Source organism: Providencia sp. AGC89, from assembly GCF_053543535.1.
The window spans coordinates 1-57,671 of record NZ_JBIXLP010000066.1 but is presented as its reverse complement, the minus strand read 5'-3'; the positions used below and the strand labels follow the sequence as shown (position 1 = coordinate 57,671).

The following is a 57,671-nucleotide window of genomic DNA, read 5'->3' as shown; positions in this document are numbered from 1 at the left end:
TCGCTAAACCCCCATTTGGTAATAAAGCGAAGTGATGTTATCTGGTTTTGGCCCAAAAGAGGGAGCAAATAGGTTTGCTCCTTTTTCATTCTATAGCTGAGATTTGGGAATGATGTTCTCAAAGCTAAGTTTAGGACGGTTGGTTTCAACTTCCTGTAAAGGGGCAACTTCTTTAAAGGTACTTAGGCAGCGGATCACTAAATTTTGGTAATCTTTTGTCCCACTGCTTTTCCAAGCAATTTCTTTGTCTGATAACGCACGTAACACTTTGGCAGGCGTTCCAACAATCAAGCTATTTTCTGGAAATATGGCCTCAGCTTTTACAAAGGCACAGGCGCCCACAATTGAGTTTTCACCAATTACTGCTCCATCCATAATCACGCTATTCATACCGATTAAAGCGTTACGTTTGATATGGCAACCATGCAAAACCGCACCATGACCGATGTGCCCTTCTTCTTCGACGATGGTTTCGTACTGTGGAAACCCATGCATGATGCAATTATCTTGAATATTGGCACCATCTTTAATGATCAAGCGGCCAAAATCACCTCGTAAGCTGGCATTGGGGCCGATATAGACATTTTTGCCAATGATTACGTCACCAATGACAACCGCGGTAGGGTGAACAAAGCTTTCAGTGCTGACAACAGGTGTAATACCATCAATTTGATAAAAAGGCATATAGGCTCCTTTAATATAAGTTTAGGCGGCGATATCTCTTAAAACTCCGCCAAAACGCCGATAGTAGGCGCTCGAAGGTTGAGGAAGTTCCCCTACCGTGGTTTCACATCGTTCTGAAACATATTGTGTTGCGGCTTGGTCAATTCGTTGGTAAATATTGGTACAAAGGTGGCGAGCAATATGGCCCTCCCATTGTGCTGGAAGCAGTTCATCAGGCAACAAAGGGTCTTTTAGTGTGACTCGGCGATAGAAGTGAATTAACAACAAACGTAATTGGAAGCAATGTTCTGGGGATATTTGTGGCTCAGTATTCTCTTTAAGGAGTAGTGCCAAGGGCCTAAATAATGAAATAAATTGGTGGTAATGCTCTGATATTTCTTGCAAAGACCAAGCTTGTGATACTAACTCTTTCAAGTTTTTTTCTGAACGGCTATAAGGGTAATCTGCATGAAAATAGATGGCGTGCTCAGTGGCATTGAGCTCATTTAATAGAGAAGGAACATCAGCTTGTGCGCAGCTAGGTGCTGCCATGAGAGAGGTATTAAATTGGCCAAACCCTAGCCAGCTAAGTTCTTTTTTTAGCCTGGTTTTTTCATCTTTATCAGCCGCTTCCAATAATAGTAGTTCCCATTTCCCATCCCAATCAGGTTGTTCAGCAAGGTAGATTTTACTTTCTGCTCGGCGGAATCGGCTTTGCCCGCGTTCAGAAATGCGGTAGTAGCTACGGCGACCAATTTTCTCAACATCTAGCCAGCCTTCTTTTTGTAAACGAAACACAGAAGTGCGAACAAAGCGATCGCTAAACCCCATCGGCTCTAATAGTTTGGTTAAACTGCCTAACCACACCTCGCCTCCGCGGTGATGTAAAGCATCACCGTAGAGTGAGCTAATCAGAGAGGTCCCGCTAATGGGCTGGCTTTCTATGGCATGTTGTATAAATTGGCTGAGTTTATTATCCATTTATATTTCATCTATAAAATTTATGTATCAGAAGGCTTACTGAATAGTAGACATAAATTTAAAAGTTGTCTTCCATTACCTTTAATTAGTGCTATTTTTTTGGCATTAAGGCATACCAAATAAGCTAACTTCAATATGCCTTAATGAGTTGAATTAAATCGCAATTCGAGTATCAATAACACGCTCCGCTTTACCTTGGGAGCGGGGGATATCACCGCAATTGACAATACTGATCCGGGTGCTAATCCCTACCATCGATTTGATACGATGTTTTAAATGATGGCAAATATTGCAGCGCTCATCATAGGTAAGTTGCTCAGGGTGCTTGAGCTCCACGCGGACTGACAAATTATCCATATTACCTTGGCGACCAATTTCTAATTGGTAATGTGGAGATAGCTCTTTGAATTGCATAATTTGTTCTTCAATTTGGGAAGGGAAGACATTTACGCCACGTATAATCATCATATCGTCAGAGCGACCAGTAATTTTACCAATACGGCGCATATTACGATTTACCCCGCTCATTAAGTGAGTCAGGTCACGAGTCCTATAGCGAATAACAGGCATAGCCTCTTTTGTCAGGGTAGTAAACACTAACTCACCATGTTCACCATCCCCCAGTGTTTTAAGTGTATCAGGGGAAATGATTTCTGGGTAAAAATGGTCTTCCCAGATGGTTGGGCCGCTAGCGCCTGCGTCAGCACACTCCATAGCTACGCCTGGCCCCATGACCTCTGATAAACCATAAATATCTAATGCTTTGATCCCAAGGCGAGTTTCAATTTCTGAGCGTAGTGATTCAGTCCAAGGTTCCGCACCAAATACACCTAATCTAAGTGAGCACTTACTAGCATCTCCACCCATGATTTTTTCAAGCTCATCGATGATACTTAAGCAATACGATGGGGTTACCATAATGACATCAGGCTTAAAATCGGCGATTAGTTGCGCTTGCTTTTCTGTTTGGCCACCAGACATTGGGATCACCGCAGCACCAAGGCGCTCTGCACCATAGTGAGCACCTAGACCACCGGTAAATAAACCATAACCATAGGCGACATGAACTTTATCACCGCGAACAGTCCCCGCTGAGCGTAGGCTACGGGCAATTAAATCAGCCCAATTATCGATATCCCGTTGGGTATAGCCAACAACTGTCGGGCGGCCTGTCGTGCCAGAGGATGCATGAATACGAATAATTTGGTCCATTGGCACTGCGAAAGTACTAAATGGGTAGTTTTCACGTAAATCTTGCTTTGTTGTATAAGGGAATTTTTCGATATCACTAAGTTGTTTAAAGTCGTCAGGATGTACCCCTGCATCGTCGAATTTCTTACGGTACATAGGCACATTTTCATATGCGTGAGTGAGTGTCCACTTCATCCGAGAATACTGTAATGACTCGATTTCATCGCGTGAGGCAAATTCGATTGGGTCGATGTTGTCTTGTATCATGCTCATAATTGCCAGTCCTCATAATTATTATATTTACCAGTTCACATTGATGTTGTTTCTGGTTTTAGCCTGAGCAGGTGTAGGGTTCAGGCTGTTTTTATTGGTATTAAGACGTTGTTTAGACTCGTTCAATAACCATAGCTATCCCTTGACCAACACCAATGCACATGGTGCACAACCCGTAGCGACCTTGTTTGCGATGGAGTTCGTTGACAGCGGCAATGGCCAGCCTTGCACCACTCATACCTAATGGGTGACCCAAGGATATCGCCCCACCGTTGGGGTTAACATGTGGGGCATCGTCAGGTAAACCTAACCCCCTTAAGACAGCCAGTGCTTGTGCTGCAAAGGCTTCGTTTAATTCAATAACATCCATTTGCTCTATACTTAGACCGGCAACCTCTAGGGCTTTTAATGCAGCAGGAAGTGGGCCAATTCCCATCAACCTTGGTTCAACACCACAAGTCGCCGTCGCGATAACGCGTGCTCGTGGGGTAAGCCCTTGCTGCTTAGCAATGCTTTCGGATGCAATGATTAATGCAGCAGCACCATCATTGACCCCTGAAGCATTACCCGCGGTGACCGTTCCGTTTTCACGAAAAGGGGTTTTTAGTTTTTGTAGTTGTTCAAAAGTTGTTTCCGCACGAGGGTGCTCGTCTTCAGTGACAAGTAACTCATTTTTGCGTTGTTTAACGGTGACAGGGGTTATTTCTTGCGCAAAAAAACCTTTGATTCTTGCGGCTTCAGTACGTTGTTGGCTGCGCAGGGCGAAAGCATCTTGGTCCTCACGGCTGATCTGATATGTTTCAGCAACGTTTTCAGCTGTTTCTGGCATAGAGTCAGTTGAAAACTGTTGTTCCATTAACGGGTTAATAAACCGCCAGCCAATTGTCGTATCAAAGACTTGAGCTTGTCGTGAGAAAGCCGATTCGTGTTTTCCCATTACGAAAGGGGCGCGGCTCATTGACTCTACGCCACCTGCAATCATCAAACCAGACTCTCCCGCTTTGATACTTCTTGCCGCAAACGCAATAGCATCAAGGCCTGAACCACATAATCGGTTAATGGTGGTACCGGAAACAGAAACTGGTAAGCCCGACAGTAAACTGGCCATACGCGCGACATTGCGGTTATCTTCCCCTGCTTGGTTTGCGCAACCTAAAATAATGTCATCGACTAGTGACCAATCTAGCTGTGGGTGCCGCGCCATTAATGCTTTGAGAGGCACAGTGGCGAGGTCATCGGGGCGTAATGATGCAAGCGCACCACCATAGCGGCCAATAGGTGTGCGAACACCGTCGCAAATATAGGCGTCAATCATGATGGTTCTCCTACTAGACGGTGCCCCAGCCGATGTGAACGACCATGAAATAAGGCTAATGTTTTGCCGTCTTGGTTGACTATTTCAACTTCATATAGGCCATTTTGTTTACCTTGATGTTTCATTTGCGCTATTGCAGTGAGTAAATCACCTTCAAAACCGGGGCGAATGAAATCGATAGAGCACATAGAGGCAACAGCAGCGTGCCCTTGGCTGTTGCAGGCATAGGCGAAGGCGGTATCTGCAAGGCTAAAGAGTTGCCCCCCGTGACAGGTTTTATGGCCATTTAGCATTTGTGCTGTAATCGGCATTTTTAGTTGCGCAAAACCTTCCTCTACTTTTTCAATAGACATGCCCATAGCTTTTGCGCATGCATCATCTTTGTACATCATGTGGGCTGATTGTTGAGCAAGGGTAACATTTGGTACGGAAATCATAGCAACTCCTTGAAAGATAAAGATTGATGGCCTACAGCTAACTGCCTTAATAATGGGTTGGGCCGATAGCGGCTATCCCCATAAAACTGTGTTAAGTGCTCAAGTACTGTTAATACTCGTTGCCAGCCAAGTTGCGCTCCCCAAGCTAAAGGGCCTTTGGGGTAATTCACACCAAAACGCATGGCGTTATCTGTATCCAGTGTGGTTGCTATCCCTTTATTGACGACATCCAGCGCTTCATTACATAACATCGCAACAGTTCTCATTGCTAAGAGTGCAGGGTAGTCAGGTAGTACAATCACGTTTTTCCCAAGCGATTGAAAAAATGCAATTGCTTGCTGGTTTTGTTGCACGTTATTTTGTGCAGCACAGCTGAGAGTGACTGCCGTTGCGGCAAGGTAATTAGCAGATAAATCAAATTGCACGACAGCTTGCCCCAACTTTTGCGCATGAGATGATGTTGATTCACCATTTGTTAACATAATAATAACGTCATTAACAATGAGTGTTGGGGATTGTTCTTGCTGTTGTGTTGATCCTTCGAGTGAGATCCCACTTTCAGATAAAAGCTGCACAAATTCAGGAAATATTTGCCAATTCCCACATACTTTGACCTGTTGTGGTTGGTCAAGAAGGGCTTTTGCTGCAAATAATGGCTTAGGTTGCGGTTTGTTATCATCGTAATGATAGAAACCTTGTTTTGATTTACGACCGAAATGCCCTGCCTGAACTAATTCTAACTGCATTAATGAGGTTTGAAATCGTGGGTCATAGCCGAAGGCTTTAAACACCGATTCAGTCACCGCATAGTTGATGTCATGGCCGATTAAGTCAGTAAGTTGTAATGGCCCCATGGCAAATCCACCTGCATCGCGTATTGCGCAATCTAACGTTGCGGGGCTGCCAATTTGCTCTTCAAGGGCTCGTAATGTTTCTGCGTAAAATGGTCTTGCCACTCGGTTAACAATAAAACCAGGGGTAGAACGGCAAATAACAGGGACTTTACCGAATGACTGGGTCAATATTTTTAATTGTGAAATAACGTGGTCTGATGTTTCTAACCCACGAACTACTTCGACTAACTTCATCACGGGGGCGGGGTTAAAAAAATGCAGCCCAGCAAGGCGTTCAGGGTGCTTTAATTGACTGGCAATGGCAGTAATTGAGAGCGATGAGGTATTACTTGCAAATATAGTTTTTTCGCTACAAATAGCTTCTAAATCGTTAAAAATAGCTTGTTTTATCTCTAATTTTTCTGCGATAGCTTCAATGACCAGTTGCGCATTCGCTAATTGAGATAAATTTTGCACCACAGTAATGTTTTCGATGATGCTTTCTGTCGCTTTGGCTTCAGCTTTCCCTTGGGTAACCCGTTTGCGTAAACGTTGGGTCATTGCTGATATTGATTGGGTTAATACCTGTTGATTAACATCAAACAGTAAAACAGTTAAGCCTGCTGTAGCTGCCACTTGCGCAATACCAATGCCCATGGTGCCTGCGCCAATTACGGCTACAGTCTGGATGCGAGTATTCAAAGGTAAAGTCATGGTTATCTCCCTTTGAATTGCGGTTCGCGTTTATTTAAAAAGGCACTAACCCCTTCGCGGTAGTCTTCACTACGCCCCCCTAAGCGTTGTAAATCACGCTCAAGGTCAAGTTGTTCATCAAGGGTATTGGTTGCCGCGGCGTAAATCGCTTTTTTGATTAACCCTAAACCGTAAGTCGGTTGAGTAGCTAAATGCATAGCCAACTGGTTTACGGTATCGGATAGCTCTTCGTTTTCCGTGACTTGCCAAATCATTCCCCACTGCAAGGCTTGCTCTGCACTAATTTTATCGCCTAATAATGCCATTCCCATGGCTCTTGCATGGCCTGCAAGTTGGGGCAAAAACCAGCTTCCACCAGAATCGGGAACTAGCCCCAAGCGGCAGAATGATTGAATAAAACTCGCACTTTTTGCTGCAATTACGATATCCCCTGCAAGGGCAATGGCAGCGCCTGCACCCGCAGCAACACCGTTAACGGCGCAGATGATTGGTTTTGGCAAAGAGGTTAAACGGCGGATTAACGGGTTATAGTAGGTTTCAACGGAGAAACCAAGGTCAGGCGTTTCGTTACCTACGCTGACGTTCCGGTCGTTAAGGTCTTGACCAGCACAAAACCCTCTACCAGCTCCGGTGATCACTAAACAGCGTATCGTTTCATCTCGTTCCGCAAGCTTGATAGCATCACTAAGCTGACGATGCATTTCATCGTTAAAGCTATTAAGTCGATCGGGGCGGTTTAATGTAATAGTGAGGACCCCATTCTCTTGCGTTGCGAGGATCATCGCTTGGTTTGTCATAATTATTTCCCTGTAAACTGAGGTTTTCGTTTTTCAAAGAATGCATCGATCCCTTCGCGTCGATCTTCGGTGCCGGCTAAGGCGACAAAGTACTGACGCTCAAGTTGTAAACCTTCAGCCAAATGATTTTCTTGGGAATGAATTAGCGAAGCTTTTGCCGCCCGAACCGCTAAAGGTGCATGTATTGCAATGCGTTGCGCAATTTTCTGAGCTCGTTCAACAACTAATTCATCCACACAAATTTCGCTAATTAGCCCTGCCTGAAGAGCGTGTTTTGCATTGATAGGCTCCCCTGTGAGTACCATTTGCATGGCAAGAGACTTACCAACGGAGCGGATCAGCCGTTGTGTCCCTCCCGCACCGGGTATTAGACCGAGTGTTATTTCAGGCAAGCCGAAACGTGCGGACTCCCCCGCAATAATGATGTCGCTAGCAAGCAGTAGTTCAAACCCAGCGCCTAAGGCGTAACCATTAGCAGCGGTAATGATAGGTTTTGATATCATTGAGAGCCGCTGCCATACTTGGGGTCGTCTATCAGTGATAGCGTTAGCAACGGTTTGTTGCTGTAATTCTTTAAGATCAGCGCCAGCAGCAAAAAAACGTGAATTCCCAGTGATAACGATCGCGCCAATCTCATCATTGGCTGCTGCTTGCTCTAAGTTTTGCACTAAGAGTTCTAAACAATCGGTACTTAATGCATTGCGTACTTCTGGCCGATTGAGTGTCAGTGTCAGTACCCGGTTGTTTTGGTGAGATAAAATCCAAGGGTTTTCCATTGTGGCTCCTACACATCAAAATCCAGAACGACGCCATCTCCTTTAGGCCAAGACTGGCAGCTAAGAATATAACCATCAGAAATTTGGTCGGGCTCTAAGCTATAATTGACGCCCATTTCGACTTCTCCTGCACGCAATTTACATTTACAAGTTGCGCAAACCCCACCTTTACAGGCATAGGGCAAGTCGGCTCCTTGGCGTAAAGCGGCATCAAGAATGCTGTCATCTTGGCTATCCATACTGATGTTCATTGTGCGACCATCAAGGTGGATACTGACTTGACGAGTTTCGGTGGCGAGGGCGGAGGTCGGCTTGAATTTGATACCGGATGTATTAAAGCGCTCGGTATGAACAAACTCTTTTGGCATACCATAATTGATTAATGTGTCGTGTACTTCATCCATCATACTTTCTGGACCACAAATAAAAGCGCGGTCAAATTGTTGAAAATTCAATAACGTTTTACCTAATGCATTGAGCTGCTGTTGGCTGATGCGTCCACTTAATAACTCGCTATCTTGTTGCTCTTGGCTAAATAGGTAAAGCACTTGAAAACGCTGTGCAAACCGGTTTTTGAGGTCTGCAATGCTTTCTTTAAACATCACCGAACGGCTATTGCGGTTACCATAAATCAACACAAAGTGACTTTTGGTTTCCGTCTGTAATGTGGCTTTAATAATCGAAAGTAGGGGGGTGATCCCTGAACCGGCAGCGATAGCAAGATAGTGCGCCTGAGTATTCGGCTCAGGTTGATAGCCAAATTGCCCTTGAGGGATCATCACCTCAAGGCTATCACCGACAGTTAGATGTTGGTTGATAAAATTGGAAAACCGACCTTCGTAGATCGCTTTAACGCCAATTTTCAGTGTGTTTTCATCGGGTGAGCTACAAATAGAATAACAACGGCGTAAATTTTCCCCCTGAATGGAGGCTTTTAAAGTCAGGTGTTGCCCTGGTCGATAATGATATTGCTCGCGTAACGCATCAGGAACACTGAATGTCACTGCGACAGCATCAGGGGTGTCACGTTCAATAGCGGCAATATTTAAACGATGGAATACAGTCATGAGGGTGCCCCTAAATACATTTAAAGTAATCAAACGGTTCTAAACATTCAGTGCAGCGATACAATGCTTTGCAGGCTGTTGAACCAAACTCACTAATTTTTTCTGTTTGTTGGCTATCACAGCGTGGACAACAGACAGCACCTTTGTGTTCAGGGTGTTCACAGGATGTTCCTTGCGGGGGTGCGATACCGAATTCCCGTAAGCGCCTTTTGGCGTCTTGGTTCATCCAGTCAGTTGTCCAAGCTGGGGTCAGCATCACTTCAATATCGATATTTTGGAACCCTGCTTTACCAAGAACCGTTTTGATTTCATTGATTAAAAATTCAGTTGCTGGGCAACCAGAATAGGTAGGTGTAAAAATAACTTTCCACCCTTGTTTGTTAGGTACCACATTGCGGATCATGCCAAGATCAGTAATAGAGAGTGCTGGCAGCTCAGGATCAGGAATTTGCTGAAGCTGTTGCCAGATCACATGAACTTGGGGGGATTGAAGCTGGTTAGGTTGCAGTCTCTGTTCCATCACGTCACCACTGGCTATTTGGGTAAGCACATTGCATAAATTGCAGCTGTGTTAATAACAGGCCTAAGTGTTCAGTGTGGCTACCTTGCTTACCACCGATGCGATAGGCCTCTTTTTCAGGTATGTTGAGTGTCGCCTCGGCAAATGTTTCATTGACCGTATTTAGCCAAGTTTCTTTTAGGCTGCGTGGGTCAACGGCTATGCCCACCTCGCTGAGTGCAACTTCAATAGCGTCTGCATGGAAGAGTTCACCGGTAAAGCGCCATAATTCATCAACGGAGCGCTGAATTCTCCTGTGACTCTCTTCGCTACCATCCCCTAAGCGGATCATCCAATTACGGCTAAAACGTAAATGATAAAGGGCTTCTTTTAAGGATTTTTCAGCTATCGCTGAGAGTTGTTTATCGTGGCTATGAATCAGTGATTCATATAATGGAACGTGATAAGCATCTATAAAGAATTGGCGCACTAGGGTATCGGCAAAGTCATTATTCGGTTGTTCGACGAGTAATAGGTTGCTAAATTCCCTTTCATCACGCAAAAAAGCGAGGGTGTCCTCATCATATCCGGCCCCTTTTAATTGCGCTGCATAACTTAAAAAATGACGAGCTTGCCCCAATAAGTCTAAGCCGATATTAGACAGTGCAAGGTCAATTTCAATTTCAGGGGCATGGCCACACCATTCGCATAGGCGCTGTGCAAGAATTAATGGGGTATCACCGAGCCTTAATGTGTAGTGGTGGAGCTGTTGTTGTTGATCCATCGTAAGCTCCTTACATGTTTTTGATACCATCAGGGATGGTATAGAAAGTTGGGTGGCGATAGACTTTGGTATCTGCAGGGTCAAAAAATGTGCTCTTGTCTTCGGGCTGTGAGGCGATTAAATGTGCAGCTTTTACCACCCAAATCGAACAGCCCTCGCTGCGCCTTGTGTAGGCGTCGCGGGCATTTTCCAGCGCCATTTGGTCATCGGCCGCGTGTAAGCTACCAACGTGGCGATGAGCAAGCCCTTGTTTGCTACGGACAAAAACTTCATACAGTGGCCAATCTTGATTGCTCATGGGGTTTTCCTTTTCAGTAAGTGGTTAAATGAGTTAAGCGGCAGATTTAACGGCTTTTTGTTTGCGACTATGTGCCATTGCGCCTTCACGTACCCAAGCACCGTCTTCCCATCCTTTGCGTTTCGCACCAACACGTTCGTGATTACAAATGCCATTACCTTTAATGACTTGATAAAATTCTTCCCAGTCAATTTCGCCAAATCGGTAGTGACCAAGTTCTTCATCCCAAACCAAATCAGGGTCAGGAATAGTCATGCCGAGTGCTTCAACCTGCGGAACTGTGTTATCCACAAATTTTTGGCGTAATTCATCATTACTGAAGCGCTTGATTTTCCAAGCCATACTTTGTGCGCTATGCGGTGAGTCTGAATCATTTGGGCCAAACATGGTCAGTACAGGCCACCAAAAGCGGTTTATTGCATCTTGCAGCATTGCTTTTTGTTCTTCACTTCCTTGTGCAAGCGCCATAACTGCTTCATAACCTTGACGTTGATGGAAACTTTCTTCTTTACAGATTTTCACCATGGCGCGTGCATATGGCCCATATGATGCGCGGCACAGAGCCACTTGGTTCACAATGGCTGCCCCATCGACTAACCAACCAATTACACCAATGTCAGCCCAGCTTAATGTGGGGTAATTGAAAATGGAGGAATACTTCATTTTTTCATCAAGTAGTTTTTGGTAAATGTCTTGGCGAGAGCAACCGAGGGTTTCTGCTGCGCTATACAGATATAGACCATGCCCTGCTTCATCTTGAATTTTGGCCAGTAAGATAGCTTTGCGGCGCAGTGTTGGTGCGCGTGTTAACCAATTTGCTTCCGGTAACATGCCAATCACTTCCGAATGGGCATGTTGGCCTATTTGGCGGATAAGGTTCTGCCGATAAGCATCGGGCATCCAGTCCTTGGGCTCGATGGAAATATCGGCTTCGATTTTGGCTTCGAAGTTAGCCTGATTTTGCTCGCTCATTGATTTTTCCATTAAGTGATTCGAAAATTAAATGTAATTTTTGAATGGTGAATCATATTTATTTAACATTAATGCTAGAAATGGTTAACAAAAAGGTCAATGTTTATTAACCTGCTTTTGCGATGTGCTTCACAATTAATAATAATTAAATCAATATAAACAGCTGGTTACATTCGATATGTTTTATGTGGTTTTAATATGAAAGATGGTTTTTATACGGAAATGTTTTTAATTTGTTAAATTTAAATTGGCATCTATGCTTATATTTATGATACATATTTGCAATCAAATATTATTTAGTGTTTTTATTTCTGGAGAGGAATATGTCACATTTAACAAGTTATATTATGGGGAAGTGGGTACAAGGTGAGGGGGAAGGGCGGAAAATTTACCATGCTCTGACGAATGAAACCTTATATACGGTAACGACCGAGGGGCTGCCATTAGCGGATAGCTTAGAATATGGTCGAAAAGTGGGTGGTGAAACCTTGTCTGCACTCACATTTCAGCAACGTGGTCAAATGCTCAAATCATTGGCGAAGTACCTGCTAGAACATAAAGCACACCTCTATGCTATTTCAGCACAAACCGGGGCGACGAAAGCGGATAGTTGGGTTGATATTGAAGGGGGGATTGCCACTTTATTCTCCTATTCAGGGTTAGCAAACCGTGAATTACCAGATGATACTATTTGGCCAGAAGATGAAATGATCCCGCTATCGAAACAAGGGCAATTTATTGGTCGTCATATTTTGACATCTCGTCGTGGGGTTGCTTTGCATATCAATGCGTTTAATTTCCCTTGCTGGGGGATGCTGGAAAAGCTGGCTCCAACGTGGTTGGCTGGTATGCCTGCGATTATCAAGCCTGCAACAGCATCCGCGCAGGTGACTCAAGCGATGGTGAAGCTAATGGTTGAGAGTGGTCTGGTTCCCGAAGGGGCGATCCAGTTGGTTTGTGGTGGTGTGGGTAATATGTTTGACTACCTTGATTTTGAAGATGTCGTGACATTTACCGGTTCTGCGGCGACAGGGCAGAAGCTAAAATCACATCCCACAATTATTGCGAAATCGGTTCCATTCACCATGGAGGCAGACTCACTAAACTGCGCGGTATTAGGGAATGACGTACATCCGGAACAACCTGAATTTGCTTTATTTATTAAGGAAGTAGTTCGTGAAATGACGGCAAAAGCAGGGCAGAAATGCACCGCTATTCGTCGGGTTATTGTGCCCAAAAATCAGCTTGAAAATGTCAAGCAAGCGCTACTTAAGCGTTTATCGAGCACGACGATGGGTGACCCTGCGGTTGAAGGGGTTCGTATGGGGGCATTGATTAACTTAGAACAGCGCCAAGATGTGCAAGACAAAGTCGACTATTTGCGTCAAAACGGCTGTGAAGTTTTGTGTGGTGGGCAGTTTAATCAACTGGATATTATGGGGGGAGACCCCAAGAATGGGGCATTTTATCCACCAACTTTACTCTATTGTGCGGAACCTTTTAAACACCATGCGGTACATGAAACCGAGGCTTTTGGGCCAGTCGCAACCTTAATGTGCTATGACAATGATGATATTCAGCAGGCTGTACAATTAGCCATTTTAGGGGGAGGAAGCTTAGCGGGGACATTAGTGACCGCAGACCCGCAAGTAGCTCAATCGGTAATCCGTATGAGCGCAAGGGCTCACGGGCGGATGCTGATTTTAAATGAAGCTTCAGCGTTGGAGTCAACAGGGCATGGTTCTCCACTCCCCTTATTGGTACATGGTGGGCCTGGGCGTGCGGGTGGTGGTGAGGAGCTTGGCGGGCTTCGGGCAGTGAAACACTATATGCAGCGTACAGCCATTCAGGGCAGCCCATCGATGTTAACTTCTATTACAAAACAATGGGTTAGGGGCGCAGATACCGTTACTGACGTAGTGCATCCATTCCGCAAACACTTTGAGGACCTCGTGATTGGCGATACGCTGCTAACAGCAAGACGCACAGTGACAGAAGCGGATATTACTCATTTTGCTTGCCTGAGTGGTGACCATTTCTATGTACACGTCGACAAAATTGGTGCGGCACAATCCTTATTTGGTGAACGCATCGCTCATGGGTATTTTGTTGTTTCGGCTGCGGCAGGGTTATTTGTAGATGCGGGTGTTGGGCCTGTCATCGCTAATTATGGAATGGAAAACCTACGTTTTATTGAACCTGTTAAAATTGGTGATACGATCCAAGTTCGCCTAACATGCAAGAAAAAGATTAAAAAAGCGCAAAAACTTGCTGAAGATACACCAAATGGCGTGGTTGAATGGGATGTGCAAGTCTTTAATCAGGACAACACAGTGGTGGCGTTATACAGTATTTTAACCTTAGTGGAACGACGGGAAGGGGATTTTTAGTCATTACTTGTTGCCAAACTATTGGTTGAATAAATAGGTGCTTTTTCAATCATTTTCTGCTTTTATTGAGTTATTGTTAATTTGACCTAGGGAAAGTGAAATGAAAACGCACCACCAAGCGGTTTACCAACAATTTGACGAGCAGGCTAATTCGTATTTAACCAGCCAAGTTCATGCGCAGGGTGAAGACTTACAGATTTTACAGCAATTGCTGCAAGCGAGTCAGCAGGCACATGTGCTTGACCTAGGTTGTGGTGCGGGTCATGCCAGCTTTCATGCGGCTCAGTTAGTAAAGTCAGTGGTTGCCTATGACTTATCGGATTCGATGCTCAATGTGGTCGCTAAAAATGCACAGGAACGCGGGCTCAACAATATTACGACATGCAAAGGGACTGCGGAGTCATTACCATTTGAAGATAATTCGTTTGATATGGTGATTAGCCGTTATTCAGCGCACCATTGGCATGACGTAGAAAAAGCGCTGCGTGAGGTGCATCGTGTTTTACAGCCTGCAGGAAAAGGCATTTTTATTGATGTTGTTTCTCCGGGGCACCCGTTGTTAGACATTTATCTGCAAACGGTTGAAGTTCTCCGTGATACTTCACATATTCGAGATTATTCGGCGGGTGAATGGTCTGGTATGCTAAATAACGCAGGGTTGTTCGTCAGTGGGGTCAAAAGTTTTCGTTTGCCGCTGGAGTTTACCAGTTGGGTTGAGCGGATGCGAACTCCAGAGCTTTTGGTTAATGCGATCCGTCAATATCAAAAAACATTAAGTCATGAGGTAAAAAGCCATTTTGCGGTTCAGGAAGATGGCTCATTTACCTCAGATGTGATGCTATTCGAATTTCAGCGCCAGTAAATAATTACTCGCTTATAAACTGTGCTTGGTTCAATTGGCTAAGCGCAGTATTTACTGCAAAAATTTCACCACGAACTTCAGGAATACCAAATGATTTCAAGCGTGCGCTGTGTTTTTGTAGGTAAGCTTTGGCATCAGCCTCAGAAGTAAACAGATAAACCCCACCGGCTTGTTGGGTTTGCTGGTTTTCTGTCCAAATTTTCCATACAAAGCCAGGTTCTTGGTTAATCGAATTGGCTAATTCATCCATTGCTATGGTCATTTCTGCGCCCCAAGGCCCTTGGTAGGGGAAATCAACTTGTAAGATAACGTTCATATATACTCCTTATTGTTAGCGCCGTATGATATCCCCTAACGCAAATAATAACTTTGCGATTTATCGTATTTTAAACAGCCTACTGTTTTAGACTATTACGTTTCCCTGCTTCAAAAGCTTCTAAAGTGGCTAAACGGGCTTGCTTATGGTCAACAATCGGTTCTGGGTAATCGAGTGGTGTATTGTTAATTAGAGACCATTCATGGGGGGTATGAATATATTTATCGGGTATGTTATTTAGCTCTGGTAGCCAGTAGCGTATAAATTTCCCTTGGGCATCGAACTTTTTCCCTTGGGTTGTTGGGTTGAAAATACGAAACCACGGGCAAGCGTCGACCCCCGTTGATGCAGACCACTGCCAACCACCATTATTTGCGGCTAGGCTGCCATCAATCAGTTGGCTGATGAAATATTTTTCACCTTTGCGCCAGTCGATAAGCAAATCCTTTACTAAGAAGCTTGCGACAATCATACGCAAGCGATTATGCATCCAACCAGTTTCATTAAGTTGTCGCATGGCGGCGTCAACAATAGGATAACCTGTTTTTCCGGTTTTCCATGCGTCGAAATCAGTTGATGAATTATTCCAATGAATATGTTGAGTCCATTGAATAAATGGCTGATAGCGACAAAGATGTGGAAATGCGACGAGTAAATGGCTATAAAATTCACGCCAGAACAATTCATTTAACCAAGTGAATGCACCGCTATCAGGGTAATCTAAAACATCTGGGTTTTCTGCTTGTAACCGGTTAAAACACTGCCGAGGTGACAGTACACCAATGGCAAGATATGGCGATAATTGGCTGGTCCCGTGAATAGAAGGGATATCTCTATCTTGCTGGTAGCGTGTGACGTGTTGAGTACAGAACTGCCTTAGCTGTTTTAAGGCGGCTTGTTCACCAATAGGGAATTGCTGGGAAACCGCTATGTGCTCATGTGGGAATAAAGGGGCGGTTTCTTTGATATTTAAAGAGTCGGCTCTTTTGTTTGGTACACGCAATGAACGGCAGTCTGTGGCGGTTAATTGGGTGAGAAAGGCACGACGAAAAGGGGTATACACTTGGTACATTTCCCCCTTTTGGTTGGTCACAGAACCCGGCGGCAATAACAAAAAATCATCAAAAGCATGAATATGCATTCCATGAGCATTTTTTACCAGCCAGTCATCCCTTTGTTTTTCATTCCATTCATATTGGCGATTAAAGAACAAGGCATCAGCTTGCTGAGTTTTAGCATAGTTTAATACCCACTCGGCCGCATCCATAAAATTCGTCACCGTTTGGCAAACTAATGGGATACCTAATTTGGCAAGAGAACGTTGTAATTCAATGAGATGCTGGTGGATAAACGAAATTTGCCTTGGCGATACATCGTGTTGTTGCCATTGTTCCGGCGTGGCGGTGAAAAGGGCGATAACATTGGCTTGGGGGTCCGCACAAGCAGAGGATAGTGCTTTGTTATCAGTGACCCGTAAATCATTGCGGAACCAGATAAGATGACAAACTTGTTTGGCTGCCATCGCCTCCCTCCTTGGGATATTCAGTTTTATTCGTTGTGTTTAAAAAGCAGAAGGGCCATATTTCAGGCCCTACAGTGTTTAATCTAATTTAGGGTGCTGGTTGATTAAAGATTGGCGTTTTTTCTCAAGCTCAGCAATTTCTTGATCAATATCTTCAACTCTTTGCTCAATATTGTCAAAGTGCTCACTTAAAATTTCTTTTGCTTCTGCTTTATCTGATGCCGCAGGTGTTGCCCCTCGCAATGGTTTATTGGCTGTTTCTGGCATTCTAATACCGGTGTATAAGCCAATTAGTGCGATTACAATCAGGTAATAAGCAGGCATATACAAGTCGGTAGTTGATTCAACTAACCAAGCCGCAACGGTTGGAGTGGCACCCGCAATTAACACGGAAATATTAAATGCGATGGCAAGGGCACTGTAACGAATATGCGTTGGGAAAATCGCCGGTAAAATTGATGCCATAACCCCAGTAAAACAGTTCAGTAAAACAGCTAGAATTAATAAGCCAAGGAAAATTAAGCCAACTGAACCGCTATTTATTAACATAAACGCTGGATAGGCTAAAAGAATTAACCCTACGCTACCAGTGATAACAAATGGGCGGCGGCCAATTTTATCACTGGTTAAACCGATAATCGGTTGAACAAATAGCATACCAATCATAATTGCAATGATGATGAGTACACCATGGTCAGTCGAGTAATTTAAGTTATGTGATAAATAACTTGGCATGTAGGTAAGCAACATATAATAAGTTACATTAGTTGCTATCACTAATCCAACACAAATAAGTAAGCTTTTCCAATACTTAGATGCAACTTCACGCACGGAGACTTTTGGTGGATCTTGAATATTAGCTTTATCTTGTTGCTCTAATGATTCGATATGTTGTTGGAATGCAGGCGTTTCCTCAAGGGAATGGCGCAGATAAAGGCCGATGATCCCTAATGGTAATGCTAAGAAGAATGGAATTCTCCACCCCCAATCATGGAAGTTAGCCTCACCAACGATACTGGAAATAAGCACCACAACACCGGCACCCAATACGAAACCAGCAATAGAACCGAAATCTAACCAGCTTCCCATAAACCCACGTTTACGGTCGGGTGAATATTCAGCAACAAATATAGCGGCCCCGGAGTATTCGCCACCCACAGAGAAACCTTGAGCTAATTTAGCAATTAATAGCAGTATGGGTGCCCAGATACCAATCGTTTCATAAGCGGGAATTAAACCAATACAGAAGGTACTTACAGCCATAATAATAATGGTCATTGAAAGCACTTTCTGACGACCGTATTTGTCGCCAAGTATCCCGAATACGACCCCACCTAAAGGCCTAACTAAGAAAGGTACTGAGAAAGTCGCTAATGCTGCAATCATCTGAACGCTCGGTGATGCGTCCGGAAAGAAAACCTGACCTAAGACATAGGCTAAGAAGCCGTAAACACCAAAGTCAAACCATTCCATCGCATTACCCAGCGAAGCGGCGGTAATTGCTTTTTTAAGTTTCCCGTCATCAATTATTGTAATATCACTAATATTTAACGGTTTTTCTTTTTTCTTCTTGAATTTCATGAAACCATCCTCTTATTTGAATGTGAACAACCAAAACAACTGCATTTAAGATGTGGGTTTTCATATCTGAATAAAATGCAAAACCTTATTATTTAGAATAGTCGTTGTTTAAGTAATAGATAAGTTTTTAATATTTTAATGTAGCGCTGAATAACAGGCCTAAAGCAGGGAATTTGTGGGTAGAGTAATGAGAGAGTTTGTTCTGTAAATACAGCAAGAAGATCACCTTAAGTTATAAAATCCGAGGGTAATATTACATTAATATCGCTTAAATGTAAAATATAGGTATTTTATGCTAGTTACTAAGGGGAAGCTAAGCGCTAATTTCATAAAGTGTATTTTATGATTGTTACTGTTGTATTGTCATAGTTTACTGGCTAAATAGCCTCTTGGTGATACTATTAAAACCATATTAATCAATGTGTTGTATTTTAAAATAAGAAAAGCCGTCTATGATAAATATTAGTGCATCATAGGAGGGCATCATGAATTGTACAATAAGAATTTCAGCAATTAATATCTATCGACCATTCTTGATAAGTAAAAATAATTGCACTGTAGAGGAATGCCTGAGTGCAAGAAGAGACAATCAGAGACGGATAAATCTTCATTCAAAGAAATCTCACATTATGTTTTCATCAAATAAAAACGCGTTAACGATGTTAATTAATGCGGCAAAACCAATTATCAAGGATGATGATATTGATGTTCTTATCCTTGCCTCTACAATGATTAAGCCTTTTTCATCGACTCAAGCAACTGTCATTCATAATAAATTGAATATTAAAAATAATTGTTTATGTATTGATGTGAATACATATCGCTTAGAAATACAAGGAGTTATTGAGCAAGCGATAATGCTAATTAAGTCAAAATCCGCTTATCGTAAAGCGCTTGTTGTTTTTTCTGACCACCTTTCATCACCTGTAAACTCCAATAAATTATTAGGTTCAAAATTATTCAGAAATACAGCTATAGCTACAGCTATTATTTTAGAAAAAATAGAGGGTCGTTTAAGCGTAAGCCTAGCGGATAAATGGCACTATTTTGATCAGAATCATTATTTTCACGGGTAAGTTTCGGTGGCTAATATTAAATAATTGAATCATTATTTTATTGTTGATAGTCATATATAGATGGGTAGCAAAAAAGCAAATAAGACTCTCTAAGAATTATTTATTTGAAAGTGTATTGTAACCCTTCGCTAATTAATTTGTGCTGTCAGTACCTTCTTCTTTTGATAATAACGGTGGATTATGTTGTTCTTTTTTATAATCAGCTAGACAAGTAGGAATGCAGAATTGACTTAGTTACAATCAATTAAATAGTCAGTCATTTGTATGCTTAGTTATAAACGAGAGTGGCAGAATATAAAGAAGGATTTTGTTGCTTACCTCAATAATATGCAGTTTATTTTAGGAAAAAATATGCTGTGTATAACATGCGATTTAAAAGAGTGCCAATATGAAAAAACAGAGTGTTGCATCCTATATTGCAAAAGTACTTGATAATGCAGGTGTTAAACGTATTTGGGGCGTTACTGGAGACTCATTGAATGGCTTAACCGATAGCTTACGCCGTCAAGGTGCTATCGAATGGTTAGGAACCCGCCATGAAGAGGTTGCTGCTTTTGCCGCTGGGGCAGAGGCCCAGTTGACAGGAAACTTGGCAGTGTGTGCAGGTTCCTGTGGACCAGGTAACATGCACCTTATCAATGGGTTGTATGACTGTCATCGTAATCGAGTGCCAGTATTGGCGATTGCAGCGCATATTCCATCAAGTGAAATCGGCAGTAATTATTTCCAAGAAACGCATCCTACAGAACTGTTCCGCGAATGTAGCCACTACTGTGAAATGGTGTCTAATCCAGAACAAATTCCACAGGTTTTAGGGATTGCCCTGCGTAAAGCGATTTTGAATAAAGGGGTGTCTGTTGTTGTGATACCCGGTGATGTAGCATTAAAAGATGCACCTGAAACCGCAAAAGAAACATGGTATCAGCCTCAAGCTCCGTTAATCATGCCTCAGCGTAGTGAAATTGAAAAATTAGCTCAGGTACTTAATCAATCTAAGAATGTGACCCTGTTTTGTGGGAATGGTTGCGCGGGTGCTCATGATGAAGTGGTTAAGTTAGCTGAAACACTGAAAGCTCCTGTTGTACATGCTTTACGAGGTAAAGAACATATTGAATGGAATAACCCGTATAGCGTTGGTATGACTGGGTTAATTGGCTTTTCATCAGGTTACCACGCCATGATGAATGCGGATACTGTTGTATTATTAGGAACTCAATTCCCTTACCGTCCTTTCTACCCCAATGAAGCAAAAATCATTCAAATTGATATTAATGCAGGTAGCTTAGGGTCACACTGCCATATTGATATGGGGTTAATTGGTGATATTAAAGCGACACTTGATGCGTTACAGCCTCATTTACAGACCAAGCAGGAAACAAAACACCTCGACGGTGCTTTAAAACATTATGCAGAGGCACGTAAAGGGTTGGATGACCTTGCTAAACCGGGGCATGAGGGGTTGATCCACCCACAATATTTGGCAACAAAAATCAGTGAGCTTGCTGCGGAAGATGCTATTTTCACTTGTGATGTTGGCACTCCAACCGTTTGGGCTGCGCGTTATTTGAAAATGAATGGCAAGCGTCGTCTTATCGGCTCATTTAACCATGGTTCAATGGCGAATGCGATGCCACAGGCTATTGGTGCACAGGCGGTTGATAAGAAACGCCAAGTCGTTGCGATGTGTGGCGATGGTGGTTTTAGTATGTTAATGGGGGACTTTATTTCCCTTTCACAAATGCAACTGCCAGTGAAGATTATTATCCATAATAATGGGGTGCTTGGGTTTGTCGCGATGGAGATGAAGGTTGCAGGTTTCTTAACCGCAGGGACTGATCTACATAACCCTAATTTTGCCGCTATTGCCAATGCTGCCGGTATCAAAGGGATCCGTGTTGAAAAAAGCGAAGACCTAGAGGGAGCCTTGAAAGACGCATTTGCTCATGATGGTCCGGTGGTAGTTGATGTACTGACTGCTAAGCAGGAACTGTCAATGCCGCCAGAAATTGAAGCTCAAGAAGCAAAAGGTTTTAGTTTGTATATGTTAAAAGCGATTATGACTGGTCGTGGTGACGAAGTTGTACAATTAGTGAAAACTAACTGGTTACGTTAAAACGTTATTGTTAGTCATCAGAAGCCCAATTCGCCTGAGTTGGGCTTCTGTGTTTGTGGCACCGTGACTGTTTACGAGTCAGTCAGAGTAACGTGGCTTTAGGATTAAATTTCCCCTTCAGATATCGACTTTATGGCTCAGCAAATCTGTTGTTTCTGGTACTGCGTTATAAATCAGAATCTAAACCAGCAGGAATGATAGGGCTGTTAACTAATGGGTTATGGGATGCATACAGTTCCCTTAGGGTAGGGGGTAGATAGGGAAGCTGAGTAAACTGGTTATGAGAAATATCTAAGGTTATTAGCGGTGTTTGGCTTGTTTGTAGGTAAGTCAGCTGATTATTCGATACGTTTAAATCAGATAAAGCGTATGGCAGCATTGGCATGTTGGTTAATTGATTATTATTGGCCTGTAAGCTAACCATATAAAGTGGAAGTCTTGGTAAGTTGGTTAGCTGGTTATTAGCGATATTTAATCGTTCTAAATCTTCAGGAAGACTCGACAAACTCGTTAGCTGGTTATGAGAAAGATTTAATGTTATTAGTGAGTCTGAAAATATGGGCAGGGAGGTTAACTGATTATTAGCCACATTAAGCGAACGCAAATTAGGTGGTAGAAAAGTGGGTAAACTACTAATATTCTGGTTTGATAAATCAATATTATCGCTATTTTGCGCAAAACATCGTTGTATTATATCGGCAGCCTCATTTCGGTTCTCTCCTATCGGCGCGTTATTTACCCAGTTATTTAAAGCAAAATTAAGATGTTCAGCATGATAATCGCGTTCAATTAATGGTATATCCATGCACATGGAACCATTTTGACGAAAAGTATCTATGGTGCAGGTAACGGTATTTGTTCCTGAATAATAGCCAGTTCTAAAATTACTTTGGGTACTGGGTGAAGCTAATGATTGTAATGTCAAAAAAATTGCTAGTTGCTCATTCGGTTGTAACCTAGCATTCGAAAAAAGATTATTAAAGTGTTCATTTGCTCGTTCATGAGTTTCTGGTGGAAAACATTCTTCTATCGCTTGCCATAGAGTATTTAATTGGAATGTACCTATATGATTGTTAATACTATTAATTTGGTTGTTATTATGACCAATGCTAAAATTATTCAATGTTACCCCCTTATAAATACTGGTTATTTCTGGGCGATATAAATATAAAGTTATAAGAAATCAAATCAGGGGATGCCCTTAAATTTAAAGCGGTATGGCCTTCCAAGAAAAATATTTAATAAGTGAAAAGGAATTACCTTCTTGCTGTAAAGTCTGCCAAACTCCCCAAATATTCAGGTTCACTTAATGGTATGAGGACAGACTCAGCTAGACCATGAGTGGCGTTTATTATAGTGCACTCAGCGGCCTCCATTCCCCTTACATATTCTGTCGTAAAATTGTTTTGATGCCCTTGTGAAGCTAATGATTTTAATGTCAAAAAGCTTTCAAGTTGCTCAGGCGGTGTGACTAATAGATCACCATGATAAAAATCATTAAGGCATTCATATGCAAGGGGTTCTAATTTGGGAGAGAACCATTCTCTTATATGGCCCCATATTTCGTCGGCTTCGTTAGGTAGTTCATCGTCAAAAAGCCTGTCACCTTGAACATGATGTAAATGGTTTACACCCATATTGAAATTATCCATAATTATTACCTGATAAAATTTAAGCGATTCAGATAATAAAACATAAGGCCAAAATGAATTAAATCAGGTCATTACCTTAACTTTTAGCTGAGGGTTAATAACCCGCAGCAGATTGACTACGCCACAAATGGGCGGCAACAAGGGCTCGCCAAGGAGAAAACTGTGTTAGCCATTTTTCTGTTTCCTTAGCCGTTGGTGGCTCTTGTTTAGTCAGCAACGTTTGCAAATTACGCCTGACCGCAACATCGCCATGTAAAGAGCCATTTAAGTAATTAAATCCACGAAGGAGTGCATAGCTAACCGTCCAAGGACCAATACCTTTAATTTGTAATAGTTGTTCAGTGATGAAATTTACGTTCTCATGGTTTATTTGCTGTGATAAGTCAATTTGTTGGTTCTCTATTGCGTCACAAAGCGCTCTCAGAGCAACGACTTTACCAATTGAAAACCCTGCTTGGCGAAGGGTATCGTCACTAACTCGAGAAACTTGCAGTACATCCGGAAAACACCAAATTCCTGAGGTATGTTGAAGCCCAACTGCTTGGATAAATCTTCGGCGAATTGCAATTGCGGCATGAACACTGATTTGTTGACCAATAATAGCCCAAACTAAGGCTTCAAAGGCATTAGCTGATTGATAAATTCTTAATCCCTGTTGTTTTTTAATCAGTTTCCCAATTATTGGGTCTGTCATGTATTGCGCTTCAAACTGTTCAACTGGTTGGTTTAATCCTAATAAATGTTTTGCGAGAGAATGAAGCTCAGACTCTTGAGGTATAACGGTTGGCGAGTCAATTTCCAGTGATAGCGTTGCTTGCTGATTTTTAATCATTAAATTTAATTTTGCAGCTTGTTGTTGCCAGATTAATCCTTTGTGCAAGGTATTTCCTTCAACAATTTCTGCGACATTTTGTTGGTCTCTAAGATGAAAGGCGAAGAAATCACTAGAAAGATAATGTGAGGGTAGGGGGAGTTTAACTAAAAATGTTTTCATTATTAAGACCTTATAGGATTTTTCTTTATTCACTATATATTGTGATTAAGCGCATTTAGTTACTCATTTTTTATTAATTAAATATGCTATCTTACTTAAGTCTATTATTTTTGTAATGACATGATGGTTATCTCTAATAAGGACGTGTAGATGAAAATTGAAAATGGGAGTTTACCAGATAGTACTTCGACACCACCGCCAAAACCTACCCCTGAACTAAAAGGGATTGGTGGGTGGCTAATTTTGCCTATGTTAGGGATCGTGCTGTCTCTTATTGTGCTCCCTTTTGTAATTTATAGCCAAAATGCCCAAGTGATCGAATATTGGCATGAACTAACTAACCCACAATCCGATTCATTTATTCCGTTATTTAAAGAGCTGATTTACTTCGAAGTGCTAGGTAACGTTATTTTATATGCTGTCTTACTTTTTCTTTGCTATGTCTTTTTTACTAAGAAAATGTTGACGATTAAAGTGTATATTTTTTTCCAGCTTTTTTCCTTAGCTTTGACCATCACAGATATTCTATTAGCGAGTAGTTTGTTAGGTATAGCGGTGGATGCCTCAGATATTAAGGATATATTCAGAGGTTTAATTGGTTGCGCTATTTGGATACCCTATTTCTTAGTATCAAGACGCGTTAAAAATACGTTTGTGAACTAGTTTGTGTTGTTTCAACGATAATTTATTAAGCAGGAGGCATGATGATTAAGTGTAAAAGAGTCTATGACCCTGTTGCAGATGACGATGGTTACCGGGTACTCGTTGACCGGCTATGGCCAAGGGGGATCAAAAAAACCGACTTACAGCATGATGAATGGAATAAAGATGTCGCACCAACAAATGAATTGCGAAAATGGTTTCATCAACACACTGATCAATTTGTACAATTTACCGAGCACTACCTGCAAGAATTAAACCATACAACGGCATGGCAGCCGTTAGTTTCACAAGCAAAGCAGGGGAGTTTAACGTTATTATACAGTGCAAAAGACACGCAACATAATCAGGCTATTATACTCAAAGCATTTATTGAACAAAAAATGCAAAACTCATAAAGGTTATCGGAATGGATACGCACCAATCAACCACTCAAATAGGGCAGCCAATAGTACAAGGTGTTTCTCAGACGGTTGCGAAAAAACCACTACAAGGGGTCAGTGGATGGTTGATTTTACCCGTTATAGGGTTATTTTACATGTTATACAAAACGGTCATGATGTTATTGTTAGATATTGCACAAGTAAAAACCGTTTGGCCATTAGCGACACAAGCTGATTCTGACTTTTACGTTGCTGGTTTTTCGACAGGGTTTTACCTGTTACAAACAGGCTATGGGGTTTTGATAGCCTTATTTCTGTGGACATTTATTGCTGCAGCAAAATGGAAAAAAAGCGCGAAATGGTTATTTATCATTACTATGCTACTGTATACCGTGATGATTATTGTGGCTCGCTTTGTTTTCCCCTATACATTCGGTATTGAAGTTAATTATTCGAATGTGATTACAGCGATTAATGGGAGTTTCTACTGCGCCTTATGGGTCCCCTATTTTTTGGTGTCTAGCCGAGTAAAAAACACCTTTATTCGTTAAAAATTGGCCACCGTGGGTTATGGTGGCCAATAGTGTTAATCATCAGAGAGATTTAACGTGTTGGTGATATTGCACCGTTCAATGAATGCTTCATCATGAGAAACCAGTAATAAACTACCTTGATAATCGTTGAGTAAGTCCTCAAGTAACTGTTTTGAGTCCAAGTCCAGATGGTTATCGGGTTCATCAAGTAACAAAATAGCTGGCGGGTTAGGGCTATGAGTGAGCGCTAACAAGGTGGCTTTCAATTGTTCACCGCCACTAAGTTGTGTTAGTGGCTGTAATGATTTCTCCCCTCGAATGCGTAGCATACCAAGCTGTGTGCGCCATTGTTCAACGGAGAATAATGGTTGGTATTGATGAAGTGCTTCCCCAACCGGCAAGGATTTATCCAGTAAACTCAAATGCTGATCTAAATAACACACTGTGCCACTTAAACGATATTCTCCTGAGACCGCCGGAAGATACCCCATTAATACCTTGAGTAAAGTGGATTTCCCGCAACCATTGTTGCCCTGAATATGCCAGTGTTCTCCACTGTATATAGTGAATGAAAGTAGTGATGAATGGCCATAAGGTAACATTAATTCAGAAGCGAAAACGGTTACTTTTCTTCCCTCACTTTGGTAGTTAATCGCCATTTTTTGCGGTTTGATATGGCGAATTTTTTCATGGTTTTCTTGTTGCTGATTTTGTAAGTTATCCATGACGCGCTGATGGCGGTCGGCAACTTTTGACTGTCTTTTTTCGGCACGATTTTTCTGCATATCAAGTAGTAACAAGGATTGAGAACCACCATAACGAATCTTCTCTCCTTGTTTTTTACGTTGAGCCGCTTTTTTCAATGTGATCTGTTGTTGTTTTTTCTCTTGATTAATTTGTTTTTCTAAACGTTCGGCTTGTGCATCAATTGCCGCTATTTCGAAGTTTTTCTGAGTGTCGTATAAGTCATAATTCCCTCCATATTCATACAACCCTTTAGCGGTTAGCTCAAAGGTGGCGTCCATCTCCCCGAGCAATGCCCGATTATGCGATATAACTAAGCACCCAGCGGTATGTTCAGATAACTTTTCACTTAGCCATTGTCGACTCTGCGCATCTAAGTGATTATCGGGTTCATCAAGTAATAGAAAACTATTTTTCTGCAAAAAAGCACGGCAAAGGGCGAGACGTGTGCGTTCGCCACCACTTAAAGATGCAATAGGGGTTTCAATGGAAACGGGTAGTCTGGCTGAGTCCAATAGATTTTCCCATTGAGATGGCAAATGCCATTTATCTTCAACCTGTTCGAAATCATCAAAGGTGCCATTTCCTGATTCAATGCGGGCAAATGCATAATAAATCTCAGAGATGCCTAAAGCATCAACCAATGTATCACCCGCTAATCGAGTTAACTGATCGACGTGGAGAAAGGGAATATTCCAGTGCACGTTACCTTGTGTAGGGGGGAGAGTTTGTGCAAGAAGTCGCATTAAAACCGACTTACCAGTGCCATTATTCCCGATTAAGGCGTTTTTTTGACAAGATAAAGTCCCGCTCAGTGGGGGAAATAGGGCGGTTTGGTTAAATTCAATATTAAGTTGTGAAAAGTGACAAGCAACAGTCATATGCACCTCCAAAATTGCGAGGACAGACAACGTTGTTGACTTATCAATAAGCGTCGATGAAAGTGGTTGCCTGCCAGGAACAGAAAAATGAATACCAAATTGGTATTGGAAAATATTTTCTGGCAGTGCTTAATTCATCGTGGGGCGTACCTACTAAGTTGAGTAATTTGGTAAGGTGAATGGGTATTATAAGCTGTTTAGCGATAAAGTGTCCAATTTTGTTGGCGACTTTAGGCGCGTTGATTTCTCACCACTCCCTCTTTCTAGGGGCTAAGATAGAGCCGCAGCGCCTTTACAGAAACCTCATACTACGACCAGTCATTTGAATGCTCTTTTGATAAATGGGGTAAGAGCGATAAGAAAACCTCTATTTTTCTTTCGTTGGTCATATCGACAAAATCATCCATCGCAATTTCCACACTATTGATAACATTATTGCGGATGGCAAACTTATACATCAAATGCCCAGTCCAGCTTCGATGAACATAAACATAACCCTCTTCACTATAAGAGAGCCATTTATCTTCCATACATAAGGGTAGCCAACCATTCAGTATGTTCTTCACCTCGGTTTCTGTCAGTGTGTAGTTTAAATGATGAACTAGTGGTTCGTTTTCAAAGAACTTTAGGTTTTTAAACTTACTTATCATTATATTTAACTATCAATAGATATTTATAAGCACAGATTATCAGATATGGGGTTGAGGTCAAAGTGAACTCACGGTTGCTTACGCACTAAACTAACAGCATGCGTGCGCGTCCCGTAAGATGACGTTAGGCCTAGATGTGACGAGTAAAATTTAAGGGGTATTTTGATTCAATAGGGATATGTACTTTATTAGGATTAGGTTTCAAAAAGCGGATGACATGGCATAAATGAGAGGGAACTAAGGTAGTAAGGTATCATCAAAGTTACCTTGTCAGTGATATAGCGCCAAATTAAAAGGCCTGACCCCTGTTGAACAGTAAAATCAGGCCTTACAAGTCACTTAACTAAAAGCCCCTAATCTAGGGAAACATTGTTTAGCGAGTCATGATATTTTGCCGTTATACAGAAGCATGCTCAGATAGCGAATGCTCTGATAACCACTGTGCAATACGTTGTTTTTCTTCATCATTTAGCCACATACCGAGCTTAGTACGGCGCCAGATAGCATCATCTAATTCAGTTACCCATTCATGTTTAACTAAATAACGTAATTCAGCCTCGTAAACATTGGCACCAAAGGCTTCACCGAGATCACTGAGTGAATTCGCACCTTCAAGGATTAATTTACTGTTGCTACCGTAAGTTCTGGCAAAACGCAGGGCTAAGCCTTCAGGTAGCCATTGATAATGTTGGCGCAGTACACGTGCATAGCCGTCACGGTCGCAACCTTCAATATCCCCGCCAGGTAATTGACCATTTTTAGTCCAAGGGCTACCTGCATTCGGGTAGTAGGTGGCGAGCTTATTGACAGCGGCTTCGGCTAATTTTCGATAAGTCGTTAATTTACCACCAAATACAGACAGTAATGGGGCTTTGCCTTGTTCATCGTGAATATCTAATGTGTAGTCACGAGTGATGGCTTGTGGTGAATCAGATTCGTCATCACATAGTGGACGAACACCTGAGTAATCCCAAACGATATCGCTAACCGTTAGCTGTTTTTTGAAGTGGTCATTATATACTTTCAGTAAATAGTTAACTTCGTTTTCATCGATTTTGACATCTTTCGGATCACCTTTGTATTCCACATCAGTGGTACCAATGATTGAGAATTCATCCATCCAAGGGATCACAAATACAATACGGTTATCTTCGTTTTGTAAAATATATGCCTGTGGTTCGTCGTGTGCACGAGGAACCACAATGTGGCTACCCTTGATTAAACGAATACCGTAGGGTGATTTCAGTTTCAAGCCATCATCGAAGAACTCTTTTACCCAAGGTCCTGTCGCGTTTACTAACCCTTTAGCTTTCCATGTGTGGGTCTCACCAGTACGTAAGTCTTGAGCTTCAACCACCCATAGGCCATTTTCGCGATAAGCACGAGTTACTTTTGTGCGAGTACGAACTTCACCATTCTTACGTACTACTTCTTGAGCGTTTAATACAACTAAACGCGCATCATCAACCCAACAGTCCGAATATTCAAAACCTTTGGTTAATTCAGATTTTAATACGGAGTTTTGGTTGAATTTTAAACTTTTACTGCTTGGTAAACTGACGCGTTTTCCCAAATGGTCATATAGAAATAAACCAATACGGATCATCCAAGCTGGGCGTAAATGGGGTTGGTGAGGTAAACGGAAACGCATTGGAAAAGCAATATGCGGAGCCAAGCGTAGCAGCACTTCACGCTCTGCTAATGCTTCACTTACCAACCTAAATTCGTAATGTTCAAGGTAGCGTAAGCCACCGTGGATCAGTTTTGAACTCGCAGATGAAGTTGCACTCGCTAAGTCTTGAGCTTCGAGCAGTAATACCGATAATCCACGACCCGCAGCGTCTGCTGCAATACCAGCGCCGTTGATCCCGCCGCCGATGACAATCAAGTCTTTAGTTTCCATGCATCCCCCTGAGATGTTCGAAACACTTTCAATAATGTTCGTTTTCGCTCATTTGATTGTAATCAAATTCCATTAGTATGCCAACTAATAATGAAGAAAAAATAACAAGTGCGTGATATTGGTAACAAACTTTTTTCAATACCCACATTTAAAATAATGTTATTTACAAAGGGAAATTTGAGTTTCGAGCGAAAAAGAACAAGGAACGGAGGATATAAAAAATTAAAGCGAGGGGCAGATATTCAGAAGCATGATGGCAGGCTGGTGCGCTGCCATCATGAACATAATGATTTGATTAGCAAAGTTCGAGCTGGACGTTATGTTGCTCAATCACTTTGAGGATGCTATCAGGTGGTTGTTTGTCGGTGAATAGGTAATCGATTAAGTTCATGTTACCGAGATTAACCATCGCATTACGGCCAAACTTAGAGTGGTCGGTGACTAACATGACACAGCGTGAATTCTCAATAATTGCGCGTTTGGTACGAACTTCGTGGTAGTCAAACTCAAGCAAGGAGCCGTCCATATCAATACCACTAATACCAAGAATGCCATAGTCCAACCTAAATTGAGAGATAAAATCCAACGTGGCTTCACCAACAATTCCGCCATCACGGGAACGGACTTCACCTCCCGCTAAAATTAAGCGAAAGTCTTCTTTTGGCATCAATAGAGTAGCAACGTTCAAGTTATTGGTTACTACTCGCAAATTTTTATGATTCACTAACGCATGGGCGACCGCTTCAGGCGTCGTACCAATATCAATAAATAATGTGGCGCCATCAGGGATTTGACTAGCGACATGTTGTGCAATACGCGCTTTTTCATCTGACCACATAATTTTACGGTCGTTATAAGCGGCATTTACGGAACTTGAAGGTAGTGCCGCGCCGCCATGGTGCCGCTGAATTTTATTTTGTTCAGCGAGGTCATTGAGGTCTCGTCGGATGGTTTGAGGGCTAACCTCAAAATGTTCGACAAGTTCTTCAGTACTGACATATCCCTGAAGACGCACAAGTTCAACGATTGCATCATGTCTCTGGGTTTGTTTCACAGCGTTGGCCTCTAATTATTAAAATGTTTTATCTGGAGCTCTGGTGTTTGAAACTTTGCCTATTATCCCATACTCCCATCAATAAGCCGATAATTAACCCTGAAGTATGTGCGGCATTGGCAATATGCATCCCTAAAATATCGAAGTAACCGAAAAAGAGCCAGATAATTGAAAATATCATTAGCCCCCGTGGGATGCTGATACCACTTTCTGGCCGGCGTTCGCCGGTTAACCAAACGTAGCTAACCAAGGCATATACCACACCAGATAAGCCGCCAAAATTATTTTCACTAAATAGTGATTGACCCCAATTACTGAATAAGGCTGAGACCAATAGAATGGTGAAGAGTTTCCCTGTTCCCAGTTTTCGTTCAACTTGCCCAGCAAGGAACCACCATAATGCAAGGTTGAAGCCAATGTGCGATAACGAAAAATGCACCAATGCAGGGCTAAACCAGCGCCAAAGTTCAGATTGTTGGTCGCCAATTGGCCAAGCTAGGTAACGTAAAACTTCACGCGCATCTGTTATTTCTACCCAAAGATATACAATAATCGACAACACAATAACAGCGATAGTTAAAGGGCCTGATTGCTCTTTTAGGTAATTCCATGTGAGGTAATTTCGGTACTGAAATTGGGTATCTGCACTACCGGTATGCCAACTAGCTTCTAGATAGCGGGGGTGGTTAGGGTCTTGTAAAAAGATATCGAGTTCTTTGCGTACTTGAGAAAGATGTTGGTCATCTTCTAACCAAAGTTCAAATAGCGGTTGCTCCTGCGATGGCTGCATTTTTAAATGAATATTTTGGCTTGCCATGTAATCAACAAATGCTTGCGCCATTCTCGGGTTAGCAAAAGAAGTGATGTGGATCATGAATACGTTTTCTCATCTAGAGCGCCGTGACGGCTTGTGGATATTCCCTTAACCAAGCTTCAAACCCGCCATTAATGCTGTAAACAGATTCATAGCCGATGTTGATCAGATATTGTGCAGCACCTTGACTGCTATGCCCGTGGTAACACATGACCATGACGGGTTGTTCATAATCCGTTTGTTCCAAAAACTGACTGAGTGACTCGTTGGTAAGGTGATAAGCCCCACTTGCATGGCCTGCACGGAAGCTTTGTGGATCACGTACATCAACAAGTATAGCAGTGCCTTCTAACCAATGTTGATAGGCTTGCTCGGGTGTTAGTGTCTCGAAATGGTCCATAAAATACCGAATATAGTGGGGAAACCCCCATAAAAGATAAAATTAGGCACCTGTAAGCAGAAAAACAGGTGCCAGACATCAATGGCAATTAGTAGAAAGAGTGCTCGCCACGTTGGTGCTCAGTTAGGTCTTTAACGCCTTTTAACTCACCATCAAACATTTTCAGTAATTCTTTTTCGATACCCTCTTTGAGGGTGACATCGACCATAGAACAACCATTACAACCACCACCAAATTGTAGGATAGCAAAACCATCATCGGTGATTTCCATCAGAGAAACACGGCCGCCATGGCTGGCTAATTGAGGGTTTATTTGTGATTGTAAAACATACTCAACACGCTCAATTAATGGCGCATCATCAGAGACTTTACGCATTTTTGCGTTTGGTGCTTTTAACGTTAGTTGTGAACCCAGTTGGTCAGTGACGAAATCAATTTCAGCATCGTCCAAGAATGGGGCACTAATTTCATCAACATAAGCAGATAATTTTTCGAACTTCAGTTCTTTATCTGTTGCTTCAACGGCACCCGGTGGGCAGTAAGACACACCGCATTCTGCTGTTGGTGTACCTGGGTTGATGACAAATACACGGATTTGGGTTCCTGGCTCTTGATTTTCCAACAACTTGGCAAAATGAGCCTGTGCTGCTTCAGTAATATTAATCATAATCATTTGCTCAATAATAGTTGACTGCTTTAGTTGGTTATAATACGCCCATTTACCCCTTTCCTACAAGGTGCGACAGAGTGACCACGCATCAACAGTATGCGCACCCGCACAAATCAACAATTTTGCTGCGGAGTTCATTGTAGAACCTGTGGTAATAACATCATCAATAATAGCGACATGTAGGCCTGAAACTGACGTTTCTAAGGTAAATGCACCTTTAAGGTTAGCTCGGCGATGCTCTCTTTTTAGTGTAATCTGTGCCAGTGTATCATGACTGCGTAATAATGAATTTTGTGAATAGGGAATATTTAACCATCTGGACAATATTTCACCAATTAAGGCCATGTGATCAAAGCCGCGAAACCATAACCGACGGCGATGTAAGGGAATAGTCATGATTAAATCAGGTTTTTGCCATTGATGATGGCGGTAACCAGTGAGCCAAAATAAAACAAAAATTCGGGCTAAGGAAAAGGCAAGTTGTGGCTGTTTATTAAATTTAAAATAATGAATGAGTTTACGTAATGGGGCTTGATACGGTGTTACAGTGACCAACTGGTGCCAAGCTGGGGGGCTCTTTAGGCAACGACCGCATTCATTAATAGGCAGCTCACAGGGCAAAGCACAACGAGAGCAACTCACCGGCATTTTCGGTAACCCTTTGAGGCAAAATGAACAAATGCCCTGATGAATTAATTTTAGTGATTGGTGGCATAGCCAACAGACCCCTTCCATTGTTAGCATGGTAATGTCCTGTTAAAAATATACGACTAAGAAATGAACGAAGAGAGTGTAACCATGACAAAGTTATATTGGCAGACCGTTGGCGATGGAAAGCAAGATATTGTGTTACTACACGGATGGGGGCTGAATGCGCAAGTTTGGCAAACCATTATTCCGCGGGTCGCTTCGCATTTTCGTATTCACTTGGTTGATTTACCTGGTTACGGTCGTAGCCAAGGCTTTCCGCCAATGAGTATTCAATCTATGGCGGATATTTTATGGGCACAGGCTCCGAAAAATGCCATTTGGTTAGGGTGGTCATTGGGGGGGCTGGTGGCAAGTCGTATCGCTCTTGACCATCCCTATGAAGTGACAGGGCTAATAACAGTAGCATCATCCCCTTGTTTTAAAGCCGATGGCAGTAACTGGGCGGGGATCAGACCTGAGGTTTTATTAGGTTTTGAGCATCAGCTCGCCGCTGATTTCCACCGCACCGTTGAACGTTTTCTAGCACTGCAAACGCTTGGGACAGAAAGCGCAAGAAATGATGCAAAGTTGCTAAAATCAGTTGTTCTCGAGCAGCCTATTCCGACGGTAGAAACGCTAAATGCGGGGCTTGAGTCATTACGTACCGAAGATTTGCGTGAGGAATTGAAAAAACTGCCAGTGCCATTCTTACGCATTTATGGTTATCTTGACGGGCTTGTCCCACGTAAAGTGGTGCCCGTATTGGACGAGCTTTATCCACACTCTCCGTCTGTGATTATGCGCAATAGCGCTCATGCCCCGTTTATTTCACATCCTGATGAGTTTTGTGAGTATTTATGTGACTTTCAAAGCCGATTGGAAGAGTAAATAGAACCATCAGTCATTAAGGGGGGTTTTTAAAGCGTATATTCTGCTAACTATAGTTCCATAGCAGGCTTTTTATTACAGCACTTTATGTTATCCCCTTACTTCAAAAGGAATCGATGATGGTTAATGATTTATTGACACAAACTAAACCCCAATATTCCGGCAGAGGTCTGGTTTTTTAAGAATTCAACTATGCGATAAAAAGAATTGCAGGTTTATGACATTCCTTCAAGGTGCCTCACTTTATCTTATACACAAAGTGCGCACAGTCGGTGCTTTCGGGGCAACCCTTGCAACTGCTACCTGTCAAACAAGCACTCACATCGACTTTTTCAATTTTGCCTAGACTCACTAGCTTTTCAGCCATGGCTTGGACCAACGGAATTGGGGTATTGAGGCGCTCACTCAGTAAAGTGATGTCAGCTTGCCCATATAAGGCGATTAAATCTCGAACTTGTAACAAGCTGACCATCACGTTATTCCTTAGTGGCAGGCATTGCCTGAACATCCAGAGCATTGCGCCGCAGTTTTACTTTTTATATTCAATGTGACCCGACTACGGACACGGCGTAAGAACATAAATAAAATAAGATTGAAAGCAACTACCGCAATGATAGTTATTAAGCTACTTTGTGGGTGCTCACTAAATGTCGCTATTTGGTAAAACAGCGCAGAAAGGCTATAGGCCACATTGAGCCCCCAAAGAATGGAAAAACTCATCCAGCTTTTATTGGTTTCGCGAGCGATAGCTCCCATCACAGATACGCAAGGCACATATAGCAAGACAAAAATTAGATAACTATAAGCCGCGATGCCAGAACCAAATTTCGCTGCCATGGTACCCATAGAGCCTGACTCCATCTCACCGTCCCCTTTACTGGCTTCGATAGGGTTCGATAGCGCACTTAATGTAAAGGTTTCTTTTAAGCTATCCCAAGTATCGGATACCGCATCCTCTAACTCTTCCCACAAATTGAAAGATTCAGCATCAAATGGTTCGGCGGTGATCGCTTCGGCGGTATACAGGGTATTTAATGTACCCACGACCACTTCTTTGGCCATTGCTCCCGTGATTAATCCGACGGTGGCTTGCCAGTTGTCCGCGTGAACGCCGATTGGCTGTAATGCAGGCGTGATAACTTTACTGACCGAAGCCAGTGCCGAATCATTAATATTATCAACGGGTTTACCTGAGAAAGAGAAGCTGTTTAATGCGCCGATAAAGATACTGGCAACGACGATAACCTTACCAGCACGTACCACAAAGCCTTTCAAGCGTTGCCAAGTTTGGATCAGTAACGTTTTGACGTGAGGAACGTGGTAAACCGGTAATTCCATAACGAAAGGGGAGGCTTCACCGCGCATTAAAGTGTGTTTGAGTAGCAATCCTGTCAGGATAGCGACCACAATCCCTAAAATATACAGGGAAAAGACAACACTAGCGCCGTTTTTACCGAAAAAGGCCGCGGCAAATACTGCAAAAATTGCCAGCCTTGCGCCGCAAGACATAAATGGTGCCATTAGAACAGTAATCAGCCTTTCACGCGGTGCATCAAGAGTACGTGCGCCCATAATGGAAGGAACGTTACAGCCAAAGCCAACAATTAAGGGCACAAATGATTTGCCGGGTAAGCCCAGTGCTTGCATGAGCCTGTCCATTACAAATGCCGCACGAGCCATATAGCCGGAGTCTTCGAGTATTGAAAGAAATAGGTACATCATCCCGATTTGTGGTACGAGTGGTAAAACGGTATTAATACCACCACCAACACCTTGGGCAAGGAAGATGGTTAGCCAATCAGGGAAACTCAAATAATCTCCCAGCCACTGGAGACCATGAATAAATATGGCTTCTGATGCCCCCTCGAAGAAAGGTTGTAGTGCTCCTCCGATATTAATTGCTAATACAAACATCAGGTACATGACAAATAAGAAAATCGGGACACCAAGCCAGCGACTGAGAATAAATCTATCCAGTGATTGCGTTAATTTGTTGGGTTCAGCAGCACTATTATTAATAGCGGCATGGCAAATAGTCGCAATAGACTGATAGCGAGAGTCTGCAATGAGTAACTCGGGTTCTTCATTCAAACTCTCTTTAAGTTGTTGGCGTGTCGAAAGTAATTGCTCTTCTGTTATTTCTGCACGTTGGCGGCTGTAAATATCCCCTTCGAGGATTTGTAATGCTAACCAGCGGCGTTGTTGGTGGCTAAATTGCTGTGATGATATTTGATCTGACAGTGAGTCTACCGCTTGTAATAATTGAGGTGGATATTCGACAAGGGCTTTTTGGCTATTTTGTGGATGAGTATCAATGGTTTTCTTTAATTCATTAATACCAGTCGCACGTGTTGAAACCATTGGAATGACAGGGCAACCCAGTTGTTTCTCCAATTGAGCAATATCAATATCAATATGTTGGCTTTGTGCGATATCCAACATATTAAGAGCAACAATACAAGGAACACCGAGTTCAACTAACTGTAATGTAAGATAAAGGTTGCGCTCTAGGTTTGATGCATCCACCACATTGATTAGCATGTCAGCTTCGCCACTTAGGATAAAGTAACAGGCAATTTGTTCATCTAGTGAGGTTTGCTCGGAAATTGTGGTGAGGGAATAAGTCCCTGGAAGGTCAACAAGCTCAATCTTATGGTCGTCTGTGTGGAAGCGACCAACTTTGCGTTCAACCGTGACACCTGCCCAGTTACCGACGCGTTGTCTCGAGCCTGTTAGCTGGTTAAATAGGGTCGTTTTGCCTGCATTGGGGTTGCCAATTAAGCCGATAGTCAATCGTTTCATAGTGTTTGCCAATAATATAAAAAGAATACTTAAGCGGTAGGCGCTTCATCAAGGTTAAGCAGGGCGAGATCCTTTTTACGTAATACTAAGCTCACGCGATGCGTTTCTATCTGCACAGGGTCACCAAATGGCGCTAAGCGCACGACTTTAAATACAGAACCCGGTAGCAAACCAAGGGAAAGAAGTTTTTGTCGGTAAGCGGGGCTTATCTCTGGTGAAAAACCAATTATTTTATAGCTGCATTGAGGAAGTAGAGCCATAGTGTCTTCCTATTAATTCAATTTATAATGATATCAATACTTATTGCTAGAAATATGGGTATCAATAACTTGATAGCGTAACCCAACAAAAATTAATCTAATTAACAATGAGAATTATAATCATCTACTTTTGTTCTATTTAGCCTCTTTTTTCGTCAATTTGACTTGATGTGGATCAACGAAGCATTGAGTTAGCCCTGTTTTCTTAATCGGTGGGGCTGTTGAAACGCTGGGGTATAAGAGTATTTTGAAGTGTATTAACGAGTGTGAAGTGAATTAATTAAAAATAATAGGCATCGCAATTATTTTATAGCGATGCCTATTTAACGTAATTAACGTTTTTTGCCAAATGCGGCAGCCAGTGCATCGCTCATCGCACTGTTACCAGAAGATGATGAGTTTTGGCGTGCATTACCCCTTGGTTGTGCTGCTTTGCGTGGGTTTTTGTCTTGCGTTGGAGCTGCTCGACGAGGTGCGCTATTCGTATCACCAGCTTGCTCATCCAGACGCATCGTTAGCGCAATACGTTTACGCGCGATATCGACATCTAGCACTTTGACTTTTACGATATCACCCGCTTTTACCACTTTGTGAGGGTCTTCAACGTAACTATTTGATAGAGAAGAAATATGAACGAGCCCATCTTGGTGAACACCAATATCTACAAACGCGCCAAAGTTGGTTACATTGGTAACTGCGCCCTCTAAGACCATCCCAGAGACAAGGTCATTCATGGTCTCAACCCCTTCGGCAAAGGTGGCCGTTTTAAACTCAGGGCGAGGGTCACGACCCGGTTTTTCTAATTCTTTAATGATATCCGTGACGGTTGGGACACCAAATTGTTCTGTGGTGAAATCACGTGGGCTTAAGGCATTAAGCACTTGTGAGTTACCCATAATTTCTTTTAGTGGTTGACGGACAGACTCAAGAATTTTTTCAACAATTGGGTAAGACTCAGGGTGAACGGTCGAAGCATCCAATGGGTTCTTACCATTAGTGATACGTAGGAAACCTGCACATTGTTCAAATGCTTTTGGCCCAAGGCGCGTGACTTTCAGTAACTGCTTTCTATCATTAAATTGGCCATTTTCATCACGCCAATCCACCACATTTTGGGCGATCATCTTGCTTAAACCGGCAACGCGAGTCAGTAAGGCAACTGAAGCTGTGTTTAGGTCGACACCAACGGAGTTTACGCAATCTTCAACCACAGCATCGAGTTTACGTGCCAACTGAGTTTGGCTAACATCGTGTTGATATTGACCAACTCCGATAGATTTAGGGTCAATTTTTACCAGTTCAGCGAGAGGATCTTGTAGACGGCGTGCAATAGATACGGCACCACGCAAAGATACATCCAATGTTGGGAATTCAAGCGCAGCAAGCTCAGAGGCGGAATAGACCGAAGCCCCCGCTTCACTGACGATGACTTTTTGGGCTGTTACTTCAGGGTATTGTTTTTGGACTTCTGCAAAGAAGCGTTCAGTTTCTCGCGATGCAGTCCCATTACCGATTGCCACGAGTTCCACATGATGTTTTTGACACAGCGCGGCAACAATCGTTGCTGCTTTAGCCGCTTGGCCAGTGTGTGGATAAATAGTATCGGTTGCAATCAGTTTACCTGTTGCATCAACTACTGCGACTTTTACCCCTGTACGCAGGCCAGGATCGAGCCCCATAGTTGCACGCATGCCTGCGGGGGCGGCCATCAGCAAATCACTGAGATTACGGGCGAAAACGTTAATAGCCTCTTCTTCTGCTTTTTCGCGCAGAGAACTCATTACTTCCGTTTCCAAGTGCAGAAGCACTTTGACTCGCCATGTCCAGCTGATCACCGCTTTACGCCATTGGTCAGCTGGGGCGTTATTCAAATGTACATCTAAGTGGCGAGTGATGATCTCTTCACAGTAACTTTCTTTTGGTGGCTCATCAAATTGTGGGTCACAATTTAATGACAGCTGTAAAATACCTTCATTACGACCACGGAACATAGCAAGTGCACGGTGCGAGGGGACTTGAGCTACAGGCTCTTGGTGCTCAAAGTAGTCACTAAATTTAACGCCTTCTTCTTGCTTACCTTCTGCAACAACAGAAACAAGGTGGGCATTCTTCCAAATATAGTCACGAACTTTGGCCAATAAGGCGGCATCTTCGGCAAAACGCTCCATAAGAATATAACGTGCGCCATCTAAGGCTGCTTTTATATCCGCTACGCCTTTATCTGCATCGATGTAAGCTTGGGCTAGTTCTTCAGGAGACTGGCTTGGGTCTGTCCACAAGGTATCCGCTAATGGCTCAAGCCCTGCCTCAATGGCGATTTGCCCACGGGTACGACGTTTCGGTTTATACGGTAAATACAGGTCTTCAAGTTCAGTTTTATTGAGGGTAGTATCAATCGCAGAGGCAAGCTCTGGGGTTAATTTCCCTTGCTCTTCAATCGATTTCAGAATGGTTTGCTTACGGTCATTCAGTTCGCGTAAGTACCCTAAGCGGCTTTCTAGCTGGCGAAGCTGAGTATCGTCCAACCCTCCGGTAACCTCTTTACGGTAACGAGCGATAAACGGGACAGTATTACCTTCATCTAATAAGGTGATGGCAGAAAAAACCTGTTTCGGTTGGGCATGCAGTTCTGCTGCGATGATTTGGCTTAGAGTTTCATTCATGTCGTGTTTAAATACCTACTGAAAGAACAATTAAAAAAATTTACTGCACTGTTATACTTGGTGATAGCCATAATTTCCAGACTGAATTTAAGCCTATTGGTAGGAAAGTCTCAGATTATGTTCTATAAATTATTATAATCACTGTCTCTATTGACGAATATTTTAAGGTTATGACAAAAAGTCTTTTAATTACGCGCGAAGGTTGGGATGCGTTAGACAAAGAGCTAAAGTATCTGTGGAAAGAAGAACGGCCTAGAGTAACCCAATCTGTTTCTGAAGCAGCAGCCCAAGGGGATCGTTCAGAAAACGCAGAGTACATATACGGTAAAAAAAGGTTACGTGAAATTGATCGGCGTATCCGGTTTTTATCTAAAAGATTGGATCAACTAAGGATAATCGAACCTGACCCTCGGCAAGAAGGCCGTGTCTTTTTTGGTGCTTGGGTTAAACTTGAAGATGAAAATGAAAATATCAGAATATTCCGGATAGTCGGGGCTGATGAGTTTAACCCTACAAAACAATGGATTTCAATCGACTCTCCCGTGGCGCGAGCCCTGATTGGTAAACGAGTTGATGATGAGATAATAGTAAATACTCCAGGAGGGCAAGTAACCTATTTCATATTAGAAATAAGTTATCGTCCACTAAGCATCTGAAGTGTAAAATGATTCATTAAATCCTATGTTAGTGGTAAATTAGTAGGCATTAATATTTTTTTGCTTACTTTGATTAAAAAAATAATTTGAAAGATGCACATCTTGAGGGCTACAAAATGCAGGAAAGTTATAAGGTTCTTGTCGTCGATGATGATATGCGTTTACGTGCACTGCTAGAGCGTTACCTCACAGAGCAAGGCTTTCAGGTAAGAAGTGCCGCAAACGCTGAACAAATGGACAGAATCCTGACGAGGGAATCAATTCATCTGATAGTATTAGATTTAATGCTACCGGGTGAAGATGGGTTATCAATTTGTCGTCGTTTACGCAGTCAAAATAACCCAATCCCTATTATTATGGTTACCGCGAAAGGTGAAGAGGTTGACCGCATTGTTGGTTTAGAAATTGGTGCTGATGACTATATTCCAAAACCTTTCAATCCACGCGAATTACTGGCTCGTATCCGTGCGGTACTTCGTCGCCAAGCAAATGAACTACCGGGAGCGCCATCTCAAGATGATGCTGTCATTACATTTGGTAAATTTAAGTTAAATCTTGGAACTCGTGAAATGTTCCAAGGTGATGAAAATATGCCATTAACTAGTGGTGAATTTGCGGTATTAAAAGTGTTGGTTTCTTATCCAAGGGAACCATTATCTCGTGACAAGTTAATGAGCTTAGCGCGAGGCCGTGAATACAGTGCGATGGAACGTTCTATCGATGTTCAAATTTCACGTTTACGCCGTATGGTTGAAGAAGACCCTGCCCATCCACGCTATATTCAAACAGTTTGGGGCTTGGGTTATGTGTTTGTTCCAGATGGAAGTAAAGCATGAAGCGACTGAGGTTCTCACGACGTAGTACATTTTCTCGCTCGTTATTTTTGTTCGTTGCGTTGTTATTCGCAAGCCTAGTGACCAGCTATATGGTCGTGTTGAATTTTGTTGTGATGCCTAGCTTACAACAGTTTAACAAAGTACTGGCTTATGAAGTTAGGACGTTGATGACAGAGAAAATGGTTCTACAGGATGGGACCTCGGTGCGGGTATCCCCCGCGTTACGTAAAAAAATCTATAATGAATTAGGTATTACCTTTTACGCTCATTCAGCTGCAATGGAAGAAGGGTTGAATTGGGCGAAAGAGTATGATTTTTTAAGCGAACACATGTCGGATTATTTAGGTGGTAAGGCAAATGTTCACCTCGAATTAGGCCGTGAATATCCGATTTTGTGGCTGACATCTTACCTCGCACCTGATATCTGGGTGCGAGTCCCCTTGACTGAGATAGGTCAAAATCAATTTTCCCTCGTTTTCCGTTATACACTGACTATTTTCCTGACAATTTTTGCCGGAGTGTGGCTGTATATTCGTTATCAGAACAAGCCGTTGCTTGAGTTGGAATACCATGCTGGTGAGGTTGGAAAAGGGGTTATTTTACCGCCCATGCAAGAAAAAGGCGCGACTGAGGTAAGGGCGGCAATTCGTTCCTTTAACCATATGGCCGCTGGAATCAAAACGCTAGAAAACGACCGAACTGTTTTAATGGCAGGGGTTAGCCACGATTTAAGAACGCCATTAACTCGTATTCGTTTAGCAACAGAAATGATGAGCCCAGAAGATAGCTACCTTGCGGAGTCTATCAATAAAGATATTGAAGAGTGTGATGCGATCATCGGTCAATTTATGTCCTACCTGAAAACAGGGCAAGAAATGGATATGGAATTCTGCGACCTTAATTCAATCCTTATGGAAGCGGTCAATTCAGAAAGCAATGTGATCGGTGAAATCGAAACAGCGCTGGAGCCGGGCTCAATGATAGTAAATGGTAACCCGTTAGCTATCAAACGCGCTATCACGAATATGATTGTCAACGCATATCGTTATGGTAATGGCTGGATTAAAGTAAGTAGTGGTAAAACGGAAGATTCTGTTTGGTTCCAAGTGGAAGATGATGGTGTAGGTATCAAAGAAGAAGATATTCACCGGTTATTCCAACCCTTTGTACAAGGCGAAAAAGCACGTAGTAATAAAGGGACTGGTTTAGGCTTGGCGATTATTCGCCGGATTGTCGATGCCCATGAAGGGAGCATTGAAATCCATAAGAGTGAGCGCGGTGGGTTTGCGATTAGGGCTTTGCTTCCCCTTAAAGAGAAAGAAGACTAAATACTCTTCACACTTTGCGCCGCAGCGTTGTTGGCTGCGTTCGGCTACTCGGGTCACATACTTATGTATGCTCCCCGAGATATCCTCTCTGGCCGCCTAGCTGCAACACAAATTATTTTGAGTATTATTTTATAGTTGCAGGATAAAAATATTTTTCGCTTTTATGACAGTCTGTCATTTTTCTTTTTGATATTAGTTTTGAAGTTTTGTTTTTATAACTAATTGAATCTTAAGTTGTAAAATTGTATTTTTCTTCGATTTTGTTTTCTCGCCAGCGAAAAAATCAGCAATTGTCATAAAACTGTCATAAAAACGACATGTTGTCGTAACTAAATTGTCCTATTTTTCCTACCGTGACATACACCCAACAATTTTATACTTGATTGTTTCTATACATCCCCGGAGGGATTATGAAAATGACGCGTACCACCTTAGCAAGCGTAATGGCAGCAACTTTATCTTTGACCGCAATGTCTTCTTTTGCTGCTACCAGCCTGACCGGAGCTGGCGCGACTTTCCCCGCTCCTGTTTATGCAAAGTGGGCAGACTCTTATCAGAAAGAAACAGGTAATAAAGTAAACTATCAGGGGATTGGCTCTTCTGGTGGTGTCAAACAAATTAATGCAAAAACCGTTGATTTCGGTGCCTCTGATGCGCCATTAACTGACGAAAAACTGAAAAAAGATGGTTTATTCCAGTTCCCAACAGTCATTGGCGGTGTTGTCCTGGCTGTCAACGTAAAAGGCATTGAGTCAGGGCAACTGACTTTAGATGGCAACACTTTAGGGGATATCTATTTAGGTAAAATTACTAAGTGGAATGACCCTGCTATTGCTAAGTTAAACCCAAATGTTAGCCTACCAGACCAAACTATCGCAGTCGTCAGACGTTCTGATGGCTCAGGTACCACTTTCGTATTCACTAGCTACTTAGCGAAAGTTAGTGCAAGCTGGAAATCAGACATTGGTGCGGGCTCAACAGTTAACTGGCCAAAAAATAGCGTAGGTGGTAAAGGTAACGATGGCGTTGCAGCATTTGTTCAGCGTCTGCCAGGTTCTATTGGTTATGTGGAATATGCTTACGCAAAACAGAATAATCTTGCTTATACTAAACTGATATCTGCGGATGGCGAAGCAGTCTCGCCAACAGGTGAAAGTTTCAGCGCAGCAGCGAAAAAAGTTGATTGGTCTAAATCTTTTGCTCAAGACCTCACGAACCGTGATGGTGCCAATGCATGGCCAATCACATCGACAACTTTTATTTTAGTACACAAAGAGCAAGCTAATGCTGAAAAGGGCAAAGCAACGCTCGACTTCTTTAACTGGGCCTATGAGAAAGGTGGTAAGCAAGCGGAAGCATTAGACTACGCAATTTTACCTGAAGAAGTGGTGACAGCTGTTCGCGCAGCATGGAAAACAGAAGTAAAAGATAGCCAAGGTAAAGCACTTTTCTAAGTGAACCTCGGGTTGGCAGTGGCAGGCGGATGTTAGAGGATCTAACATCCGCTTTCTAAATGAAGTAAATTAAATCCTACGTAAGCAAGTAGGTGTGGAATGAGAACAAAGCGCATGGCCGAAAAAACAACGGCATTTAAAGCTCCTAGCAAATCAGGTGATGTGATTTTTGGTGCATTGGTAAAGATTGCCGCGCTAATCACTTTATTAATGCTTGGGGGTATTATTATCTCCCTTATTTTTGCATCTTGGCCAAGTATGCAAAAATTTGGTTTTTCGTTTTTATGGACCAAAGAGTGGGATGCTCCAGCGGAAGAGTTCGGTGCGCTTGTGCCTATTTATGGCACGATTGTGACATCGTTAATTGCTCTGATCATTGCGGTACCCGTGAGTTTTGGTATCGCCTTATTTTTAACTGAGCTTGCACCTAACTGGTTAAAACGGCCTCTAGGTATTGCAATTGAACTCCTTGCTGCTATCCCAAGTATTGTTTATGGGATGTGGGGGTTATTCGTCTTTGCGCCGTTGTTTGCGGAATATTTCCAAGAACCAGTGGGGAATGTGATGTCGAGTATTCCGATTGTTGGTGAGTTATTCTCAGGCCCAGCATTCGGTATCGGTATTTTAGCTGCGGGGATCATCCTCGCGATTATGATTATTCCTTACATTGCGTCTGTTATGCGCGATGTATTTGAACAAACTCCTGTGATGATGAAAGAGTCAGCTTATGGTATTGGCTGTACTACATGGGAAGTGATCTGGAACATCGTTCTGCCTTATACCCGTAATGGGGTAATTGGGGGGGTGATGTTAGGTCTAGGCCGCGCATTGGGTGAAACCATGGCGGTGACATTCGTGATTGGTAATACTTATCAACTAGATAGCGTGTCATTATTTATGCCAGGTAATAGTATCACCTCTGCATTGGCGAATGAGTTTGCAGAAGCAGAAAGCGGCTTGCATACCTCTGCCTTGATGGAGCTTGGGCTGATTCTATTTGTTATCACATTCATTGTGCTAGCAATCTCCAAGCTGATGGTTATGCGCCTTGCGAAGAATGAGGGCCGTTAATATGTCGTTATCTCAACCTATTGCCGTCAATCAAAAAGAACGCGCTCGCCGTCAAGCATGGCGCCGTCAAATCAATAGAATGGCTCTATTGGTTTCGATGTTAACCATGGCTTTTGGCTTGTTCTGGTTAGTTTGGATTTTATTTTCTACAGTGACGAAAGGGATTGATGGGATGTCCCTCAATCTGTTTACTGAAATGACCCCACCACCTAATACAGAAGGTGGCGGCTTAGCAAATGCCATTGTTGGTAGTGGTTTACTGATCCTCTGGGCTACGGTTATCGGGACTCCTTTAGGGATCTTAGCGGGGATTTATTTAGCAGAGTATGGCCGTAAGTCATGGTTAGCTTCGGTAACTCGTTTTATTAATGACATCTTATTATCAGCGCCATCTATCGTTGTAGGTCTGTTTGTGTACACCATCGTGGTTGCACAGATGCAGCATTTTTCCGGTTGGGCTGGGGTTGTCGCACTTGCATTGTTGCAAATTCCAATTGTTATCCGGACAACTGAAAATATGTTGAAGTTAGTGCCTGATAGCTTGCGTGAAGCCGCTTATGCACTCGGCACACCAAAATGGAAAATGATTTTATCTATTACGCTAAAAGCATCTGTATCCGGGATTATCACGGGGATTTTGCTGGCTATTGCACGTATTGCGGGGGAAACCGCACCGTTACTGTTTACTTCACTGTCGAATCAGTTCTGGAGTACAGATATGAGCGAGCCAATTGCCAACTTACCAGTGACTATCTTCAAATTTGCAATGAGCCCATTCTCTGAATGGCAAGAGCTTGCATGGGCTGGGGTGTTATTAATTACCCTATGTGTCCTACTGATTAATATCATTGCGCGTGTTGTGTTTGCACAGAAAAAACACTAAGCCCGGATAACTAAAGATTTAGAGAGAAAAGTAAACCATGATTAATGCAAACGAAATTGCAAACAGTAAAATTAAAGTTCGTGACCTCAACTTCTACTATGGCAAGTTTCACGCGCTGAAAAATATCTCTTTAGACATTGAAAAGAATAAAGTGACGGCATTTATCGGCCCATCAGGCTGCGGTAAATCCACATTGTTACGTACCTTTAATAAAATGTATGAGCTGTATGGCGAACAACGTGCAGAAGGTGAAATTTTATTAGATGGTCAGAATATCCTGACGGACAAACAAGATATCGCGTTATTACGAGCAAAAGTAGGAATGGTCTTTCAAAAACCCACTCCATTCCCAATGTCTATCTACGATAATATTGCATTTGGAGTCCGTTTATTTGAAAAATTATCGCGTGTAGAAATGGATGAGCGTGTGCAATGGGCACTGACAAAAGCTGCATTATGGAATGAAACTAAAGATAAACTCCACCAAAGTGGTTATAGCTTGTCTGGTGGTCAGCAGCAACGTTTATGTATTGCTCGTGGGATAGCTATTCGCCCAGAGGTATTGTTACTGGATGAGCCTTGCTCTGCACTTGACCCTATCTCAACGGGTCGTATTGAAGAATTAATTAGTGAATTAAAATCAGAGTACACTGTGGTGATTGTTACCCATAATATGCAACAGGCAGCACGTTGTTCTGATTATACGGCATTCATGTACTTAGGGGAGTTAGTTGAGTTTAATCACACTGACAAGATGTTTACGACCCCTGAAATGAAGCAAACTGAAGATTATATTACTGGCCGCTACGGTTGATATGGAGCCGACGATGGATACGCTGAATCACAACAAACATATATCGGGGCAGTTCAATGCTGAACTGGAACATATCCATACTGAGTTGATGACAATGGGAGGGCTGGTGGAAGAACAGCTCACCAAAGCCATTACGGCCATGCATAATCAGGATGAAGCCTTAGCACGTGAAGTTATTGAGAATGACCATAAAGTCAATATGATGGAAGTGGCGATTGACGAAGAGTGCGTAAAAATTATTGCCAAGCGCCAGCCAACAGCGAGTGATTTGCGTCTGATTATGGCAATTTCAAAAACCATTGCAGAATTGGAAAGGATTGGCGATGTTGCGGACAAAATCTGCCAAACTGCATTGGAGAAATTCTCTCATCAACATCAGCCTTTGTTAGTGAGTTTGGAATCATTAGGCCGTCATACGGTACAAATGCTACATGATGTACTCGATGCATTTGCACGAATGGATCTTGAAGAAGCCATCCGTATTTACCGTGAAGATGAAAAAGTTGACCAAGAGTATGAGGGTATCGTACGTCAATTAATGACCTATATGATGGAAGACCCGCGGACAATCCCAAGTGTATTAACGGCACTGTTCTGCGCACGCTCCATTGAGCGCATTGGCGACCGTTGTCAAAATATCTGTGAATTTATTTTCTACTATGTGAAGGGGCAAGATTTCCGTCACGTCGGTGGGGATAGTCTTGAGAAGATGTTAACGAATAAATAATTACTCGAATACTCGTCATATTTCGTGCTGTGGCGGTGTTGGCTTCGCTCGGTTACTCGGGTCACATACTGATGTATGCTCCCCGAGATATCCTCGCTTGCCGCCTAGTCACAACGCGAACTATTTAGAGTATTAATATATGAGGTTAATGCATTAAATACCTATCATACCTCAAGCTGTAGTTCTGATATTTGAGTTCGACTACTCGGGTCACATACTTGTGTATGCCCCTAGGGATAATTTCATTTGCCGCCTAGCTACAGCCCGAACTATTTAGAGTATTACTCTTGAATATCGGCGTCAGCTTACTTTAGAACAAATTGTTTAGCGTATAAAACGTTCTTCTACCGACTTTCTTCTTGCTCAATAAGAGTCTATTGATGGTTTAACCATGTTCGGGGTCCTTGTATAAAGTTTCCCCCTTTCTTTATTCACTTCATTTATTCCTCTTAGTTATAAATATATTATTTAATAGTATTTCAAGTGCTAAGATATAGTTGATAGCTTGTGACGGTCGATTTACATAAATTTACCGCTAGAGGTGTTCAATGAAAGCTCGTATTCTCTCAACTGTTCTACTCACAGGTTTGGCGCTGACAGCGAATGTCGCTAGCGCAGATAAATTAGATGATATCAATCAAGCCGGAGTGATCCGCATTTCAGTCTTTGATAGCAACCCGCCCTTTGGTTTTATTGACCCTCAAACTAAGAAATTGGCTGGCTATGATGTGGATATCGCACAAGAAATTGCTGATGGCCTAGGGGTAAAACTTGAGCTTCGTCCGACTAACCCTGCGAATCGTATTCCACTTTTAACTTCTGGCAAAGTTGATCTTATTGGGGCGAATTTTACCATTACCGATGAACGCGCAAAACAAGTTGATTTTTCCATCCCTGATTTTGCTACCGGGCAAAAATTTATTGCCCGTAAAGGCGTATTAAAAACCCCTGATGATATTAAACCTCTGCGTATTGGTGCAGATAAAGGCACCGTACAAGAAGTCACTTTACGTGAGCGTTTTCCAGACACTAAAGTGATTTCTTACGATGATACCCCACAGGCATTTGCTGCACTGCGTAATGGTAACGTACAAGCTATTACCCAAGACGATGCAAAATTGGTGGGTTTATTAGGTAATTTACCTGAGAAAGTTAAAGTTGATTTTGAAATTTCGCCATTCAGCCTAACAAAAGAATATCAAGCACTTGCAGCAAGCAAAGGCGAAACACGTTTGGTTGAAAACGTCAATGAAACACTGTTGAAATTAGAGAAAGACGGCAAAGCCGAGGTGATTTACAACCGTTGGTTTGGCCCAGAAACTAAAGCCGCTCAACCACGTGGTGACTTTAAGTTTGCACCATTAAGCGAACAACAGCCCCAATCTTAATGGCCTGAAATAAAAAAATAACTTGTTGGTTACCCTGCACATTGTGCGGGGTTCTTGGTTAATAGAACCAAGTAGAATGGTGATTGACTATGTTTGAGAAATTTTTCAGCGGTAATTTTTGGTCAGAACATCTGCTGGCACCACAGTACCTTGAATGGTTCGGCTATGGTTTTTTGATCACAGTTTGGATCTCTGTGTGTACCATTATTGCGGCTACTTTATTAGGTTTTCTAGTTGCATCAGCAAAGGATAGCCAGATTGCTCCTCTTCGTTGGGGAGTGAACATCTATATTTCTATTTTTAGAAACACGCCTTTGTTGGTGCAGCTATTTTTTTGGTATTTCGCTTCTGGTGAAATTTTACCATCTGCCACAATGGAATGGTTGAATACACCCCATGAAATCCAATTGTTGGGGATACCCGTGGGGTGGCCATCATTTGAATTTTTAGCGGGTTTTGTTGGTTTGACCTTGTATACCGTACCCTTTATTGCTGAGGAAATTCGAGCAGGTATCAGGGGCGTTCGTCAGGGGCAAAAATATGCTGCTTTCGCTTTGGGGCTAACTTCTTGGCAGGCGATGAAACTCGTGGTGTTGCCTCAAGCGGTTAAAATCGCTATGCCGCCTTTACTTGGCCAATATATGAATGTGGTAAAGAATTCATCGTTAACGATGGCGATTGGGGTGGCGGAGCTTTCTTATGTATCGCGGCAAGTGGATAGCCAGTCATTACAAACTTTCGCCGCATTTGGTGTTGCCACAGTGTTATACATTGCCATTATTGCATTAATGGAAGGCTGGGGGCAGTGGCGCCAACAACGTAATTTAGCTCAAGGGGCATAAAATGGATTTTTCGATTATTGAGCAAAACTGGCAATATTTATTATTAGGTACTTTCCCTGACGGCCCACTCGAAGGCGCTGCTTTAACCTTACTCATGAGCTTACTTGCAGGGGCGGCTTCTATAGTATTGGGGACATTGGGCGGTATTGCGTTAGCCATGCTGCGTGGTTTCTGGGTTAACCTACTTGCCGCTATTTTAGGCTTTTTCCGTGCAATTCCTGTGATTATGTTGATTTTTTGGACCTACTTTCTGTTGCCTATTTTGCTTGGCGCAGAAATCCCTGGGATTGCTACTGTGGTATGTGCATTAGCGCTGATTACTTCAGCATATCTAGCTCACGCGGTAAAGGCGGGGATTTTAGCGATTGGTAAAGGGCAGTGGCAAGCTGGCATGTCTTTGGGTTTTAGCCGTTGGCAGGTGCTTTGGCACATTGTTTTACCACAAGCGTTACGTATGATGGTACCTTCATTTATTAATCAATGGGTTGCATTAATTAAAGATACCTCTCTAGCTTATATTGTGGGGGTTGCTGAATTATCATTTTTAGCTACTCAAGTGAATAACCGTGAAATGGTATACCCGCTCGAGGTTTTCTTATTTGTGGCGTTTATTTATTTTGTGATGTGTTTTGCGGTGGAAATTATTGCGAATAGGGTAGCGAAAAGGCTAAGCGCACAAAATGAACCTCAAAAACGAGCCGTGAAGCGTAGCTTATTGTTTTGGCGTAGGCAAAAGCTATTGGCGCTGTCTTAAGTCAACATAGCGGTGTAATAACCGCTATTATCTCAACAACACTTATCTGATTATTTTTCTTATTTCGGCTTGCTGTATCAGTTAGTTAGGACATTTTTGCCTATTATGGTTTACGCAATCGTTTTCTTTTGTGATTTTTAATTGTAGTATAGGGCGAAAAAAACTTTTTTTGGGCGCTATATCTAATGAGTAATCAATCTTCTAGCTCGGCACAACCGCAGGGCTTGTTTCAGCGTGTTTTTAAATTACAGGAACACGGCACAACCGCACGAACAGAAGTTGTTGCAGGCTTCACGACCTTTCTGACGATGGTGTATATCGTCTTTGTTAACCCACAAATTCTTTCTGTTGCAGGGATGGACATTAAAGCGGTGTTTGTTACCACCTGCTTGATTGCTGCTATTGGTAGTATCTTGATGGGGCTATTAGCAAACTTACCAATCGCGGTAGCACCTGCAATGGGGCTGAATGCCTTTTTTGCTTTTGTTGTCGTCGGGGCCATGGGGTATTCGTGGCAAGTCGCTATGGGCGCGGTATTCTGGGGAGCGGTTGGTTTATTTATTCTGACATTGTTCCGTATTCGTTATTGGATTATTGCTAATATCCCGCTTAGTCTTCGTGTCGGGATCACCAGTGGTATCGGTTTATTTATTGCCATGATGGGGTTAAAAAACTCAGGCATTATTGTTGCAAACCCAGATACACTGGTCTCAATTGGTAACTTAACTCACCATAACGTTTGGCTGGGGGCGCTGGGTTTCTTTATCATCGCAATTCTGGCAGCGCGTAATATTCATGCAGCAGTTTTGGTGTCTATTGCCGTGACTACATTGATCGGTCTTGCGCTGGGTGATGTGAAATATTCGGGTGTGTTTTCCATGCCACCAAGTATCACTAGTGTGGTTGGGCAAGTCGATTTTGCTGGTTCTTTAGATTTAGCGCTATCAGGTGTTATTTTCGCCTTTATGTTAGTAAACCTGTTTGACTCATCGGGCACTATGATTGGCGTGACGGATAAGGCTGGGATTACCAATGAACGCGGGACATTTCCACGAATGAAACAAGCCCTGTATGTGGATAGTTTGAGTTCGGTAGCAGGTTCTGCAATGGGAACATCATCAGTGACTGCGTATATTGAGAGCTCTTCAGGGGTATCTGTTGGTGGACGTACTGGCTTAACCGCAATTGTTGTGGGTGTTCTATTTCTATTGACCATGTTTATCTCACCCCTTGCAGGTATGGTTCCTGCTTATGCAACCGCAGGTGCTCTGATTTATGTGGGTGTGTTGATGACTTCAAGCTTAACGCGGGTGAAATGGGACGATTTAACCGAGTCTGTGCCTGCATTTATTACCGCAGTAATGATGCCGTTTAGTTTCTCTATTACCGAAGGTATCGCACTGGGCTTTATTGCCTACTGCGCAATGAAAATTGGTACGGGGCGCTGGCGTGATCTGGGGCTGTGCGTCATTTTAGTTGCGGCGATGTTCCTGTTAAAAATGATCCTAGTCGACGCCTAACATGTGCTTCATATTTTGAACTGTAGCGGTGTTGGCTGCGTTTGCTAACCCTAGTCACATAATTTTGTATGCTCCTAGGAATTAGCAATTCTTCCGTCTTGCTACAGCTCAAACTATTTAGCGCATTAATATTCGTCATACTTCAAGCTGTGGCGTTGTTGCCTACACTTGGTTACTCGGGCCATATACTTGTGTATGCTCCCCGAGATAACCTCGCTTGGCGCCTAGTCACAACTTGCATTATTTAATGAGTTAATCATTTCTCTTTTTATTATTTGCCCCCTCCATGCCCTAAATAATTTGTGTTGCATGAGCGTACATGCAACACAAATTATTTAGGGTATAATTAATAAACTACTGCTGTGAAGGTCAGGTGAGATAAAAATCTACTGAAATTGCAAACTAGTACTTTCCCCCTTCATGGGAAACTGCTAGATTTCGCAGCAGAAACTGACTTTATCAAGGTATCAGGCCATGAATTCACCAAAAAAACCGGCAAGTAAGCCAAAGAAAAAATACCGTAAAACGAAAGAAGAATTGAACGCAGAAGGTCGTGAGCGTAAGCGCGAAAGTAAACATCGTGGTAATAAATCAGGTAGTCGCTACCAAGATAAGTCATCAAGCAGCCAAAATAATGGGCAAAATAACATTGTTGACCCACGCTTAGGCAGTAAAAAACCAGTGCCTTTAATTGTTGATGATAATTCAGCGACTAAACCTGTGGTTGAGAAAAAACAGCCAGTGGTTAAAGAAAAATTAACCCCTGAAGCTGAGTTAGCATTGTTAGAAAGTGATGACCGTTTAGATGGTTTGTTAGCACGTTTGGAAGATGGTGAGACCGTTACCGCAGAAGAACAGGAATATATCAATACTTGTTTAGACCGTATTGATGAGCTGATGAACATTTTAGGCATAGAATATGCTGAAGAAGAGGAAGAAGACGAAGAAAAACTCGATGACATCATGCGTATCTTAAAAAGTAAATAACTTCGTTTAACCATCCCTCGTATATTCGGGGGATGTCGCTATTATTTTTCATAAATACACTTTTCTTTGATGTTGCATCAAGTCTCTTTTCTTTAACATCTTTATACTCGTCATATTTCAAGTTGCAGCGTTGTTGGCTATGCTCATTCGCTCTAGTCATATACTTATGTATACTTTTAGCGACTCATTCACTTGCCGCCTAGCCACAACTTGAAATATTTAGAGTCTATAACGTTATGTATGCTATAAAATTTTCACATCACCGAATAACAAATTAAATAAGGTGCAACCCGTTGTGATGGTTTAAGCTTTTGGTCAATTGAGGAATGTTATGTCAGAGCAAAATATTGTTTGGGACCTCGCTCTCATTCAAAAATATAATTATTCAGGGCCGCGTTATACATCGTACCCCACTGCCTTGGAATTTAACCAAGATTATGACGAAAGTGCGTTTGTTCAAGCAACTCAGCGTTATCCCGACCGTCCTTTATCGCTCTACGTTCATATTCCTTTTTGCCATAAGCTTTGTTATTTCTGTGGCTGTAATAAATTAGTTACTCGCCAAAAACATAAAGCAGATGAATACCTACAAGTCATTGAAAAAGAAATTATTCAGCGTGCAGCTTTATTAAAAGGACGTCTTGTTACTCAGATGCACTGGGGAGGCGGTACACCAACTTATCTTGATAAAGTGCAAGTTAGCCATCTAGTCGGTTTATTGAAAAAGCACTTTCATTTTGCAGATAACGTAGAGATGTCGATTGAAGTCGACCCGCGTGAAATTGAGTTGGATATGATAGACCATTTACGCGCTGAAGGGTTTAACCGCCTGAGTATGGGGGTACAAGACTTTAATAAAGAAGTGCAAGTATTGGTTAACCGAGAGCAAGATGAAGAGTTTATTTTTGCTCTAATTAAGCGAGCAAAAGAAACAGGGTTTACTTCAACCAGTATTGACCTTATCTATGGCTTGCCAAAGCAAACGCCAGAAAGTTTTGCTTTTACCCTGAAAAAAGTGGCAGAGCTGTCACCTGACCGCTTAAGTGTATTTAATTATGCACATTTACCTAATTTGTTTGCAGCGCAGCGTAAAATTAAAGATGAAGATCTACCAAGCGCAGAGCAAAAACTGGATATTCTTCAAGATACGATAGCTACACTCACTGGAAATGGTTATCAATTTATCGGTATGGATCACTTTGCACGCCCAGAAGATGAACTTGCGGTAGCCCAGCGTGAAGGCATACTGCACCGTAATTTCCAAGGGTATACCACCCAAGGGGACTGTGATCTGTTAGGGCTCGGCGTCTCGGCGATTAGCATGTTAGGGGATAACTACGCTCAAAACCAAAAAGATTTAAAAACCTATTATGCACAAGTCGAAGAGCAGGGGCATGCGCTGTGGCGTGGGTTGGTATTAACGGATGATGACTGTTTACGTCGTGATGTTATCAAAACCTTAATTTGTAATTTCCAACTGAATTTCGCACAAATAGAAGCACTATATCCAATTGATTTTAAATCTTACTTTGCAGAAGACTTAAACTTATTGATACCAATGGCAGAAGATGACCTAGTCGAAATTAGCGAAACAGGGATTAAGGTGACTCCTCAAGGACGTTTACTTATTCGTAATATTTGCATGTGTTTTGATGTGTATTTGCGTAGGCAGATGAGGCAGCGGCAGTTTTCCCGCGTCATCTGAATGCTCGTCATATTTCGTGCTGTAGCGTTGTTGGCTACGTTCACTAACCCTAGTCACATACTTTATGTATGCTCCTAGGGCTTAGTTTCTCTTGCCGCCTAGCTACAGAACGAACTATTTAGAGCATTTACTCTTCGTCAGAAATCTAATTTATTCATTAATCTTTTCAATTAATTGATAAGCTGCGGTGATGCGGTCGGAAATTGGGTACCATTTATTGGATAAAATCACGATGCCGATTTGTTCTTCAGGGATAAAGGCGGCATAAGCTGCAAAACCATTTGTGGAGCCTGTCTTGTTGTAGAACGCTCGCGTTTCTGGCGGCATTGCCGGTTTAATTGCTTCGATTTTCTGTGGCTGTAATGCCATTTCATCACGGTTACCTTGATGTAATTGTGATAAAGAGACAGGCCACGGGTAACTTTCCCACATCATATCTTGTACAAATGAATCTGTTAGATAAAAGCCTGTGTGGGTATCTTCTATCGCTTCTTGCCATGATTTTGCGACTTTTACCGTCTGCATATTAATATCTAAGAAACGGATCAAATCTTTGGCAGTAGATTTCAAACCATAGGATTCGGCATCTAAAATCTGTGGTGCCACTCGCGATGGGTGATCTTTCTTATTATAACCCTGAGCATAATTTTTCATTTGGTGCTTAGGGACATGAATATAGGTATGTTTGAGCCCCAGTGAAGGCAGCATTAATTTTTCCATCGCTTGTTCAAATGGCATTTTGAGTTGTTTAGCGGTGACGATGCCTAATAATCCAGTACCTAAATTTGAGTAAGAACGATATTCTCCAATGGTTTTTTCAGGGAGCCAATGTTGGTAATAGCTTATTAATTCAGCTGAATTCGTAATGGTCTCCGGCACAAATAATGGTAATCCAGAGGTGTGGGTGGCTAAGTTCATCACGGTGATATGGTCAAATGCTGAATCTGTTAACTCGGGTAGGTAATGACTCACTTTTTGTGAGAAATCTAATTTACCTTGTTCTTGTGCATAAGCGGCTAATGTTGCTGTAAATGTTTTCGAAAGAGAGCCAATTTCAAATAATGTGTTGTTATTGATAGGGGCTTTGCTTTGCTTAGACAATACACCGTAATGATAAAAATAGTGCTTTCCTTCAATGGAGATTGCCACCGACATTCCGGGTATCTGTTGTTGTTTCATTAGTGGTTTAATAATGTTATCAACGTTTTGTTGAGTTAGAGCGTTGGCTGAAATTGTGGTTAAGGCTAAGCTAAGAGCGGCAAAAATCCGCCCCTGACGAAAAACATTTCTCATAGGTAGTCCAATTAAATAAAAGTTTAAGTTGTTGCTAATATAAATAAGGAAGAACTTCATTGCATAACTGAAGTGCTTTAGTATAGATTTCTAGGCTGTTATACCGTTGTTGTATAGCAGTATGCGTGTTTTACGCCTTCATTTAAAACGATATAAAGTTCGATGAGGTAAAAGAAAATCTTATGTCAGGGAATTATCGTCATCGACTACCTTTAAATGCTTTGCGTGCATTCGAAGCATCTGCCCGCCATTTAAGTTTCACGCGAGCAGGTATGGAATTGAATGTGACCCAAGCGGCGGTAAGCCAGCAGTTTCGGTTATTAGAAGAGCAACTAGGTTTAGAATTATTTATCCGCTTACCCAGAGGGTTGGCCTTAACAGATGAAGGCTTAGCTCTCCTACCTGTGTTGAGTCGTTCTTTCGACCAAATTGAGTCTTTATTGCAGCAGTTTGATGATGGGCACTACCATGAAGTGTTGAGTATATCAGTAGTGGGAACATTTGCGGTGGGTTGGTTACTACCTCAATTATCAAAATTTTCTAATTTATACCCGTATATTGATTTACGGATTATGACACATAATAACGTAGTCAATTTGGCGGCAGAAGGTGTTGATTTTGCCATACGCTTTGGGGAGGGGTTATGGCCTCTGGCTGAGAATATTCCATTATTTAGCGCATCGCATACTGTGTTATGCTCTGAGAAAATGGCTAACCGCTTAACGACTCCCCTAGATTTAAAAGCGCATCATTTATTGCGCTCATACCGTAAAGATGAATGGGAAAAATGGTTTCTTGCCGCAGGTTTAGAGCCGTGGCGAGTGAAAGGGCCTGTGTTTGACTCGTCTCGTCTAATGGTTGAAGCTGCGTTATTAACGGATAGTGTGGCATTGGTACCGAGTTGTATGTTTGAACATGAGTTGAGTGCTGGGAGTTTAGTGCAGCCATTTGATATTTCAGTGACATTAGGGGGCTATTGGCTTAGTCGTTTGAAGTCCAAACCATGTACACCTGCGATGATGATATTCCGTAATTGGTTATTGGATGAATCCCAACAAAGATAAATCGGTGCAATAGTGTCATGCACCGGTCGTGTATTCAATATAGAGATCATCACAATAGGTAATACTCCCGCTCTATGAATGTGCCGATGATTTTATCATGCATTTCAGGCGACTTCGAATAACCTAACGTCTTACGGTTAAGACGCTTTAAGCGATTTCTTAAATTCAAATTCTCTCTTTCTATTCGTTGGGTATAAAACTTACTTGCTACGTGTTTTTGTTTAGGTAATATCTCATAAGCACTGAAC

General features: G+C 42.3%; 57 protein-coding genes (1 of these 57 running past the window's edge). 24 read left to right on the top strand and 33 right to left on the bottom strand.

Annotated features, from left to right (window positions below):
* On the top strand, positions 1 to 35 hold the 3' end of the coding sequence (locus tag ACIPUA_RS13005; RefSeq protein WP_129466924.1) for a DHA2 family efflux MFS transporter permease subunit. The gene continues 1,489 nt to the left of window position 1, outside the view; only the last 35 of its 1,524 coding nucleotides appear in the window; the start codon falls outside the window, past its left edge; its stop codon occupies positions 33 to 35.
* Positions 36 to 90: 55 nt separating this feature from the next.
* On the opposite strand, the gene paaY is transcribed toward ACIPUA_RS13005, so the two are convergent.
* The 13 genes from paaY to paaA all read right to left on the bottom strand — a co-directional run bounded on the left by paaY (position 91) and on the right by paaA (position 11,600).
* Positions 91 to 684: a phenylacetic acid degradation protein PaaY gene (paaY, locus tag ACIPUA_RS13000; RefSeq protein WP_042843378.1), complete on the bottom strand. Its 594-nt coding sequence runs from the start codon at positions 682 to 684 to the stop codon at positions 91 to 93.
* A 21-nt stretch (positions 685 to 705) separates the two neighbouring features.
* A complete protein-coding gene (gene paaX / locus ACIPUA_RS12995; RefSeq protein ID WP_042843379.1) occupies positions 706 to 1,644 on the bottom strand; it encodes a phenylacetic acid degradation operon negative regulatory protein PaaX in 939 nt (312 codons plus the stop codon).
* Between the two features lie 153 nt (positions 1,645 to 1,797).
* Entirely contained in the window at positions 1,798 to 3,108 is a 1,311-nt protein-coding gene (gene paaK, locus ACIPUA_RS12990) for a phenylacetate--CoA ligase PaaK (RefSeq protein WP_042843380.1), read from the bottom strand.
* A 112-nt stretch (positions 3,109 to 3,220) separates the two neighbouring features.
* Complete coding sequence (gene pcaF / locus ACIPUA_RS12985; RefSeq protein ID WP_042843382.1) at positions 3,221 to 4,423, bottom strand: 3-oxoadipyl-CoA thiolase; 1,203 nt, start codon at positions 4,421 to 4,423, stop codon at positions 3,221 to 3,223.
* Complete coding sequence (paaI, locus tag ACIPUA_RS12980) at positions 4,420 to 4,860, bottom strand: hydroxyphenylacetyl-CoA thioesterase PaaI (protein ID WP_042843383.1); 441 nt, start codon at positions 4,858 to 4,860, stop codon at positions 4,420 to 4,422. Before paaI ends, pcaF begins: the two co-directional genes overlap by 4 nt.
* Positions 4,857 to 6,407 (bottom strand): 3-hydroxyacyl-CoA dehydrogenase, encoded by a 1,551-nt coding sequence (locus ACIPUA_RS12975; RefSeq protein ID WP_071547598.1) that lies wholly within the window; start codon positions 6,405 to 6,407, stop codon positions 4,857 to 4,859. Before ACIPUA_RS12975 ends, paaI begins: the two co-directional genes overlap by 4 nt.
* A gap of 2 nt (positions 6,408 to 6,409) precedes the next feature.
* On the bottom strand, positions 6,410 to 7,204 hold the full coding sequence (paaG, locus tag ACIPUA_RS12970) for a 2-(1,2-epoxy-1,2-dihydrophenyl)acetyl-CoA isomerase PaaG (protein ID WP_042843386.1): 795 nt from the start codon (positions 7,202 to 7,204) through the stop codon (positions 6,410 to 6,412).
* Positions 7,205 to 7,206: 2 nt separating this feature from the next.
* A complete protein-coding gene (gene paaF, locus ACIPUA_RS12965; RefSeq protein ID WP_048605483.1) occupies positions 7,207 to 7,980 on the bottom strand; it encodes a 2,3-dehydroadipyl-CoA hydratase PaaF in 774 nt (257 codons plus the stop codon).
* An 8-nt stretch (positions 7,981 to 7,988) separates the two neighbouring features.
* Complete coding sequence (paaE, locus tag ACIPUA_RS12960) at positions 7,989 to 9,047, bottom strand: 1,2-phenylacetyl-CoA epoxidase subunit PaaE (RefSeq protein WP_042843388.1); 1,059 nt, start codon at positions 9,045 to 9,047, stop codon at positions 7,989 to 7,991.
* Between the two features lie 10 nt (positions 9,048 to 9,057).
* Positions 9,058 to 9,567 carry a 1,2-phenylacetyl-CoA epoxidase subunit PaaD gene (gene paaD / locus ACIPUA_RS12955; RefSeq protein ID WP_042843389.1) on the bottom strand — a complete coding sequence of 170 codons (510 nt, stop codon included), beginning with the start codon at positions 9,565 to 9,567 and terminating at the stop codon, positions 9,058 to 9,060.
* Positions 9,568 to 9,571: 4 nt separating this feature from the next.
* Positions 9,572 to 10,330 (bottom strand): 1,2-phenylacetyl-CoA epoxidase subunit PaaC, encoded by a 759-nt coding sequence (gene paaC / locus ACIPUA_RS12950; RefSeq protein ID WP_449059759.1) that lies wholly within the window; start codon positions 10,328 to 10,330, stop codon positions 9,572 to 9,574.
* Positions 10,331 to 10,340: 10 nt separating this feature from the next.
* Complete coding sequence (gene paaB, locus ACIPUA_RS12945) at positions 10,341 to 10,628, bottom strand: 1,2-phenylacetyl-CoA epoxidase subunit PaaB (RefSeq protein WP_004262911.1); 288 nt, start codon at positions 10,626 to 10,628, stop codon at positions 10,341 to 10,343.
* Positions 10,629 to 10,661: 33 nt separating this feature from the next.
* Positions 10,662 to 11,600, bottom strand: coding sequence for a 1,2-phenylacetyl-CoA epoxidase subunit PaaA (paaA, locus tag ACIPUA_RS12940; RefSeq protein WP_042843391.1), 939 nt, complete (start codon positions 11,598 to 11,600; stop codon positions 10,662 to 10,664).
* Positions 11,601 to 11,923: 323 nt separating this feature from the next.
* Between paaA and paaZ the strand changes: the two genes are divergently transcribed.
* Positions 11,924 to 13,990 (top strand): phenylacetic acid degradation bifunctional protein PaaZ, encoded by a 2,067-nt coding sequence (gene paaZ / locus ACIPUA_RS12935; protein WP_048605481.1) that lies wholly within the window; start codon positions 11,924 to 11,926, stop codon positions 13,988 to 13,990.
* A gap of 100 nt (positions 13,991 to 14,090) precedes the next feature.
* Positions 14,091 to 14,852, top strand: a complete 762-nt coding sequence (locus tag ACIPUA_RS12930; RefSeq protein ID WP_048605480.1) for a class I SAM-dependent methyltransferase — start codon at positions 14,091 to 14,093, stop codon at positions 14,850 to 14,852.
* 4 nt (positions 14,853 to 14,856) lie between these two features.
* Here ACIPUA_RS12930 and ACIPUA_RS12925 read toward each other — a convergent pair whose 3' ends face one another.
* From ACIPUA_RS12925 to proP, 3 genes are all read right to left on the bottom strand, one after another.
* Positions 14,857 to 15,168, bottom strand: coding sequence for a monooxygenase (locus ACIPUA_RS12925; RefSeq protein WP_042847792.1), 312 nt, complete (start codon positions 15,166 to 15,168; stop codon positions 14,857 to 14,859).
* 79 nt (positions 15,169 to 15,247) lie between these two features.
* Positions 15,248 to 16,690, bottom strand: a complete 1,443-nt coding sequence (gene phrB, locus ACIPUA_RS12920) for a deoxyribodipyrimidine photo-lyase (protein WP_449059758.1) — start codon at positions 16,688 to 16,690, stop codon at positions 15,248 to 15,250.
* A gap of 78 nt (positions 16,691 to 16,768) precedes the next feature.
* Positions 16,769 to 18,271 carry a glycine betaine/L-proline transporter ProP gene (gene proP, locus ACIPUA_RS12915; protein WP_129466929.1) on the bottom strand — a complete coding sequence of 501 codons (1,503 nt, stop codon included), beginning with the start codon at positions 18,269 to 18,271 and terminating at the stop codon, positions 16,769 to 16,771.
* 485 nt (positions 18,272 to 18,756) lie between these two features.
* Between proP and ACIPUA_RS12910 the strand changes: the two genes are divergently transcribed.
* Positions 18,757 to 19,347: a hypothetical protein gene (locus tag ACIPUA_RS12910; RefSeq protein WP_449059757.1), complete on the top strand. Its 591-nt coding sequence runs from the start codon at positions 18,757 to 18,759 to the stop codon at positions 19,345 to 19,347.
* Between the two features lie 388 nt (positions 19,348 to 19,735).
* On the top strand, positions 19,736 to 21,460 hold the full coding sequence (gene poxB / locus ACIPUA_RS12905; protein ID WP_042847788.1) for a ubiquinone-dependent pyruvate dehydrogenase: 1,725 nt from the start codon (positions 19,736 to 19,738) through the stop codon (positions 21,458 to 21,460).
* 166 nt (positions 21,461 to 21,626) lie between these two features.
* Here poxB and ACIPUA_RS12900 read toward each other — a convergent pair whose 3' ends face one another.
* From ACIPUA_RS12900 to ACIPUA_RS12890, 3 genes are all read right to left on the bottom strand, one after another.
* Entirely contained in the window at positions 21,627 to 22,583 is a 957-nt protein-coding gene (locus ACIPUA_RS12900; RefSeq protein WP_048605478.1) for a leucine-rich repeat domain-containing protein, read from the bottom strand.
* Between the two features lie 133 nt (positions 22,584 to 22,716).
* On the bottom strand, positions 22,717 to 23,112 hold the full coding sequence (locus ACIPUA_RS12895; protein ID WP_449059756.1) for a hypothetical protein: 396 nt from the start codon (positions 23,110 to 23,112) through the stop codon (positions 22,717 to 22,719).
* Positions 23,113 to 23,206: 94 nt separating this feature from the next.
* On the bottom strand, positions 23,207 to 24,106 hold the full coding sequence (locus tag ACIPUA_RS12890) for a DNA-3-methyladenine glycosylase family protein (protein WP_042847786.1): 900 nt from the start codon (positions 24,104 to 24,106) through the stop codon (positions 23,207 to 23,209).
* Positions 24,107 to 24,256: 150 nt separating this feature from the next.
* On the opposite strand from ACIPUA_RS12890, the gene ACIPUA_RS12885 reads away from it, so the two are divergent.
* From ACIPUA_RS12885 to ACIPUA_RS12875, 3 genes are read left to right on the top strand one after another with little or no spacing between them, the layout of a single operon-like run.
* A complete protein-coding gene (locus ACIPUA_RS12885; protein ID WP_048605477.1) occupies positions 24,257 to 24,769 on the top strand; it encodes a DUF2569 domain-containing protein in 513 nt (170 codons plus the stop codon).
* Between the two features lie 41 nt (positions 24,770 to 24,810).
* Complete coding sequence (locus tag ACIPUA_RS12880; protein ID WP_042847782.1) at positions 24,811 to 25,164, top strand: DUF488 domain-containing protein; 354 nt, start codon at positions 24,811 to 24,813, stop codon at positions 25,162 to 25,164.
* Between the two features lie 11 nt (positions 25,165 to 25,175).
* A complete protein-coding gene (locus tag ACIPUA_RS12875) occupies positions 25,176 to 25,700 on the top strand; it encodes a DUF2569 family protein (RefSeq protein ID WP_080750921.1) in 525 nt (174 codons plus the stop codon).
* 35 nt (positions 25,701 to 25,735) lie between these two features.
* On the opposite strand, the gene ACIPUA_RS12870 is transcribed toward ACIPUA_RS12875, so the two are convergent.
* The 8 genes from ACIPUA_RS12870 to ACIPUA_RS12835 form a co-directional block, all read right to left on the bottom strand.
* Positions 25,736 to 27,307, bottom strand: a complete 1,572-nt coding sequence (locus tag ACIPUA_RS12870) for an ATP-binding cassette domain-containing protein (protein ID WP_449059755.1) — start codon at positions 27,305 to 27,307, stop codon at positions 25,736 to 25,738.
* A gap of 308 nt (positions 27,308 to 27,615) precedes the next feature.
* Complete coding sequence (locus ACIPUA_RS12865) at positions 27,616 to 27,873, bottom strand: hypothetical protein (RefSeq protein WP_232370506.1); 258 nt, start codon at positions 27,871 to 27,873, stop codon at positions 27,616 to 27,618.
* A gap of 481 nt (positions 27,874 to 28,354) precedes the next feature.
* A complete protein-coding gene (glpD, locus tag ACIPUA_RS12860; protein WP_449059754.1) occupies positions 28,355 to 29,860 on the bottom strand; it encodes a glycerol-3-phosphate dehydrogenase in 1,506 nt (501 codons plus the stop codon).
* A 295-nt stretch (positions 29,861 to 30,155) separates the two neighbouring features.
* Positions 30,156 to 30,914 (bottom strand): DeoR/GlpR family transcriptional regulator, encoded by a 759-nt coding sequence (locus ACIPUA_RS12855; protein ID WP_004262881.1) that lies wholly within the window; start codon positions 30,912 to 30,914, stop codon positions 30,156 to 30,158.
* A 28-nt stretch (positions 30,915 to 30,942) separates the two neighbouring features.
* Complete coding sequence (glpG, locus tag ACIPUA_RS12850; RefSeq protein WP_042847773.1) at positions 30,943 to 31,788, bottom strand: rhomboid family intramembrane serine protease GlpG; 846 nt, start codon at positions 31,786 to 31,788, stop codon at positions 30,943 to 30,945.
* A 16-nt stretch (positions 31,789 to 31,804) separates the two neighbouring features.
* Complete coding sequence (gene glpE / locus ACIPUA_RS12845; RefSeq protein ID WP_042847772.1) at positions 31,805 to 32,128, bottom strand: thiosulfate sulfurtransferase GlpE; 324 nt, start codon at positions 32,126 to 32,128, stop codon at positions 31,805 to 31,807.
* Positions 32,129 to 32,216: 88 nt separating this feature from the next.
* Positions 32,217 to 32,795: a Fe-S biogenesis protein NfuA gene (gene nfuA, locus ACIPUA_RS12840; RefSeq protein ID WP_042847770.1), complete on the bottom strand. Its 579-nt coding sequence runs from the start codon at positions 32,793 to 32,795 to the stop codon at positions 32,217 to 32,219.
* A gap of 63 nt (positions 32,796 to 32,858) precedes the next feature.
* Entirely contained in the window at positions 32,859 to 33,542 is a 684-nt protein-coding gene (locus ACIPUA_RS12835; protein WP_449059753.1) for a phosphoribosyltransferase family protein, read from the bottom strand.
* 54 nt (positions 33,543 to 33,596) lie between these two features.
* On the opposite strand from ACIPUA_RS12835, the gene bioH reads away from it, so the two are divergent.
* Complete coding sequence (gene bioH, locus ACIPUA_RS12830) at positions 33,597 to 34,376, top strand: pimeloyl-ACP methyl ester esterase BioH (RefSeq protein WP_131680894.1); 780 nt, start codon at positions 33,597 to 33,599, stop codon at positions 34,374 to 34,376.
* 238 nt (positions 34,377 to 34,614) lie between these two features.
* Here bioH and ACIPUA_RS12825 read toward each other — a convergent pair whose 3' ends face one another.
* The 4 genes from ACIPUA_RS12825 to ACIPUA_RS12810 all read right to left on the bottom strand — a co-directional run bounded on the left by ACIPUA_RS12825 (position 34,615) and on the right by ACIPUA_RS12810 (position 40,101).
* Positions 34,615 to 34,848: a FeoC-like transcriptional regulator gene (locus ACIPUA_RS12825; RefSeq protein WP_042847763.1), complete on the bottom strand. Its 234-nt coding sequence runs from the start codon at positions 34,846 to 34,848 to the stop codon at positions 34,615 to 34,617.
* 11 nt (positions 34,849 to 34,859) lie between these two features.
* Positions 34,860 to 37,178, bottom strand: a complete 2,319-nt coding sequence (gene feoB, locus ACIPUA_RS12820) for a Fe(2+) transporter permease subunit FeoB (protein ID WP_042847761.1) — start codon at positions 37,176 to 37,178, stop codon at positions 34,860 to 34,862.
* Between the two features lie 29 nt (positions 37,179 to 37,207).
* A complete protein-coding gene (gene feoA / locus ACIPUA_RS12815) occupies positions 37,208 to 37,438 on the bottom strand; it encodes a ferrous iron transporter A (RefSeq protein WP_042847759.1) in 231 nt (76 codons plus the stop codon).
* Between the two features lie 332 nt (positions 37,439 to 37,770).
* The gene (locus ACIPUA_RS12810) at positions 37,771 to 40,101 is read right to left on the bottom strand and encodes a Tex family protein (protein ID WP_042847756.1); all 2,331 of its coding nucleotides are present in this window, start codon (positions 40,099 to 40,101) and stop codon (positions 37,771 to 37,773) included.
* 170 nt (positions 40,102 to 40,271) lie between these two features.
* On the opposite strand from ACIPUA_RS12810, the gene greB reads away from it, so the two are divergent.
* The 14 genes from greB to hemN all read left to right on the top strand — a co-directional run bounded on the left by greB (position 40,272) and on the right by hemN (position 55,066).
* Positions 40,272 to 40,757, top strand: a complete 486-nt coding sequence (greB, locus tag ACIPUA_RS12805) for a transcription elongation factor GreB (RefSeq protein ID WP_042847754.1) — start codon at positions 40,272 to 40,274, stop codon at positions 40,755 to 40,757.
* A 116-nt stretch (positions 40,758 to 40,873) separates the two neighbouring features.
* The gene (gene ompR / locus ACIPUA_RS12800) at positions 40,874 to 41,593 is read left to right on the top strand and encodes an osmolarity response regulator transcription factor OmpR (RefSeq protein WP_042847751.1); all 720 of its coding nucleotides are present in this window, start codon (positions 40,874 to 40,876) and stop codon (positions 41,591 to 41,593) included.
* Entirely contained in the window at positions 41,590 to 42,921 is a 1,332-nt protein-coding gene (envZ, locus tag ACIPUA_RS12795; RefSeq protein WP_042847749.1) for a two-component system sensor histidine kinase EnvZ, read from the top strand. Before ompR ends, envZ begins: the two co-directional genes overlap by 4 nt.
* Positions 42,922 to 43,331: 410 nt before the next feature.
* Positions 43,332 to 44,375 carry a phosphate ABC transporter substrate-binding protein PstS gene (gene pstS, locus ACIPUA_RS12790; RefSeq protein WP_042847746.1) on the top strand — a complete coding sequence of 348 codons (1,044 nt, stop codon included), beginning with the start codon at positions 43,332 to 43,334 and terminating at the stop codon, positions 44,373 to 44,375.
* A gap of 114 nt (positions 44,376 to 44,489) precedes the next feature.
* Positions 44,490 to 45,446 carry a phosphate ABC transporter permease PstC gene (gene pstC / locus ACIPUA_RS12785; protein ID WP_042847813.1) on the top strand — a complete coding sequence of 319 codons (957 nt, stop codon included), beginning with the start codon at positions 44,490 to 44,492 and terminating at the stop codon, positions 45,444 to 45,446.
* Position 45,447: 1 nt separating this feature from the next.
* On the top strand, positions 45,448 to 46,329 hold the full coding sequence (gene pstA, locus ACIPUA_RS12780) for a phosphate ABC transporter permease PstA (protein WP_042847744.1): 882 nt from the start codon (positions 45,448 to 45,450) through the stop codon (positions 46,327 to 46,329).
* A gap of 37 nt (positions 46,330 to 46,366) precedes the next feature.
* Positions 46,367 to 47,143 carry a phosphate ABC transporter ATP-binding protein PstB gene (pstB, locus tag ACIPUA_RS12775; RefSeq protein WP_042847741.1) on the top strand — a complete coding sequence of 259 codons (777 nt, stop codon included), beginning with the start codon at positions 46,367 to 46,369 and terminating at the stop codon, positions 47,141 to 47,143.
* A 13-nt stretch (positions 47,144 to 47,156) separates the two neighbouring features.
* Entirely contained in the window at positions 47,157 to 47,870 is a 714-nt protein-coding gene (gene phoU / locus ACIPUA_RS12770) for a phosphate signaling complex protein PhoU (RefSeq protein ID WP_036958602.1), read from the top strand.
* Positions 47,871 to 48,418: 548 nt separating this feature from the next.
* Positions 48,419 to 49,258, top strand: a complete 840-nt coding sequence (locus ACIPUA_RS12765; protein WP_449059752.1) for an ABC transporter substrate-binding protein — start codon at positions 48,419 to 48,421, stop codon at positions 49,256 to 49,258.
* A gap of 89 nt (positions 49,259 to 49,347) precedes the next feature.
* A complete protein-coding gene (locus ACIPUA_RS12760) occupies positions 49,348 to 50,100 on the top strand; it encodes an amino acid ABC transporter permease (RefSeq protein WP_042847739.1) in 753 nt (250 codons plus the stop codon).
* 1 nt (position 50,101) lies between these two features.
* Positions 50,102 to 50,854 (top strand): amino acid ABC transporter permease, encoded by a 753-nt coding sequence (locus ACIPUA_RS12755; RefSeq protein WP_449059751.1) that lies wholly within the window; start codon positions 50,102 to 50,104, stop codon positions 50,852 to 50,854.
* Between the two features lie 185 nt (positions 50,855 to 51,039).
* Positions 51,040 to 52,374, top strand: coding sequence for an NCS2 family permease (locus tag ACIPUA_RS12750; RefSeq protein WP_042847736.1), 1,335 nt, complete (start codon positions 51,040 to 51,042; stop codon positions 52,372 to 52,374).
* A gap of 474 nt (positions 52,375 to 52,848) precedes the next feature.
* Positions 52,849 to 53,361, top strand: a complete 513-nt coding sequence (gene yihI / locus ACIPUA_RS12745) for a Der GTPase-activating protein YihI (RefSeq protein ID WP_449059750.1) — start codon at positions 52,849 to 52,851, stop codon at positions 53,359 to 53,361.
* A 331-nt stretch (positions 53,362 to 53,692) separates the two neighbouring features.
* Entirely contained in the window at positions 53,693 to 55,066 is a 1,374-nt protein-coding gene (hemN, locus tag ACIPUA_RS12740; RefSeq protein ID WP_042847731.1) for an oxygen-independent coproporphyrinogen III oxidase, read from the top strand.
* A 150-nt stretch (positions 55,067 to 55,216) separates the two neighbouring features.
* Here the strand turns inward: hemN and ampC are convergent, their stop codons facing one another.
* Positions 55,217 to 56,359: a class C beta-lactamase gene (gene ampC, locus ACIPUA_RS12735; protein ID WP_449059749.1), complete on the bottom strand. Its 1,143-nt coding sequence runs from the start codon at positions 56,357 to 56,359 to the stop codon at positions 55,217 to 55,219.
* Between the two features lie 182 nt (positions 56,360 to 56,541).
* Between ampC and ACIPUA_RS12730 the strand changes: the two genes are divergently transcribed.
* Positions 56,542 to 57,423, top strand: coding sequence for a LysR substrate-binding domain-containing protein (locus tag ACIPUA_RS12730; RefSeq protein WP_449059748.1), 882 nt, complete (start codon positions 56,542 to 56,544; stop codon positions 57,421 to 57,423).
* Between the two features lie 49 nt (positions 57,424 to 57,472).
* Here the strand turns inward: ACIPUA_RS12730 and ACIPUA_RS12725 are convergent.
* On the bottom strand, positions 57,473 to 57,671 hold a 199-nt coding region (locus ACIPUA_RS12725; protein ID WP_449059717.1), incomplete at its 5' end, for an IS1 family transposase.

Coding starts and splice junctions, on each gene's coding strand:
- paaY (WP_042843378.1), bottom strand. CDS start 684: ATGCCTTTTTATCAAATTGATGGTATTACACCTGTTGTCAGCACTGAA.
- paaX (WP_042843379.1), bottom strand. CDS start 1,644: ATGGATAATAAACTCAGCCAATTTATACAACATGCCATAGAAAGCCAG.
- paaK (WP_042843380.1), bottom strand. CDS start 3,108: ATGAGCATGATACAAGACAACATCGACCCAATCGAATTTGCCTCACGC.
- pcaF (WP_042843382.1), bottom strand. CDS start 4,423: ATGATTGACGCCTATATTTGCGACGGTGTTCGCACACCTATTGGCCGC.
- paaI (WP_042843383.1), bottom strand. CDS start 4,860: ATGATTTCCGTACCAAATGTTACCCTTGCTCAACAATCAGCCCACATG.
- ACIPUA_RS12975 (WP_071547598.1), bottom strand. CDS start 6,407: ATGACTTTACCTTTGAATACTCGCATCCAGACTGTAGCCGTAATTGGC.
- paaG (WP_042843386.1), bottom strand. CDS start 7,204: ATGACAAACCAAGCGATGATCCTCGCAACGCAAGAGAATGGGGTCCTC.
- paaF (WP_048605483.1), bottom strand. CDS start 7,980: ATGGAAAACCCTTGGATTTTATCTCACCAAAACAACCGGGTACTGACA.
- paaE (WP_042843388.1), bottom strand. CDS start 9,047: ATGACTGTATTCCATCGTTTAAATATTGCCGCTATTGAACGTGACACC.
- paaD (WP_042843389.1), bottom strand. CDS start 9,567: ATGGAACAGAGACTGCAACCTAACCAGCTTCAATCCCCCCAAGTTCAT.
- paaC (WP_449059759.1), bottom strand. CDS start 10,330: ATGGATCAACAACAACAGCTCCACCACTACACATTAAGGCTCGGTGAT.
- paaB (WP_004262911.1), bottom strand. CDS start 10,628: ATGAGCAATCAAGATTGGCCACTGTATGAAGTTTTTGTCCGTAGCAAA.
- paaA (WP_042843391.1), bottom strand. CDS start 11,600: ATGAGCGAGCAAAATCAGGCTAACTTCGAAGCCAAAATCGAAGCCGAT.
- paaZ (WP_048605481.1), top strand. CDS start 11,924: ATGTCACATTTAACAAGTTATATTATGGGGAAGTGGGTACAAGGTGAG.
- ACIPUA_RS12930 (WP_048605480.1), top strand. CDS start 14,091: ATGAAAACGCACCACCAAGCGGTTTACCAACAATTTGACGAGCAGGCT.
- ACIPUA_RS12925 (WP_042847792.1), bottom strand. CDS start 15,168: ATGAACGTTATCTTACAAGTTGATTTCCCCTACCAAGGGCCTTGGGGC.
- phrB (WP_449059758.1), bottom strand. CDS start 16,690: ATGGCAGCCAAACAAGTTTGTCATCTTATCTGGTTCCGCAATGATTTA.
- proP (WP_129466929.1), bottom strand. CDS start 18,271: ATGAAATTCAAGAAGAAAAAAGAAAAACCGTTAAATATTAGTGATATT.
- ACIPUA_RS12910 (WP_449059757.1), top strand. CDS start 18,757: ATGAATTGTACAATAAGAATTTCAGCAATTAATATCTATCGACCATTC.
- poxB (WP_042847788.1), top strand. CDS start 19,736: ATGAAAAAACAGAGTGTTGCATCCTATATTGCAAAAGTACTTGATAAT.
- ACIPUA_RS12895 (WP_449059756.1), bottom strand. CDS start 23,112: ATGGATAATTTCAATATGGGTGTAAACCATTTACATCATGTTCAAGGT.
- ACIPUA_RS12890 (WP_042847786.1), bottom strand. CDS start 24,106: ATGAAAACATTTTTAGTTAAACTCCCCCTACCCTCACATTATCTTTCT.
- ACIPUA_RS12885 (WP_048605477.1), top strand. CDS start 24,257: ATGAAAATTGAAAATGGGAGTTTACCAGATAGTACTTCGACACCACCG.
- ACIPUA_RS12880 (WP_042847782.1), top strand. CDS start 24,811: ATGATTAAGTGTAAAAGAGTCTATGACCCTGTTGCAGATGACGATGGT.
- ACIPUA_RS12875 (WP_080750921.1), top strand. CDS start 25,176: ATGGATACGCACCAATCAACCACTCAAATAGGGCAGCCAATAGTACAA.
- ACIPUA_RS12870 (WP_449059755.1), bottom strand. CDS start 27,307: ATGACTGTTGCTTGTCACTTTTCACAACTTAATATTGAATTTAACCAA.
- glpD (WP_449059754.1), bottom strand. CDS start 29,860: ATGGAAACTAAAGACTTGATTGTCATCGGCGGCGGGATCAACGGCGCT.
- glpG (WP_042847773.1), bottom strand. CDS start 31,788: ATGATCCACATCACTTCTTTTGCTAACCCGAGAATGGCGCAAGCATTT.
- glpE (WP_042847772.1), bottom strand. CDS start 32,128: ATGGACCATTTCGAGACACTAACACCCGAGCAAGCCTATCAACATTGG.
- nfuA (WP_042847770.1), bottom strand. CDS start 32,795: ATGATTAATATTACTGAAGCAGCACAGGCTCATTTTGCCAAGTTGTTG.
- ACIPUA_RS12835 (WP_449059753.1), bottom strand. CDS start 33,542: ATGCTAACAATGGAAGGGGTCTGTTGGCTATGCCACCAATCACTAAAA.
- bioH (WP_131680894.1), top strand. CDS start 33,597: ATGACAAAGTTATATTGGCAGACCGTTGGCGATGGAAAGCAAGATATT.
- ACIPUA_RS12825 (WP_042847763.1), bottom strand. CDS start 34,848: ATGGTCAGCTTGTTACAAGTTCGAGATTTAATCGCCTTATATGGGCAA.
- feoB (WP_042847761.1), bottom strand. CDS start 37,178: ATGAAACGATTGACTATCGGCTTAATTGGCAACCCCAATGCAGGCAAA.
- feoA (WP_042847759.1), bottom strand. CDS start 37,438: ATGGCTCTACTTCCTCAATGCAGCTATAAAATAATTGGTTTTTCACCA.
- ACIPUA_RS12810 (WP_042847756.1), bottom strand. CDS start 40,101: ATGAATGAAACTCTAAGCCAAATCATCGCAGCAGAACTGCATGCCCAA.
- greB (WP_042847754.1), top strand. CDS start 40,272: ATGACAAAAAGTCTTTTAATTACGCGCGAAGGTTGGGATGCGTTAGAC.
- ompR (WP_042847751.1), top strand. CDS start 40,874: ATGCAGGAAAGTTATAAGGTTCTTGTCGTCGATGATGATATGCGTTTA.
- envZ (WP_042847749.1), top strand. CDS start 41,590: ATGAAGCGACTGAGGTTCTCACGACGTAGTACATTTTCTCGCTCGTTA.
- pstS (WP_042847746.1), top strand. CDS start 43,332: ATGAAAATGACGCGTACCACCTTAGCAAGCGTAATGGCAGCAACTTTA.
- pstC (WP_042847813.1), top strand. CDS start 44,490: ATGGCCGAAAAAACAACGGCATTTAAAGCTCCTAGCAAATCAGGTGAT.
- pstA (WP_042847744.1), top strand. CDS start 45,448: ATGTCGTTATCTCAACCTATTGCCGTCAATCAAAAAGAACGCGCTCGC.
- pstB (WP_042847741.1), top strand. CDS start 46,367: ATGATTAATGCAAACGAAATTGCAAACAGTAAAATTAAAGTTCGTGAC.
- phoU (WP_036958602.1), top strand. CDS start 47,157: ATGGATACGCTGAATCACAACAAACATATATCGGGGCAGTTCAATGCT.
- ACIPUA_RS12765 (WP_449059752.1), top strand. CDS start 48,419: ATGAAAGCTCGTATTCTCTCAACTGTTCTACTCACAGGTTTGGCGCTG.
- ACIPUA_RS12760 (WP_042847739.1), top strand. CDS start 49,348: ATGTTTGAGAAATTTTTCAGCGGTAATTTTTGGTCAGAACATCTGCTG.
- ACIPUA_RS12755 (WP_449059751.1), top strand. CDS start 50,102: ATGGATTTTTCGATTATTGAGCAAAACTGGCAATATTTATTATTAGGT.
- ACIPUA_RS12750 (WP_042847736.1), top strand. CDS start 51,040: ATGAGTAATCAATCTTCTAGCTCGGCACAACCGCAGGGCTTGTTTCAG.
- yihI (WP_449059750.1), top strand. CDS start 52,849: ATGAATTCACCAAAAAAACCGGCAAGTAAGCCAAAGAAAAAATACCGT.
- hemN (WP_042847731.1), top strand. CDS start 53,693: ATGTCAGAGCAAAATATTGTTTGGGACCTCGCTCTCATTCAAAAATAT.
- ampC (WP_449059749.1), bottom strand. CDS start 56,359: ATGAGAAATGTTTTTCGTCAGGGGCGGATTTTTGCCGCTCTTAGCTTA.
- ACIPUA_RS12730 (WP_449059748.1), top strand. CDS start 56,542: ATGTCAGGGAATTATCGTCATCGACTACCTTTAAATGCTTTGCGTGCA.